56 protein-coding genes, 11 tRNA genes, 2 pseudogenes and 1 riboswitch are annotated in these 57,671 nt (G+C 40.4%); of the genes and pseudogenes, 59 read left to right on the top strand and 10 right to left on the bottom strand.

What is annotated here, in order from left to right:
• Nucleotides 1–479 precede the first annotated feature (479 nt).
• The 14 genes from AR328_RS21505 to AR328_RS21440 all read left to right on the top strand — a co-directional run bounded on the left by AR328_RS21505 (nt 480) and on the right by AR328_RS21440 (nt 14,512).
• Nucleotides 480–1,832 carry a D-serine ammonia-lyase gene (locus tag AR328_RS21505; RefSeq protein WP_066301842.1) on the top strand — a complete coding sequence of 451 codons (1,353 nt, stop codon included), beginning with the start codon at nt 480–482 and terminating at the stop codon, nt 1,830–1,832.
• A gap of 149 nt (nt 1,833–1,981) precedes the next feature.
• Nucleotides 1,982–3,193 carry an alanyl-tRNA editing protein gene (locus AR328_RS21500; protein WP_066301836.1) on the top strand — a complete coding sequence of 404 codons (1,212 nt, stop codon included), beginning with the start codon at nt 1,982–1,984 and terminating at the stop codon, nt 3,191–3,193.
• Between the two features lie 171 nt (nt 3,194–3,364).
• Nucleotides 3,365–3,682 carry a DUF3870 domain-containing protein gene (locus AR328_RS21495; protein WP_066301834.1) on the top strand — a complete coding sequence of 106 codons (318 nt, stop codon included), beginning with the start codon at nt 3,365–3,367 and terminating at the stop codon, nt 3,680–3,682.
• 153 nt (nt 3,683–3,835) lie between these two features.
• Nucleotides 3,836–4,660: a M55 family metallopeptidase gene (locus AR328_RS21490; RefSeq protein WP_066301832.1), complete on the top strand. Its 825-nt coding sequence runs from the start codon at nt 3,836–3,838 to the stop codon at nt 4,658–4,660.
• Nucleotides 4,661–4,673: 13 nt separating this feature from the next.
• Entirely contained in the window at nt 4,674–5,606 is a 933-nt protein-coding gene (locus AR328_RS21485; RefSeq protein ID WP_066301825.1) for an ABC transporter permease, read from the top strand.
• Complete coding sequence (locus AR328_RS21480; RefSeq protein ID WP_066301823.1) at nt 5,606–6,559, top strand: ABC transporter permease; 954 nt, start codon at nt 5,606–5,608, stop codon at nt 6,557–6,559. Before AR328_RS21485 ends, AR328_RS21480 begins: the two co-directional genes overlap by 1 nt.
• 5 nt (nt 6,560–6,564) lie before the next feature.
• Nucleotides 6,565–7,563 carry an ABC transporter ATP-binding protein gene (locus AR328_RS21475; protein WP_066301821.1) on the top strand — a complete coding sequence of 333 codons (999 nt, stop codon included), beginning with the start codon at nt 6,565–6,567 and terminating at the stop codon, nt 7,561–7,563.
• 164 nt (nt 7,564–7,727) lie between these two features.
• Nucleotides 7,728–9,371, top strand: coding sequence for a peptide ABC transporter substrate-binding protein (locus tag AR328_RS21470; protein ID WP_066301815.1), 1,644 nt, complete (start codon nt 7,728–7,730; stop codon nt 9,369–9,371).
• Nucleotides 9,372–9,492: 121 nt separating this feature from the next.
• Entirely contained in the window at nt 9,493–10,413 is a 921-nt protein-coding gene (locus AR328_RS21465) for a S66 peptidase family protein (protein WP_066301812.1), read from the top strand.
• A gap of 66 nt (nt 10,414–10,479) precedes the next feature.
• Nucleotides 10,480–11,589 (top strand): dipeptide epimerase, encoded by a 1,110-nt coding sequence (locus AR328_RS21460; protein WP_066301809.1) that lies wholly within the window; start codon nt 10,480–10,482, stop codon nt 11,587–11,589.
• Nucleotides 11,573–12,502, top strand: coding sequence for a C40 family peptidase (locus AR328_RS21455; RefSeq protein ID WP_066301804.1), 930 nt, complete (start codon nt 11,573–11,575; stop codon nt 12,500–12,502). Before AR328_RS21460 ends, AR328_RS21455 begins: the two co-directional genes overlap by 17 nt.
• Nucleotides 12,503–12,504: 2 nt before the next feature.
• Entirely contained in the window at nt 12,505–13,527 is a 1,023-nt protein-coding gene (locus AR328_RS21450) for an ABC transporter ATP-binding protein (RefSeq protein WP_066301798.1), read from the top strand.
• Nucleotides 13,528–13,529: 2 nt separating this feature from the next.
• Nucleotides 13,530–14,306 (top strand): serine hydrolase, encoded by a 777-nt coding sequence (locus AR328_RS21445; protein ID WP_231735075.1) that lies wholly within the window; start codon nt 13,530–13,532, stop codon nt 14,304–14,306.
• 50 nt (nt 14,307–14,356) lie between these two features.
• Entirely contained in the window at nt 14,357–14,512 is a 156-nt protein-coding gene (locus tag AR328_RS21440; RefSeq protein WP_156422769.1) for a hypothetical protein, read from the top strand.
• Nucleotides 14,513–14,567: 55 nt separating this feature from the next.
• On the opposite strand, the gene AR328_RS21435 is transcribed toward AR328_RS21440, so the two are convergent.
• The 5 genes from AR328_RS21435 to AR328_RS21415 form a co-directional block, all read right to left on the bottom strand.
• On the bottom strand, nt 14,568–15,890 hold the full coding sequence (locus AR328_RS21435; RefSeq protein ID WP_066301787.1) for a TrkH family potassium uptake protein: 1,323 nt from the start codon (nt 15,888–15,890) through the stop codon (nt 14,568–14,570).
• 411 nt (nt 15,891–16,301) lie between these two features.
• On the bottom strand, nt 16,302–16,928 hold the full coding sequence (locus AR328_RS21430; RefSeq protein ID WP_066301786.1) for a pyridoxamine 5'-phosphate oxidase family protein: 627 nt from the start codon (nt 16,926–16,928) through the stop codon (nt 16,302–16,304).
• A 25-nt stretch (nt 16,929–16,953) separates the two neighbouring features.
• The gene (locus tag AR328_RS21425; protein ID WP_066301785.1) at nt 16,954–17,847 is read right to left on the bottom strand and encodes an EamA family transporter; all 894 of its coding nucleotides are present in this window, start codon (nt 17,845–17,847) and stop codon (nt 16,954–16,956) included.
• A 64-nt stretch (nt 17,848–17,911) separates the two neighbouring features.
• Nucleotides 17,912–18,568: a VC0807 family protein gene (locus AR328_RS21420; protein WP_066301778.1), complete on the bottom strand. Its 657-nt coding sequence runs from the start codon at nt 18,566–18,568 to the stop codon at nt 17,912–17,914.
• A gap of 114 nt (nt 18,569–18,682) precedes the next feature.
• Nucleotides 18,683–19,120, bottom strand: a complete 438-nt coding sequence (locus AR328_RS21415; RefSeq protein ID WP_066301776.1) for a Dps family protein — start codon at nt 19,118–19,120, stop codon at nt 18,683–18,685.
• A gap of 291 nt (nt 19,121–19,411) precedes the next feature.
• Here AR328_RS21415 and AR328_RS21410 point away from each other — a divergent pair, with 291 nt between their 5' ends.
• On the top strand, nt 19,412–20,284 hold the full coding sequence (locus AR328_RS21410; RefSeq protein WP_066301774.1) for a sulfite exporter TauE/SafE family protein: 873 nt from the start codon (nt 19,412–19,414) through the stop codon (nt 20,282–20,284).
• Nucleotides 20,285–20,314: 30 nt separating this feature from the next.
• Here the strand turns inward: AR328_RS21410 and AR328_RS21405 are convergent, their stop codons facing one another.
• Nucleotides 20,315–21,508 (bottom strand): FtsW/RodA/SpoVE family cell cycle protein, encoded by a 1,194-nt coding sequence (locus AR328_RS21405; protein WP_066301771.1) that lies wholly within the window; start codon nt 21,506–21,508, stop codon nt 20,315–20,317.
• Between the two features lie 151 nt (nt 21,509–21,659).
• Nucleotides 21,660–23,018: a magnesium transporter gene (gene mgtE / locus AR328_RS21400; RefSeq protein ID WP_066301768.1), complete on the bottom strand. Its 1,359-nt coding sequence runs from the start codon at nt 23,016–23,018 to the stop codon at nt 21,660–21,662.
• A 274-nt stretch (nt 23,019–23,292) separates the two neighbouring features.
• On the opposite strand from mgtE, the gene AR328_RS21395 reads away from it, so the two are divergent.
• The 20 genes and pseudogenes from AR328_RS21395 (at nt 23,293) to AR328_RS21300 (ending at nt 42,456) form a co-directional block, all read left to right on the top strand.
• Nucleotides 23,293–24,069 carry a hypothetical protein gene (locus AR328_RS21395; RefSeq protein WP_066301766.1) on the top strand — a complete coding sequence of 259 codons (777 nt, stop codon included), beginning with the start codon at nt 23,293–23,295 and terminating at the stop codon, nt 24,067–24,069.
• A 69-nt stretch (nt 24,070–24,138) separates the two neighbouring features.
• Nucleotides 24,139–24,326: riboswitch (cobalamin riboswitch) on the top strand.
• Nucleotides 24,327–24,494: 168 nt separating this feature from the next.
• Nucleotides 24,495–25,469, top strand: coding sequence for an ABC transporter substrate-binding protein (locus AR328_RS21390; protein ID WP_066301763.1), 975 nt, complete (start codon nt 24,495–24,497; stop codon nt 25,467–25,469).
• On the top strand, nt 25,435–26,493 hold the full coding sequence (locus tag AR328_RS21385) for a FecCD family ABC transporter permease (RefSeq protein WP_066301760.1): 1,059 nt from the start codon (nt 25,435–25,437) through the stop codon (nt 26,491–26,493). Before AR328_RS21390 ends, AR328_RS21385 begins: the two co-directional genes overlap by 35 nt.
• Nucleotides 26,494–26,496: 3 nt before the next feature.
• Nucleotides 26,497–27,966: a heme ABC transporter ATP-binding protein gene (locus tag AR328_RS21380; protein ID WP_066301757.1), complete on the top strand. Its 1,470-nt coding sequence runs from the start codon at nt 26,497–26,499 to the stop codon at nt 27,964–27,966.
• Nucleotides 27,963–28,928 carry an adenosylcobinamide-phosphate synthase CbiB gene (gene cbiB / locus AR328_RS21375; RefSeq protein WP_066301754.1) on the top strand — a complete coding sequence of 322 codons (966 nt, stop codon included), beginning with the start codon at nt 27,963–27,965 and terminating at the stop codon, nt 28,926–28,928. Before AR328_RS21380 ends, cbiB begins: the two co-directional genes overlap by 4 nt.
• Nucleotides 28,903–29,979 carry a threonine-phosphate decarboxylase CobD gene (gene cobD / locus AR328_RS21370; RefSeq protein ID WP_066301751.1) on the top strand — a complete coding sequence of 359 codons (1,077 nt, stop codon included), beginning with the start codon at nt 28,903–28,905 and terminating at the stop codon, nt 29,977–29,979. Before cbiB ends, cobD begins: the two co-directional genes overlap by 26 nt.
• Entirely contained in the window at nt 29,961–30,533 is a 573-nt protein-coding gene (locus tag AR328_RS21365; protein WP_066301746.1) for a bifunctional adenosylcobinamide kinase/adenosylcobinamide-phosphate guanylyltransferase, read from the top strand. The genes cobD and AR328_RS21365 overlap by 19 nt, the downstream gene beginning before the upstream one ends.
• A gap of 2 nt (nt 30,534–30,535) precedes the next feature.
• A pseudogene (locus AR328_RS21360) lies at nt 30,536–31,255 on the top strand (cobyric acid synthase); the annotation flags it as partial.
• Between the two features lie 142 nt (nt 31,256–31,397).
• Nucleotides 31,398–32,189, top strand: coding sequence for an adenosylcobinamide-GDP ribazoletransferase (gene cobS / locus AR328_RS21355; RefSeq protein WP_066301745.1), 792 nt, complete (start codon nt 31,398–31,400; stop codon nt 32,187–32,189).
• The gene (locus tag AR328_RS21350; RefSeq protein ID WP_066301742.1) at nt 32,147–32,752 is read left to right on the top strand and encodes a histidine phosphatase family protein; all 606 of its coding nucleotides are present in this window, start codon (nt 32,147–32,149) and stop codon (nt 32,750–32,752) included. Before cobS ends, AR328_RS21350 begins: the two co-directional genes overlap by 43 nt.
• Entirely contained in the window at nt 32,704–33,135 is a 432-nt protein-coding gene (locus AR328_RS21345; RefSeq protein WP_066301740.1) for a bifunctional adenosylcobinamide kinase/adenosylcobinamide-phosphate guanylyltransferase, read from the top strand. Before AR328_RS21350 ends, AR328_RS21345 begins: the two co-directional genes overlap by 49 nt.
• A 68-nt stretch (nt 33,136–33,203) precedes the next feature.
• Nucleotides 33,204–33,788 (top strand): cob(I)yrinic acid a,c-diamide adenosyltransferase, encoded by a 585-nt coding sequence (locus AR328_RS21340; RefSeq protein ID WP_066301737.1) that lies wholly within the window; start codon nt 33,204–33,206, stop codon nt 33,786–33,788.
• Nucleotides 33,789–34,283 carry an ECF transporter S component gene (locus AR328_RS21335; RefSeq protein WP_066301735.1) on the top strand — a complete coding sequence of 165 codons (495 nt, stop codon included), beginning with the start codon at nt 33,789–33,791 and terminating at the stop codon, nt 34,281–34,283.
• Nucleotides 34,280–35,002: an ATP-binding protein gene (locus AR328_RS21330; protein WP_066301733.1), complete on the top strand. Its 723-nt coding sequence runs from the start codon at nt 34,280–34,282 to the stop codon at nt 35,000–35,002. Before AR328_RS21335 ends, AR328_RS21330 begins: the two co-directional genes overlap by 4 nt.
• Entirely contained in the window at nt 34,996–35,604 is a 609-nt protein-coding gene (locus tag AR328_RS21325) for a histidine phosphatase family protein (RefSeq protein WP_066301731.1), read from the top strand. The genes AR328_RS21330 and AR328_RS21325 overlap by 7 nt, the downstream gene beginning before the upstream one ends.
• Nucleotides 35,605–36,249: 645 nt before the next feature.
• A complete protein-coding gene (locus tag AR328_RS21320; protein WP_066301729.1) occupies nt 36,250–36,633 on the top strand; it encodes a VOC family protein in 384 nt (127 codons plus the stop codon).
• Nucleotides 36,634–37,353: 720 nt separating this feature from the next.
• On the top strand, nt 37,354–38,436 hold the full coding sequence (locus tag AR328_RS21315; RefSeq protein WP_066301722.1) for a D-alanine--D-alanine ligase: 1,083 nt from the start codon (nt 37,354–37,356) through the stop codon (nt 38,434–38,436).
• Nucleotides 38,437–38,522: 86 nt separating this feature from the next.
• On the top strand, nt 38,523–39,896 hold the full coding sequence (locus AR328_RS21310; RefSeq protein ID WP_066301719.1) for a UDP-N-acetylmuramoyl-tripeptide--D-alanyl-D-alanine ligase: 1,374 nt from the start codon (nt 38,523–38,525) through the stop codon (nt 39,894–39,896).
• Between the two features lie 191 nt (nt 39,897–40,087).
• Nucleotides 40,088–40,786: an alpha/beta hydrolase gene (locus tag AR328_RS21305; protein ID WP_066301716.1), complete on the top strand. Its 699-nt coding sequence runs from the start codon at nt 40,088–40,090 to the stop codon at nt 40,784–40,786.
• Nucleotides 40,787–40,983: 197 nt separating this feature from the next.
• A complete protein-coding gene (locus AR328_RS21300; RefSeq protein ID WP_066301713.1) occupies nt 40,984–42,456 on the top strand; it encodes a DEAD/DEAH box helicase in 1,473 nt (490 codons plus the stop codon).
• A gap of 49 nt (nt 42,457–42,505) precedes the next feature.
• Here the strand turns inward: AR328_RS21300 and AR328_RS21295 are convergent, their stop codons facing one another.
• Nucleotides 42,506–42,916 (bottom strand): VOC family protein, encoded by a 411-nt coding sequence (locus AR328_RS21295; RefSeq protein ID WP_066301710.1) that lies wholly within the window; start codon nt 42,914–42,916, stop codon nt 42,506–42,508.
• 186 nt (nt 42,917–43,102) lie between these two features.
• Between AR328_RS21295 and AR328_RS21290 the strand changes: the two genes are divergently transcribed.
• From AR328_RS21290 to AR328_RS23625, 3 genes and pseudogenes are all read left to right on the top strand, one after another.
• Nucleotides 43,103–43,582, top strand: coding sequence for a PH domain-containing protein (locus AR328_RS21290; protein WP_066301709.1), 480 nt, complete (start codon nt 43,103–43,105; stop codon nt 43,580–43,582).
• Nucleotides 43,575–44,996: a PH domain-containing protein gene (locus AR328_RS21285; protein WP_066301704.1), complete on the top strand. Its 1,422-nt coding sequence runs from the start codon at nt 43,575–43,577 to the stop codon at nt 44,994–44,996. The genes AR328_RS21290 and AR328_RS21285 overlap by 8 nt, the downstream gene beginning before the upstream one ends.
• A gap of 612 nt (nt 44,997–45,608) precedes the next feature.
• Nucleotides 45,609–46,178 (top strand): annotated as a pseudogene (locus AR328_RS23625) (methyl-accepting chemotaxis protein); the annotation flags it as partial.
• A gap of 197 nt (nt 46,179–46,375) precedes the next feature.
• Here the strand turns inward: AR328_RS23625 and AR328_RS21275 are convergent.
• A complete protein-coding gene (locus AR328_RS21275; protein ID WP_066301698.1) occupies nt 46,376–47,095 on the bottom strand; it encodes a rhomboid family intramembrane serine protease in 720 nt (239 codons plus the stop codon).
• A 134-nt stretch (nt 47,096–47,229) separates the two neighbouring features.
• On the opposite strand from AR328_RS21275, the gene acpS reads away from it, so the two are divergent.
• The 9 genes from acpS to AR328_RS21230 all read left to right on the top strand — a co-directional run bounded on the left by acpS (nt 47,230) and on the right by AR328_RS21230 (nt 55,180).
• The gene (gene acpS, locus AR328_RS21270; RefSeq protein ID WP_066301693.1) at nt 47,230–47,583 is read left to right on the top strand and encodes a holo-ACP synthase; all 354 of its coding nucleotides are present in this window, start codon (nt 47,230–47,232) and stop codon (nt 47,581–47,583) included.
• Between the two features lie 285 nt (nt 47,584–47,868).
• Nucleotides 47,869–48,876, top strand: coding sequence for a LolA family protein (locus AR328_RS21265; protein ID WP_066301690.1), 1,008 nt, complete (start codon nt 47,869–47,871; stop codon nt 48,874–48,876).
• Between the two features lie 132 nt (nt 48,877–49,008).
• A complete protein-coding gene (gene alr / locus AR328_RS21260) occupies nt 49,009–50,178 on the top strand; it encodes an alanine racemase (RefSeq protein ID WP_066301687.1) in 1,170 nt (389 codons plus the stop codon).
• A 213-nt stretch (nt 50,179–50,391) separates the two neighbouring features.
• On the top strand, nt 50,392–50,673 hold the full coding sequence (locus AR328_RS21255) for a CopG family ribbon-helix-helix protein (RefSeq protein WP_066301683.1): 282 nt from the start codon (nt 50,392–50,394) through the stop codon (nt 50,671–50,673).
• A 4-nt stretch (nt 50,674–50,677) separates the two neighbouring features.
• Nucleotides 50,678–51,028 (top strand): type II toxin-antitoxin system endoribonuclease NdoA, encoded by a 351-nt coding sequence (ndoA, locus tag AR328_RS21250; protein ID WP_066301680.1) that lies wholly within the window; start codon nt 50,678–50,680, stop codon nt 51,026–51,028.
• A 267-nt stretch (nt 51,029–51,295) separates the two neighbouring features.
• Nucleotides 51,296–51,640, top strand: coding sequence for an anti-sigma factor antagonist (locus AR328_RS21245; protein ID WP_066301677.1), 345 nt, complete (start codon nt 51,296–51,298; stop codon nt 51,638–51,640).
• Nucleotides 51,624–52,097 carry an anti-sigma B factor RsbW gene (gene rsbW, locus AR328_RS21240; protein WP_066301672.1) on the top strand — a complete coding sequence of 158 codons (474 nt, stop codon included), beginning with the start codon at nt 51,624–51,626 and terminating at the stop codon, nt 52,095–52,097. The genes AR328_RS21245 and rsbW overlap by 17 nt, the downstream gene beginning before the upstream one ends.
• On the top strand, nt 52,075–52,872 hold the full coding sequence (sigB, locus tag AR328_RS21235; RefSeq protein ID WP_066301669.1) for an RNA polymerase sigma factor SigB: 798 nt from the start codon (nt 52,075–52,077) through the stop codon (nt 52,870–52,872). The genes rsbW and sigB overlap by 23 nt, the downstream gene beginning before the upstream one ends.
• 112 nt (nt 52,873–52,984) lie before the next feature.
• Nucleotides 52,985–55,180: a Tex family protein gene (locus AR328_RS21230; RefSeq protein ID WP_156422768.1), complete on the top strand. Its 2,196-nt coding sequence runs from the start codon at nt 52,985–52,987 to the stop codon at nt 55,178–55,180.
• A gap of 70 nt (nt 55,181–55,250) precedes the next feature.
• Here the strand turns inward: AR328_RS21230 and cmpA are convergent, their stop codons facing one another.
• On the bottom strand, nt 55,251–55,364 hold the full coding sequence (cmpA, locus tag AR328_RS22730; RefSeq protein WP_150932668.1) for a cortex morphogenetic protein CmpA: 114 nt from the start codon (nt 55,362–55,364) through the stop codon (nt 55,251–55,253).
• Between the two features lie 177 nt (nt 55,365–55,541).
• Here cmpA and AR328_RS21225 point away from each other — a divergent pair, with 177 nt between their 5' ends.
• The 12 genes from AR328_RS21225 (at nt 55,542) to AR328_RS21170 (ending at nt 57,574) form a co-directional block, all read left to right on the top strand.
• Nucleotides 55,542–56,015 (top strand): SprT family protein, encoded by a 474-nt coding sequence (locus AR328_RS21225; protein ID WP_066301663.1) that lies wholly within the window; start codon nt 55,542–55,544, stop codon nt 56,013–56,015.
• A gap of 310 nt (nt 56,016–56,325) precedes the next feature.
• Nucleotides 56,326–56,400: transfer RNA gene (locus tag AR328_RS21220), tRNA-Asn, on the top strand.
• Between the two features lie 5 nt (nt 56,401–56,405).
• A tRNA-Ser gene (locus AR328_RS21215) sits at nt 56,406–56,496 on the top strand.
• 15 nt (nt 56,497–56,511) lie between these two features.
• Nucleotides 56,512–56,583: transfer RNA gene (locus AR328_RS21210), tRNA-Glu, on the top strand.
• Nucleotides 56,584–56,600: 17 nt separating this feature from the next.
• Nucleotides 56,601–56,677, top strand: a tRNA-Asp gene (locus AR328_RS21205).
• Between the two features lie 11 nt (nt 56,678–56,688).
• Nucleotides 56,689–56,763, top strand: a tRNA-Gln gene (locus AR328_RS21200).
• Nucleotides 56,764–56,898: 135 nt separating this feature from the next.
• Nucleotides 56,899–56,974: transfer RNA gene (locus AR328_RS21195), tRNA-Lys, on the top strand.
• Nucleotides 56,975–57,027: 53 nt separating this feature from the next.
• Nucleotides 57,028–57,112 (top strand) — tRNA-Leu (locus tag AR328_RS21190).
• A gap of 63 nt (nt 57,113–57,175) precedes the next feature.
• Nucleotides 57,176–57,261 (top strand) — tRNA-Leu (locus AR328_RS21185).
• A 59-nt stretch (nt 57,262–57,320) separates the two neighbouring features.
• Nucleotides 57,321–57,397: transfer RNA gene (locus AR328_RS21180), tRNA-Arg, on the top strand.
• Between the two features lie 4 nt (nt 57,398–57,401).
• Nucleotides 57,402–57,478 (top strand) — tRNA-Pro (locus tag AR328_RS21175).
• Between the two features lie 22 nt (nt 57,479–57,500).
• A tRNA-Gly gene (locus tag AR328_RS21170) sits at nt 57,501–57,574 on the top strand.
• The last annotated feature ends 97 nt before the right edge of the window (nt 57,575–57,671 follow it).

Below are 57,671 nucleotides of genomic sequence, written 5' to 3'. Positions count from 1 at the left end.
GTCTTAATTCAAGATACTAACTAATATTATCGTTACGCCAATTGCGTGTTTAATACTATAACTAAACATTTGTAAGTAATACAGAGGAAGTGACTTTGAATGTCTGCTTCCTTTTTTCATTTAAAGTAGCCCGTTTAGATCCCCGTTCCCGTCAAAAAAAGCCACACACGGTCACCAAACAAAGGCTATGATGCCCGCTCCCAGGGTTTTACGCCGCGAGCGGGCATCAAAAGCCAATTTAGGTGACCGCTCCTACCAAAAATAATCAACTACGGTCTTCAAACCCAGCCAAATATTTAGCATATCGAAAAGGTGAAGTTCAACAAACCCATCCTTTTCTGCTCCTATTATTTTCATATTAAATTGTCAAATTTGTTTCTTAAATAATAAATTTTTCGATTATTTCGCGTATTACCTTGTAAAAGTGCTTCTTTTCAGTCAAAATAACAAGATAAAAATGTAGAAAAGAGATGATTTTGATGCAGGCTGAAGTTATTCAGGGGAAGTCGATAGAAGAATGGAAAAAGGAATACCCGGTCCTTTCAGAAATGACTAAGTTAAAGGAAGTTTTTTGGACGAATCCGAAGTACAAGTCAATTGCGGAGGCTTCTTCATTGTCGATGGAAGATGTCATTGATGCGGAGGAAAGATTGGCGCGCTTTGCCCCGTACATAGCAAAGGTATTTCCGGAAACGGCGAAGGAAAAGGGATTTATTGAATCACCGCTCTTTCCGATTCCGAAAATGAGAACTAAGTTGGAAGAGTTTTATCAGCATGCTTTACCTGGAAGCTTGTTTTTGAAGGGGGATAGCCACCTTCCGATTTCAGGCTCTATTAAGGCGAGAGGCGGAATTTATGAAATATTGAAATATGCCGAGGAATTAGCCTTAACAAATGGGCTGCTTTCACTCGAGGATGATTATTCCATATTGGCTGAGCAAAAATATAAAGATTTTTTTTCAGGCTACTCTATTGCTGTCGGGTCCACAGGAAATCTAGGGCTTAGCATCGGAATTATGAGCGCGAAGCTCGGCTTCAAAGTGTTCGTTCATATGTCTGCTGACGCCAAACAGTGGAAAAAGAATTTGCTGCGCGAAAAAGGCGTAGATGTCGTTGAACATGCATCTGATTTTAGTGAAGCGGTTGCCCAAGGGAGAAAGCAAGCAAGTGAAGATCCCGATATGTATTTTGTCGATGATGAAAGCTCCAAGCATCTTTTCCTAGGCTATTCAGTAGCGGCCCTTCGTTTGAAGAAGCAGCTGGAGGATAAGAATATTAAGGTGGACGCAGAGCATCCATTATTTGTTTATCTGCCATGTGGTGTAGGTGGAGGGCCAGGAGGAGTCACATTCGGCCTTAAGCTTGTATTCGGCGATCACGTCCATTGTTTCTTCGTAGAGCCGACTCATTCCCCATGCATGCTCCTTGGTTTAATGACGGGACTTCATGATGGAGTAGCTGTTCAGGATTTTGGCATTGATAACAAAACGGAAGCTGACGGACTTGCTGTCGGACGCCCATCTGAATTCATTGGCAAAGTAATTGAAAATAAACTTAGTGGAATTTCAACCGTGGAGGATGAAAAGTTATTTTCCTATCTGGCATTGCTTGCTGATACAGAAGGGATTTTCTTAGAACCATCAGCTCTTGCAGGTTTTTCTACTTATATCGAATTATTAAAATCAGAAGCTGGAAAAACATATATGGAAAAGGAATATCTTCAATCAAAATTAAACAATGCAGCACACATCGTCTGGGGAACAGGCGGAAGCATGGTGCCAGAGAAAGAAATGAAACAATACTACGAAAGAGGAAAGCGCATAATAGAATAGTTGTATAGTGCCTGCTCGCAACCTAGAATGTAAATGTCGTTGGCTTCATTTCTCTGCGCTGGTGATTACTTCGTACATCAAGGACAAGTTCTGCTGAATCCAACGACAATTAAATTTAATTACACATAAAAGCAAAGGAGATTAAAACATTGGACAGGAAGTTATATTACAAGGATCCATATATAAAATCCTTCCGTGCCCATTTGCTTAAACAAGAGAAGGATGAGCAGGGCAGATGGTTTGCTGTTTTAGATGAAACAGCTTTTTATCCAACGGGCGGGGGACAGCCTTTTGACACTGGCACCATGAATGGTGTGCCTATTTTGGATGTGGAAGAAGTTAACGGAGAAATCCGCCATTATTTAGAGGCCGAGCTGGAAGAAACCGCTGACTTGGTTGCATGTGAAGTAGATTGGGACAGGCGTTTTGACCATATGCAGCAACATGCGGGCCAGCATATTTTAACGGCGGCTTTTGTAGAGCTTTTCAATTTTGCAACGATTAGTTTTCATTTAGGAAGAGAAATAAATTCGATTGATTTAGATATAAGTGAGCTTACCGAAGAGCAGGCAATGGAGGCGGAGCGGCTAGCGAATCGAATCGTTCTAGAGGGACGGCCAATCGAAACGAAATGGGTTTCGGAGGATGAACTTTCCAATTACCAATTGCGGAAGGAGCTGGCTGTTTCCGAAAATATTCGCCTAGTGATTATTCCTGATTTTGATTATAACGGCTGCGGCGGGACTCATCCTAAATCCACGGCAGAAGTGGGACAAATCAAAATATTGGATTGGGAACGGCAAAAGAATAAAATCCGGGTTCACTTTGTTTGCGGAGGACGGATTTTAACCCAGCTCCATCAAAAGCATAAAGTACTAAAGAGTTTAACAGATCTATTAAATTCGCCGGAACAAGATCTAGCGGCAGCTGCTAAAAAGCTAATAGAGAATGGAAAAGATTGCGAAAAGTCAATAGAAGCAATGCAGGAATTGCTTTTGAACTATGAAGCAAAGGATCTTCTTAATGCTATCGATCATACAAAAAATAGTAAAATCGTCCATGCGGTTTTTCAGAATCGCTCCATTCAGGACCTTCAGAAGTTAGCCCGATTGATTGCTGCGCTTGCTGATGATGTAATTGTACTTTTAGTAAATGAAACGGATAATAAGCTCCAATTTGTATGTGCAAGAGGAGTCCAGCAGACTGTTAGCATGAAGAGTATTTCTAGTGAGCTGCTCTCATTAGTAAATGGAAAGGGTGGAGGAAACGATCAGTTTGCTCAAGGCGGAGGAGAGAAGCTTATAACAGGAGAGCAGCTTCTTCAGCATGCTAGGGAAAAGGTATTATTGAACGTAAAATAAGCAATAAAATAAAGCGGTAGTTAATAAAATATTTAGAAAAATCTTATTAAGTGGTTGTCAGTCAGTCTCTGTTGTATTACAATCCTATTAAGGGCTATGCATTACATTGAATGTTTATGTTACCCACATAAACACCCCATGTAATATCCTTGCTCTGCAGGAGGCATGTTCATGTTTCAGCAAAATACGGTTTATATTTTGGGTGAAAGCAAGACTTCTTCGAACAATCCGATTATGCAAAAGTATAATGGTTTCTTCATTGGTCTTGTCATCAACCGCGAAACCGACCAAATAGTTGATGCGGAGTGTTCATCCACGATTGCATTGACTTCATCTTTTATTCAATCACTGTTTGTAGGAAAGTCTATTCTAGAAGTGGATCATGTGCTGGAAGAAATTGAACAGCGTTATTTTGGATCATCTCAAAAGGCTTTAATGGTGGCTTTTAAGAATGCCAATATTAAATATACACAAATAATGAATAAATAAGCTGCTTTTTCTGTTAAACGCAGATGAAATCCAGCTGTTGGAGATGATTATTTTCTCTGGCAGCTGGTTTTTTATTTCACATACTGTATATTTTTTCAAAGGAAGTTATTTTTTGATACATTCTATTAAACTATAAAGAGGGGGAATTATATAATGAAGCTATACATATCCGTTGATATGGAAGGGATCACAGGCCTAGCTGACTATACACATGTAGATTCTTCTAAGCATAATTACGAACGAAGCAGAAAGATAATGACCGAGGAAGCTAACCATGTGATTACAGCAGCTTTTGACCAAGGGTGCCAAGAGGTTTTAGTGAATGATAGCCATTCAAAAATGAATAATCTCCTCATAGAAAACCTCCATCCAGAGGCTCAAGTAGTAGTAGGAGATGTTAAGCCATATTCAATGGTCCAAGGGTTAGATTCCACTTTCGCTGGGGCTGTTTTCGTTGGTTATCATGCAAGGGCTTCCATGAAGGGCGCAATGTCCCATTCAATGATTTTTGGTGTACGCAATATGTATATCAATGATGTGGCAGTTGGAGAGATGGGCCTTAATGCATATGTTGCAGGCTACCATGGAGTTCCGGTCATAATGGTGGCAGGAGATGACCGTGCTGCATTAGAGGCGGAGCAGCTCATTCCAAATGTAACCACTGCCATTGTAAAGGAAACGATTACCCGTTCAGCCGTTAAATCATTGACACCTGCAAAAGCAGGCGAGCTTCTAAGAGAAAAAGTGGCCGAGGCATTAAAAAATCGCGATTTAGTGAAACCGCTTGCACCGCCGGATAACCCAGTTCTCAGAATCGAATTTGCCAACTATGGGCAAGCAGAATGGGCTGCTTTAATGCCGGGAGTTGAGATTGAAGAAAACTCGACCATTGTCCGTTACCAGGCAAAGGATATTCTTGAAGCGTATAGAGCGATGCTGGTTATGGTTGAATTAGCAATGAGAACATCATTCTGTTAGGAAGTGTTATTAAATGACATCATACATTGTAAAACGCCTCATTGCCATGCTTGTAACACTTTGGCTAATCGTTACACTTACCTTTTTTCTCATGCATTCGATACCAGGCTCTCCTTTTAATGAAGAAAGGGCTACGAATGAGACGGTTCAAAGGAACCTGGAAAAGTTCTATCACTTAGATAAACCACTTTATGTTCAATATGGAATGTATTTGAAATCAGTTGCTACATTAGACTTTGGACCTTCTATTAAAAAATCATCCCAAACCGTCAACGAAATGCTTGGAAGGGGATTCCCGGTTTCGTTTGAGTTGGGGATTGTGACATTAATTGTAGCGGTACTATCCGGCATCACACTTGGAGTGATTTCTGCCCTTCGTCACAATGGCTTTATTGATTATTTGGCGATGACGATAGCTGTTCTCGGGATCTCGATTCCAAACTTCGTAATGGCCACCCTTCTTATTCAACAAGTGGCTGTTAACTGGGGCATCCTCCCAGTCGCTACATGGGTGAGCCCGAAGCATATGATCCTGCCAACGTTAGCGCTTGCAACAGGGCCCATGGCCATCATCGCCAGGTTAACAAGGGCCAGTATGCTTGAAGTGCTGACACAGGATTATATTAGAACAGCAAAAGCAAAGGGATTGTCACCAGTGAAGATAGTCTTTAAACATGCATTAAGAAATGCACTATTGCCGGTCGTTACCGTATTAGGCTCACTTGCAGCCAGTATTCTGACAGGGACATTTGTTATCGAAAAGATTTTTGCCATCCCGGGCATGGGAAAATATTTTGTGGAGAGTATTAATCAACGCGACTACCCTGTCATCATGGGGACAACAGTTTTTTACAGCTCAATTCTAATTATGATGCTATTTTTAGTGGACATTGCTTATGGCATCCTCGACCCTCGAATCAAGCTGCATAAAAAGGAGGCGGCCTAATGGAACTGAAAAAACAGCATGAACGTCATATTGCAGCAGACATTCCAGATGAATGGTTTGTTCCGAAAAAAAGTAATGAAGGTGAGGCTGAGGCCGTTGTTCGTCCAAGTCTTAGCTACTGGAAGGACGCATGGAGGCGCTTATTAAAGAATAAATTAGCCATGGCGGGACTTACCTTTCTTGTTTTACTTGCCTTTATGGCGATATTTGGGCCAATCATTTCTCCTCATGATGTCACAGAACAGAAGCTCATGAATCAAAATTTGCCCCCTTCAAGCAAACACTGGTTTGGCACAGATGAACTGGGCAGGGATGTGTTTTCCCGAACGTGGTATGGAGCTAGAATATCCTTATTTGTTGGGATTGTAGCTGCCTTAATTGACTTTATCATTGGGGTTGTCTATGGAGGAGTCGCCGGCTATAAAGGCGGAAAAACGGATAATGTCATGATGAGGATCGTTGAAGTTTTATACGGATTGCCATATTTATTAATTGTTATTTTAATAAGTGTTGTCATGGGGCCAGGTTTATTTACGATTATCTTCGCCCTTACTGTAACAGGATGGATTGGAATGGCCCGGATTGTAAGAGGGCAGGTCCTGCAAATAAAAAACTATGAATTTGTTCTCGCATCTAAAACATTCGGAACGAAAACATCAAGGATTATTAAGAAAAACCTGCTTCCAAACACAATGGGGCCGATTATTGTACAAATGACGTTAACCGTCCCATCTGCTATTTTCGCGGAAGCATTTCTAAGCTTTCTCGGGCTAGGCATTCAGCCGCCTTTTGCCAGCTGGGGTTCAATGGCAAGCGATGGTTTGTCTACTATTCTATCAGGTCATTGGTGGAGATTATTTTTCCCGGCATTCTTTATTTCACTGACCATGTTTTCATTTAATGTGCTCGGGGACGGACTCCAGGATGCACTTGATCCGAAGTTAAGGAGGTAATCATCATGGAAAAAGTTCTCGAAGTCAATAATCTCCATGTTTCGTTTAAAACATATGGTGGAGAAGTGAAAGCTGTCCGAGGGGTTACCTTTGACTTATACAAAGGAGAAACTCTAGCGATCGTGGGAGAATCGGGATGCGGCAAAAGTGTAACATCGCAAAGTATTATGCGCCTGATCCCCAACCCGCCAGGTAAAATTGTGGATGGCTCGGTTCTATTTAAAGGAAAAGATTTAACTAAATTGAAAGAGCCGGAAATGAGAAATATTCGCGGGGCTGATATATCGATGATTTTTCAGGATCCGATGACAGCTCTTAACCCTACTTTAAAGATTGGCGAACAGATTATTGAAGGGATTTTGCAGCATAAATCCATTTCCAGACAAGAGGCCAAAAAGACAGCATTAGAAATACTGAATTTAGTAGGCATCCCTGACCCAGAGGAGAGGCTAAAGCATTATCCTCACCAATTTAGCGGGGGGATGAGGCAGCGTATTGTCATAGCAATGGCTCTCGTTTGCCAGCCGGAAGTATTGATTGCGGATGAGCCTACGACAGCACTGGATGTAACGATACAGGCACAAATACTAGATTTATTTAAAGATATTCAGAAGAAAACAGGTGTATCTATTATACTCATTACTCATGATCTTGGTGTAGTTGCGCAAGTGGCTGACCGGATTGCGGTCATGTATGCCGGAAAAATCGTAGAGGCCGGTTCGAGAAGAGAAATATTCTATCAACCGCAGCATCCGTATACGAAGGGTTTATTAAACTCTGTTCCTCGTCTTGACTTAGAAGGTGCTGATCTCATCCCGATAGGCGGCTCCCCTCCGGATCTATTTTCGCCTCCGAAAGGCTGCCCTTTTACAGCGAGATGCAGCTATGCGATGGAGGTCTGTGAGCGGGCTTATCCATTTAAAACCCACCTAAGTAATGAACATCAAGTTGATTGCTGGCTGCAGGACGAACGTGCTGTGAAAATGCTGGCAAGTATGAAGTAGGTTAGATCTTTCAGAGGGTTTCTAGTTTTTTAAATAGCCTTATTTGCCTATAGCAAGAAGGGTGTGATGACATGAGACCTTTGAAAGTTCTTTTCTATCAGCGATTATCATATAGCTGAGAATAGTAAAAAAATGATCATTCATATTAAAAAGGGGGAAATGGCATGAAAAAGTTTTTATCGCTTTTGCTGACAGGTCTATTGATTTTGGTACTTGCGGCCTGTACAGCAAAGCAGGAGGCAGGAAAAGAGCCTGCAGAAAAAGAGAAGGATGACGGCAAAAAGGAAGAAGAGGTAGTAACTGAAAAGGTTCTTTATTTAAACAATGGCATGGAGCCAACTTCGTTTGATCCTCCAATCGGTTTTGATAATGTTTCTTGGAGTGCATTAAATAACTTAATGGAAGGTTTAACACGTTTAGGCACTAACCATGATCCAGAGGCAGCAACGGCGGAAAAATGGGATGTATCAGAGGATGGGAAAACATATACTTTCCACATTCGTGATAATGCAAAATGGTCAAATGGCGACCCTGTAACAGCGGGCGATTTTGTATTTGCATGGAAACGCCTTTTAGACCCTGAAACCGGATCTCCAGCTTCATTCCTTGGCTATTTCATCGAGGGAGCAGAAGCGTATAACAATGGCGAAGGTTCAGCTGATGATGTAAAGGTTAAAGCAGTTGATGATAAAACATTCGAAGTAACTTTAATTAGTCCACAAGCTTATTTCTTAAGTGTTATTACAAATCCAGCTTTCTTCCCTATTAATGAGAAGGTAGCAACTGAAAATCCAAAATGGTTTGCTGAAGCGGAATCATTTGTTGGAAATGGACCTTTTAACTTAACAGAATGGCAGCATGACAGCCATTTCGTAATGGAAAAGAATGACCAATACTGGGATGCAGGAACTGTGAAATTAGATAAAGTTCATTGGGCAATCATTGATGATACAAACACGGAATACCAAATGTTCCAAACGGGTGAACTTGACGCATCAGCTGTTCCAGCAGATCTTGCTGAGCAAATTCTTGCTGAAGGGAAAGCAAAAGTTGAGGATCAGGCAGGGGATTACTTCTACCGTTTTAACGTAACAATGGAGCCGTTCCAAAACGTAAATATTCGTAAAGCTTTTGCTATGGCTATCGACCAGCAGCAAATTGTTGATTTTGTAACGAAAAACAAACAAAAGCCAGCTTATGGATTCGTTGCCTATGGGTTTAATGATGCGAACGGCAAGGATTTCCGTGAAACAGCAGGCGATCTTGTAAAAACAGATGTTGAAGAAGCAAAAGCTCTTTTAGCTAAAGGGATGGAAGAGGAAGGCTATCAGACACTTCCTGAAGTAACAATTACTTATAGCACAAGTGATTCTCATAAGAAAATTGCTGAAGCTCTTCAGCAAATGTTTAAGGATAATCTGGGTGTAGAAGTGAAGCTTGCTAATATGGAGTGGAACGTATTTGCGGAAGATCAGAAAGCATTGAAATTCCAGTTCTCACGCAGTTCCTTCCTTGCTGACTATGCGGATCCAATTAACTTCCTAGAAAACTTCCAGACTGGCCTATCCATGAACCGTACGGGCTGGAGCAATGCAAAATATGATCAATTAATTAAAGATGCAAAAAATGAAGCAGATGAAGCAAAGCGCTACGAAATGATGTACGAGGCTGAGAAAATCCTATTTGAAGAAATGCCAATCGTCCCACTTTATTTCTATAACCAAGTGAATTTAGAGAATGAAGCTGTTTCAGGCATCGTTCGCCACCCTGTTGGATATATGGAACTGAAATGGGCGGATAAAAACTAAAAGCGGAAGCGCCTGAACTAAAGTTAATTTTAAATTTGAAAAGGGATGTTCGGCTGAACATCCCTTTTTTTAAAAGAATATGATTAAGGAAAGATCGAATTTTCAGGAAGGATGTGCCAGCATGTTAATTAAACCTCGTGCGCTAAAGGCTGGGGACACCATCGGGATTATTGCGCCAGCCAGTCCGCCAAATCAAGAGAATTTGCATCGTTCTTTCGCTTTCATGGAAGATTTGGGGTTAAAGATAAAGCTTGGAAAACATGTGTATGATCAATATGGATATTTAGCTGGAAAAGATGAAGATCGGTTAGAAGATTTACATATGATGTTTGCAGATAGTGAAGTAAAGGCGATTATCTGTGCAGGCGGAGGATATGGAACAGGGAGAATTGCTTCCCATATTGACTACGAGTTGATAAAAAGTAACCCGAAAATTTTCTGGGGCTACAGCGATATTACCTTTTTGCATACGGCTATCCGAAAGCTTGCTGGCCTGATTACTTTTCATGGTCCAATGCTTGCATCTGATATCGGAAAAGTGGATGCAGATCCCCTTTCGAAGGAATACTTTAAGCAATTATTCGCGCCGACTGAGATTCAATATAACGAAGAAATTTCTCCATTAGAAACATTAATTGAAGGCAAGGTAAGCGGGGAAATAACTGGGGGAAATCTGTCCCTTATTGCAAGCACAATTGGCACCCCATTTGAGATTGATACAAAGGGCAAACTTTTATTAATTGAAGATATTAATGAAGAGCCTCGTTCTATAGATAGAATGCTAAATCAATTGCATATGGCAGGGAAGCTATACGATGCTGCAGGACTCATTATTGGTGATTTTAATAACTGTGTTCCGGAAAGGGAGCTTTCTTTATCTCTTGATGAGGTAGTTCATCATTATGCGCTTTTAGCTAATAAACCTGCTATTAAGGGATTTAGATTCGGTCATTGCTCACCGCATATTTCCATTCCGCTCGGTGTAAATGCGGAATTGGATACTGCAAATAAACAATTAAAGGTCGAAAGCGGCATACAGTAAAAAAAGATTTCGTTCAAAGGGTTCTATGATTCAGTTCCTTTTGAACTACCTTAAAGGGTGGTATAGATGAAAATAGACAAAATTGAGACATACAGGGTAGCGATACCACTTATAAAACCATTCAAAACGGCACTTCGCACTGTGACTACAGCTGAGTCCATCTTAGTAAAGGTCACATGCGACAACGGAATAACCGGATGGGGGGAAGCTCCGCCAACGGTCGTCATTACTGGAGAAACTCTTTCAAGCATTGAATCAGCCATTCACCATGTATTAAAGCCATATTTAGAGCAGCAAAGTCTATTAAACTATGAAGCGCTTTTTCAAGGAATTCAATCGATTTTAATCGGAAATTCGAGTGCAAAAGCGGCGATTGATATGGCCTTATATGATTGCCTGTCACAGCAATGCAAGCTCCCGCTTTATCAGTTTTTAGGGGGGCATAAACAGGAAATTGAAACCGACTTTACCGTCAGTGTGAACGGACCCGAAGAAATGGGAGAAGATGCTGTTGCTTACGTGCAGCAGGGCTTTGATGTATTGAAGGTGAAGGTTGGAAAGGATAATATTCTAACCGATATCGAGCGGATTCGTGAAATCAGGGGACGTGTCGGCAAGGCAATAAAAATTCGACTGGATGCTAATCAGGGCTGGTCACCGAAGGAAGCCATTCAAGCCATTCGCAAAATGGAGGAAATGGATTTAAATATTGAGCTTGTTGAACAGCCAGTTAAAGCTTGGGATATAGCTGGTCTAAAACAGGTGACTGATCATGTGGATACTTTGATCATGGCGGATGAAAGTGTCTTCTCACCGCGGCAGGCCTTTGAGGTGATTAAAACTAGAAGTGCAGATTTAATAAATATTAAACTAATGAAATCTGGCGGAATCTATCAGGCTCAAATCATCAATCAGCTTGCAGAGGTAAGCGGAATGGAATGTATGGTTGGAAGCATGATTGAAACACGGATCGGCATTACAGCTGCAGCACACTTTGCGGCCAGTAAGAAAAATATAACCCGCTTTGACTTTGACGCTCCGTTAATGCTGGCGAAGGAGCTAGTAGAAGGCGGCGTTAAATATAAAGGCAGGAAGGTTACACTGCCATCAGAGCCAGGATTAGGCATACGCCATGTTCATGTTGGGGAGGGAGCTTCAATTGGCAATACAATATAAATGGCTAGTAAATGTTCCAGTTGCTACGGTTTGGACATCTTACGACTCTGCGAGGGATATCGATAAAGAAGCAGTGGAGAACCCTGCAGATGTGGAAGTGTGGCTAAATGGCCTGACTTATGAAACGAGCTTAGGGCTATGTAATCAAAACCTCGTCCAAACGCAAGCGTTATTTGGTCAAGAGGTTCTTATTACAGAAGAGAAGGAAGATTGGGCGCAAATCATTGTGCTCGACCAAGCTTCTTCCAAAAATCCGAAAGGCTATCCAGGATGGGTTCCGAAGGCTCAGCTCATTCAGACTCAAGACTGGAAGCTTGATGAGGAAACAATTGCAGTCGTAGACGAGAAAAAGAGTATTCTATATGGAAGCGATTATGAGCCTATTATGATATTAAGCTATCAAACCGTATTGCCAGTAATAGAGGCAGAAGGTGAGTGGGTACGGGTTCAAACGCCATCAGGAGAGGGTCTGTTAAAGGCTGGAGAAATCAGTCAGTATGATACCTGGCAAGCCCGTCCTAAAGGAAATGGACAAAGTATTGTTGCAGCAGGTGAGCAATACCTAGGGCTGCCTTATTTATGGGGAGGAATGAGCAGCTACGGCTATGATTGCTCAGGGTTTAGCTACTCCATGTGTAAGGCAAACGGGTACACGATTCCGCGTGATGCACATGACCAGGCCGCTTCAGGGGAAAAGGTTGAATTGAACGAAATAAAGCCAGGCGACCTTCTATTCTTTGCCTATGAGGAAGGGAAGGGCAAAATTCACCACGTCGGCATTTATTACGGGGAAGGAAAGCTTCTGCATTCCCCTAATACAGGAAAAACGATTGAAATTATTGATTTAAAAGACACGATCTATGAAAAGGAATTATGTGCAGCTAGACGCTATTGGCAAGAGACGGGGGAATAGTTATGACAAATGAAGCATTGTTAGAAGTGAAGCATCTTAAGAAACATTTTTCTTTAGGAAAAGGACAAATTTTAAAGGCGGTTGACGATGTTTCATTCTATATCAAAAAGGGAGAAACGTTCGGAATTGTTGGGGAGTCTGGCTGTGGAAAATCGACGGCCGGACGTACCATTATCGGACTGTATGATCGGACAGAGGGCGAAGTTATTTTTGACGGAAAAAATGTCCATGAAATGAATGAAAAAGAAAAGTTTGCTTTCCATAGAAAAATGCAAATGATTTTCCAAGATCCATATGCTTCGTTAAATCCGCGTTCAACCGTAAAGGAAATCATCTCTGAGCCCATGGAGGTTCATGGGGTATATCCGAATAAGCAGGAACGACTTGAAAGAGTATATCAATTATTAGAGGACGTTGGTCTTAATAGGGATCACGCGAATCGCTATCCACATGAATTTAGCGGCGGACAAAGACAGAGAATTGGGATTGCCCGCGCCCTGTCACTAGACCCGGATTTCATTATTGCAGATGAACCGATTTCCGCGCTGGATGTATCTGTTCAGGCACAGGTTGTTAACCTTTTGAAGAACTTACAAAACAAAAAGGGGTTAACGTATTTATTTATCGCCCATGATTTATCCATGGTCAAACATATTAGCGACAGGATAGGCGTTATGTATTTAGGGAACCTTGTGGAATTAACGGAAAGTGCTAATCTTTATAAAAATCCACTTCACCCATATACACAGGCTCTTTTATCAGCTATCCCGATTCCAGACCCGGATGTAGAAGACAGGCGTGAACGAATTATTTTACAGGGAGAGCTTCCGAGTCCAATTAATCCGCCAAGTGGATGTGTATTTAGAACTCGCTGTCCATATGCGATGGAAGCTTGCGCAACGATGAAGCCTGAGTGGCAGGAAGTGGAGGAAAGCCATTTCGTTGCTTGCCATTTATATAATAAAAACGTGACAGGTGACTCTAACAACTCGCAAGTAGCTGTTACGTTGCGTGCGAAAGAGTAATGATGGACAATTTAAAAAGACAGGTTTCTGAACTTGTTGCTCATTGTGAAGGAAGAGTCGGATTAGTTATTGAAACTTGTGAAGGCCGGATTGAAATCAATCATAACGATAAATTTTCTGCAGCGAGCCTGATTAAAATTCCTATTTTAATAGAGGGATTTCGGCAGTGTGAAAAGGGGCTTCTTGATCTTCACGAATATTTACTAGCTTTGCCTTCTAATCGAGTAGGAGGCGCCGGGGTCATACAAGCTTTGTCGGCTGATTTGACATTAAAGATAATCGATTTAATGGCATTAATGATCATTGTTTCTGATAATAGTGCGACAAATCTAGTGATTGATCGGGTAGGAATGACTGAAATCAATGAGTGTATAAAAGCGCTAAACCTGCAAAACACTGAACTTAACCGAAAGATGATGGATTTTGAAGCGAAGAAAAATGGGCTAGACAATTTTACGACTGCGAATGATATGTTAACTTGCTTAAAGGTCATTGACCAACATCGCTTTTTATCAAAGGAGAGCTCGGATAAGGCCTTTAGTATACTGGAAAAGCAACAGTTTAAGAATAAGCTTGCTGAGACGATCGATTCAGAGGCTGTGCAAGTTGCTAATAAAACGGGAGAATTACCTGGTGTGGAACACGATTGTGCAATTTTTAAGTACGGCGGAAAAACAATTTATGCCGCTGTTTTGATTGATCAGCTTTCTAGCCAGGAGGAAGGCAAGCAGACACTAGTACAAATCGGTAAGGTGCTTTCTAATTTTATGAAGAGTTGAAGGACGTTCTATCTTTGAGGATAGGGCGTTTTTTTCTTCGGGGCTGGCAATTGGCTGACAAACCACCAGAATTGGCTGATAAACGGACTGATTTGGCTGACAAATCCCCAGAATTGGCTGACAAACAGGTCGATTTGGCTGATAAATTCCAAAATGGCTGGCAAATGGCAGGGAAAATTGCAAAAAGGCGAAGTTATTTCGGCTAAAAGCGTCAAAAAAGGCTTGTAGATCAATCCTCTCTACAAGCCAACCAGTATATTTTCATCCTGTTAATATATCTTCCTTAGGATAACGCACTTTTTGTTCCTTTTGATGGCGGGCAAATGAAAATACTAATGTTAAAGGGCCTAATTTGCCAAGGAACATAATAAAGATAATGATCAGTTTCCCAATTTCAGATAAGTCTCCCGTTAGTCCCATTGTGAGTCCAACGGTACCGAAAGCAGACAGGACTTCAAAAACAAGTTTTATAAAAGGCTGATTTTCTGTAATGGTAAGGAAGAATATCGCGATAAAGATAAACAGGATGCTAATCATTGTAATGGCTAAAGCTTTAATAACGAATGTATCAGCAATGGTTTTTCGAAAAACTACAATAGCGCTCTTCCCTCGTATAAAGGCTGTTACAGCTAGAATAAAAATAATAAAGGTTGTCAGCTTAATCCCGCCGCCTGTAGAAGCACTGCCAGCACCAACAAACATGAGTAAAGTCATGAAAAACGCAGTGGGATCCTCAAGGCCGCTAAGATCAATCGTATTAAATCCGGCAGTTCTAGGGGAAACGGCTTGAAAATAAGTGGCCCAGAATTTCTCCCAGCCGGTTAAAGGCCCTAATGTGTTTGGATTATTGTATTCTAAAAGAAAAATAATAATCATTGATGCTATGTTGACAGCAATTGTGCTTGTAATCATAAGCTTGGAATGTAAAGATAACTCTTGAAATCTTTTGGCTCTTCTCAAATCAATTAAAACCGTAAAGCCAATCCCGCCAATAATAAATAAAAGCGAAATCACGAGATTAATGACAGGATCTCCTACAAAGCCCATAAGATTATCCTCCCAAAGAGCAAAACCTGCATTATTGAAGGCTGAAACAGAATGAAACAAACTGTAGTAAAGACCTTTTGCTAAACCGTATTCAGGGATAAAACGGATCGAAAGCAAAATAACGGCGCAGCCTTCAATGGCAAAAGAAAAGATAAATAAATTCCGAACAAGACGAATAATTCCCCCAAGTGAAGTCTGATTCAAAGCATGCTGCATAATGAGCCGCTCTTTAAAGCCAATTTTCCTTCCAAGCATGAAATAAATCAAAACAGCAAATGACATAATTCCTAAGCCGCCTAATTGGATGAGACACATAATAACAATCTCTCCAAATAGAGTGTAGGTCGAACCTGGATCAACAACATTGAGACCCGTTACTGTCATAGCAGATGTAGTCGTGAACAGTGCATCAACCCACGAAATAGAGTGCTCTGTAGATATGGGAAGTTTTAAAAGGATTGTCCCGACACCAATAAAGAATGCAAATACAAGTACGAGAAGCTGAGGTGGACTGATTTTTAATGTTTTATTCATCATGGCTCATCTGCCCCCTTTTTCCCAAAAAGGAAAAATGCCCTTTCATGAAAATTCCTCCAATAATTAAGCTCTATTAAAGAGTTCCCCAAAATAATGTGTTTAATAAAATACTCCTGAAAAGAGGGAATGTCAATAAAAAATTTTCGAGGACACAGAGTGCGTTATTTCAATTAAATGCGCCCAATTCAGGGGCTAAGAGGACACAAAAGCCGCTATTGACGAAAAAACACAATGAAATCCATGCTTTTTGGCAAAATAAAGGAACCCCTGTCCACAAACATTAGGAATTGCCCAATTTGGCTGGGATAACGGAAAGAGTGTCCGCAGGGAGTATCATAGGCTTGCAGTTTTACAGAAAAAAAGACCAAATCAATACGCGATTTGGTCTGCCAATGCTTTTACCTCTCTTTTTCAATACAGTCTTTTCGAATAACTTTCCTCAAGAGATGTATGAATGGTTTCGCTATTTACATCTGGTAAATTAATATGATCTGCTAATATTTGCGGTGGATATGGCAATTGATCTTTTGAGGCCCAAGTTTCTGGGTACCAAAGCTTTGACCGCTTAAAGGCCTTTGCACAATGGATAAAGCACTCTTCTACCTGTACCCCGATGCCAAGTGAAGGGACCTTGCCGTGAACCGCCATTTTTTCGAGAATATCCGAATCTTTAATGATGCATGCTTTTCCATTTATTCTTAAAGTTTCTTCGAGGCCTGGAATGACAAAGATTAGACCGACATGGGGATTAGCAATGATATTCCTCAGCGAATCTATCCGTTTGTTTCCGGGTCTTTCAGGAATAACGATATGCTGCTGATCTATGATATGTACAAAACCAGGCGCATCCCCGCGGGGAGAAGTATCACAGTTTCCATTTGCATCCGAAGTTGAAATAAATAGAATGGGAGATTTTGCGATAAAATCCTTGCAGTGATGATCTACATGATGGATTACCTTATTTGCCACATTCTTGCTAGGTGTTCCTAATAATGTGCGAAGTTCTTCCTCAGAAGAAACGGTTTCCTTAAAAATCATTATTTAATTCCCTCCTAAAAAACTTTCAAGCTCCTAATCGGTTCCTGGACATTCTAATAAACCGAAGCTGGGGTATGGAAATGCCAATTAAAATAAGAGCAATCCCAATCGTTTGCGCACTTGATATTTCCTCTCCCAATATAAGCATGGCAGCGACAATCGCAGCAGGCAGTTCAGCAGACCCAACAATGGTAGCTAACCCAGCGTCAATTTTCGGTGTTCCAATCGCAAAAAGGACGATTGGGAAAATCGCTCCGAAAAACGCCATGGCTAAACTATATTTCCACAGGCCATCAAGGTGAACCCCATTTGTAAGAAGCATAGGACCTGCAATGAATAAGAGAATGATAAGTCCTCCAAGTGTAATAAAAATACTTCTTTGAATAGTTGGCACAGCTGTTGCCACTTTTCCGCTTGCAAAAATAAATGATGCATACGTAACAGCAGATAATAATCCATAAACCAAACCATCTATTTGAAGAGGTTGGGCGCTGCTGCTCAAAAGATTACTAGCAAAAACCGTACCAATAATTAGAAAGATGACAGAAAGAATTTTATTTTTGCTTGGCATCTTCTTTTCATAAAGGGCTTCTAGTAATATACCAATCCATGTGAATTGAAATAAGAGAACAATGGCCAGGGAAGCGGAGGCACGTTCAAGGCTTAGCCCATAAAAAATTCCTGTCAGGCTTAAGGCAGTCCCAGTTAACATCAGTGACCCAGCTTGTTTAAAGCTAATTTTTACCCGTTTAATAAAGGGAGAGGTTATTAAAAGCAACAAAAAACCAAATAAGTACTGGCTGCCAGTTAATTCATATACTGTATGGCCGGCAATTAAACCTGTTTTGACGATAGATGCTAAAACCCCATAACTGCACGCACCGATGAGAATAAAGAGTGAGTACTTGAAGTTATTCATATGCTGTTGCTCCTTAAAACGTATTCATAAGATAATCTTACCATTTTCTTGCAAACTTTAGTTATTATTTTAGGATTGGGCTTTCTTCATGAGAAGGATCCTTGTCATCATCTTGAGATGCTTTTCCTAACTCCTTGTTTATAAAATAAAAACCGCTCAATGACACAATCGTAAAGCCCCAGTTTAGTATTTGTCTTAAGATGATTCCTTTATCAAATGCTTCTACACCATATTGTTGAATAAGCCACGTTTTAATCGTTGCCAAAATGATGAACTTAAGGGCAAAGCCAGCGGTAATCCAGCTGAAGATCGTTATTATTTTCTTCTCAAAGAAGAGGGACTTCATCTTTGAACGATCCTGCCCTTGCATTTCCGTTAAATCAAGCGCCATATATAAAAAAATAGGCTTTTTGAAGATAATGGTTCCAAAGTAAACAGCGCCTAATATATAAGAATAAATGACGTTATTCCACAGTAGCTGGAGAGCTGAACCTGCTAGTACATCGATGAGGAAGCCAATGATTAGATTGGTTAGTAAATAAATACCGAAGAAGTTAATTTTCTTAAGCTCATAAAAGCGGTATAGACTGTATAGAATACCTGGTACTGAAGATAGAATCATGGCCATGTAGTCCCCGAGCCACTCACGTCCTAAGTTCCATACTGCCAAGGGAAACACAACATAAAAAATAATATCAAGCAGAACAATATATTTCTTCAATTGACCACATCCTACAAAATAGTTATTGATATAGTTCACTATTTAGAAGCCAATTCCTCTTTTTAACGAAAAAAAGCCAGTGAGGAATCTCACTGACTTTTCATCTATCTTATATTATTCTCCTAAGTAAGCGCTAAGCATCCAAATATGTGTATCAATTTTTGCTATGAGTCCGACTGCTAGATCATTAGTTGCGTCTTCATTTTGTTCGTCAGCTAAATCGGCTAGCTCTTTTAGCTCGGATTTTAATTGCTTGTAATCGGCAATTAAACTTGAAACCATTTCATTTGAAGTTGTTTCGCCTTTTGTTTCTTCTAGTGTTGCCAAGTTTAGGTATTCCTTCATTGTTGCGACAGGTGTTCCGCCAATTGTTAGCAGGCGTTCTGCAACCTCATCTACAACACTTGCAGCCTCATCGTAGAACTCCTCGAATTTCTCATGAAGCGTGAAGAATAATGGTCCTTTTACTAACCAATGATAGCGGTGAAGTTTTGTGTAAAGGACACTCCAATTTGAAATTTGAACATTTAATGCTGAATATAAGTTATCCATTATTACATCCTCCTCTGTTATATCTAACCTTATTATAACATATACAATATTAAAATCAATACTTAATTATAATAACTATAAATAAGTATTGATTATTAAAAGCTTAGCCATAAAAGGAACCATTTTGTTATTAGCTTTTCTTCTTTTTTCGAATAAATACATAAATAATATAGCCTATGCTGTTAATGGAACATTCCCCTCAATTTGGTGATTTAAACGTAAAACATTTAGTATTTAGCGGGTAAATCATCTACAATATAGGAAAGGTCGCATTCAGTAAGGGGTTTTATGATGCTCATTAGTTTGTTTTTTCTATTAGGTGCCTGTATTAGTGTATTGTCTGGATTTTTCGGGGTTGGCGGAGGGTTTATCTTAACCCCACTGCTCATGCTTTTTGGCTATTCTCCTATAGAAGCGGTGACGACAAGTTTATTATTTACACTTGGAACTTCATTTTCAGGAATCACCACACATATCCGCTTAAAAAACATCCTTTGGAAAAATGGAATCATTCTCGGCATAAGCGGAATTGCCGCCACTCAGCTGGCAAAGCCATTTGTGCTATTCTTGGAAAACAGAGGCTTGGATGAATGGGTAATCCCGATCTTCTATATTATTTTACTCTCTTATTTTGCCATGAAAATGTTTAAACAAGGGCGTAAGAAAGAGGGGGCTGAAAAAAGCAATCCTGTTGGGCCATCCATAATAAAAATGATTCTGATCGGGGCATTCGCCGGATTTGTTTCTGCAACATTAGGTGTGGGCGGAGGCTTTATTATTGTGCCGCTTTCAGTTGCCTTTTTGGGCTTGGAACCGAAGAAAGCAATCGGAACAAGTCTTTTTACCATTTTTCTAATCGTTCCAGTCGCTTTTTTATCGTACGCATTCACGGTTCCGATTAATTATAAGGTAAGTCTGCTTCTTGTTGCGGGCGGTCTCATCGGCTCATCTTTTGGCGCGAAGCTGACGAGATATTACGAAAATAAAGAAATAACTCTGCTGCTTAGCAGCATCTATATTGCAACCTTAATTAGTGTCATCTTTAAACTTATCGGTTTAAGTATCGTCGGACTAATTTTACTAGGCTGCTTTATTCTGTATTTCTTTATTAAATCCATTATGAAGGTTCAAAACTATAAGGCAAAAACCAAAGGATCAGTATGAAAAAATCGGGCAGAAAATATGCCCGATTTCTTAATTTGCTCTTTTCGCCACGTATTTGGCATCAGATGCAAACATATAAGCTTTATGGTGGTACCTAATACTGAAAATAAGACCCATTGCCATCATATTGCCCATTAAGGAGCTTCCCCCATAGCTAATAAAAGGAAGAGGGATCCCTGTAATCGGCAGAACTTGAATGGTCATCCCGATATTTTGAAAAACGTGGAACGTAATCATACTGATTACACCCACACAAATATAAGTATTAAATGGATCCTTCGTTTCAAGAGCCGTTTTCGTCAAATGGTAAATGAGAAGGAAAAATAAACTTATAACCAAACTGCCGCCAATAAATCCATATTCTTCGCCTATTACGCTAAAAATGAAATCTGTATGACTATCAGGAATATAAACCTGTCTTTCGCTAAAGCCTTTTCCTGTTAAAAGGCCGGAACCGATGGCCTGCAATGATTTATAAAGCTGCAATCCTGCGCCCTGTTTATGGCCGGCTGGATCGATCCAGGAGTATATTCGAAATAATTGATACGTTTGAATACTAAAGTGTTTTTCCAAAAACTCAGGCGCCCAAATGACGAGGTATAGAATGGTTCCACCAAAAGCGCCACCTAATCCATAAATAGGGACGATGATCTTCCATGAGATCCCTGATACTAAAATAATCCCTGTTGCAATAGCGATGACTACTAGGGCAGTACCTAAATCCTCAATAAGAATCAGACCTAATGGAACAGCTGTTACAATTCCAATTTTAAATAAAAGATATAAATCCGTTTTGATCGTTTTGACGATAAACTTTTCGTAATGGTTGGCAATGACTCTGCTTAACGTAATGATAAGAAAAATCTTCACGAATTCAGATGGCTGAAAGGAACCAAGTGCAGGAACTTTATACCAGAGCCTTGCTCCCTTTATTTCGGGTACTAAACTTAAGGGTGCGATAAACAACCCAATGAGAAGCAAGATCCCCAGTCCGTAAAGAATCCAAGATAGTCTTTTGATTTGTTCGCTGTCAAAATACATGACAACTCCAATAATCACAATCCCTACTACATAGTTCTTAACCTGGCTTAACACAAAATTGCCTTCATATTGCCCGGATGCTTGCCCGCTATAGATAGAGATACAGCTGATTAGAAAAAATATAAATAAAAGAAGACATAAAGTCCAATCGAATCGTTCGGCTACTTTAATTGGCTTATTCATTAAGCATACACCTATTCCTATTCATTCTTACTATTTCATCGTAACAAAGAAAAAATACCCTTTCAATGCATTTCCACTGAATACCTTATATGACGAAAAAAGAAGCCAAGAAGTTTCCAAAAAATAAAAGCACGGAAGAAGATCCATGCTTTTACATTAGATGATTAATAAACATTGTTGCAATCCCAAAGTATGTCACTAGTGAGAAAATATCATTTAGTGTTGTAATTAACGGCCCTGAGGCAACAGCAGGGTCAACTTTAAAACGGTACAAAATTAATGGAATGATCGTTCCTGCAAGTGTCCCAATAATTAACGTAAGGAATAATGATACGCCGACGACGATTCCCAAAATGGCATTATCTTGCCAGAAAAAAGCAATAAGAAATATTAGAATTCCACAAATCAAACCGATAATCAAGCTTACCCCAAATTCCCTCATAATGAGATTAAATACCGCTTTCTTGTCGATATCATTCGAAACAAGCCCTCTGACAACGACAGCAAGAGATTGAGTTCCGGTATTTCCAGTCATCCCCGCTATCATTGGCATGAAAAAGGCAAGAGCGACAACCTTTTGCAGAGTTTCTTCAAACCCGCTAATAATGCTGCCTGATAAAATTCCAATAAATAAGAGCAAAATCAGCCACGGCAGTCTTCGGTATGCTGCAACGAAGGCCTTTGTTTCAAAATCAATGGATTTTCCGGTTGCAGATATTTTTTCAAAATCTTCGTTTGCTTCTTGGATTACAACGTCGATAATATCATCGACTGTAGCAATTCCCATCAACACATTTTCTTCATTGACGACAGGAATCGCGAGAAAGTCATATCTTTCAACGAGTCTTGCTACTTCCTCCTGATCCGTTGTCACGGAAACCGAAATCACTCGTTCGTACATAATATTTTTAATAATCTCGGAAGGCTCGGCAATAAGGAGGTCACGGTAAGATACAACACCGACCAATTTCCGATCTTGATCAATGACGTACAAATAATTAATGGTCTCGGCAAGTTCAGCAAACGATTTAAGCTTTCCAACCGCATCCATAATGGTATAGTAATCACGAATCCAAACGAAGCGGTTTGTCATTAATCGCCCAGCTGTTTCAGGCGGATAATTCATAATGTCCTGAACAATTTCGGATTCGCTTTTCTTCATTCCGGAAAGAAGAGAAGCGATTTTTTCAGGAGATAAATCATCCAAGAGAAGGGCTAAGTCATCGTTGTCCATTAAATCGAGAACTTCTCCTGTTTTCTCGATGCCTAATTTATTTAAAACCTCAAGCTGATCTTCTTTGCTTAGCTCCTGAATTAAGTCCGCAAGCCGGTCAACATTCATGAAAAGCAAAAAACGTGTTTTATGCTTTTCTGGAAGGTCTTCGTAAATTTGGGCAATATCATAAGGCTGCAATTCATCGAGAATGGTTTCAAACTCTTTTTTCTTGTTTTCTTTTAATGTTTTAATAATGTGAAGAGTGATTTGATTTTCTGTCATATTCTGAATCATTCGACTCACACTCCTTTCGCGGGAATGAGGTTTTATCTTTAAGGCACATGCGCCATAATGAATAACATACCATTATTATTATAAAAAAAGTTGCTATTGAAAGAAATGCAGTTATGATAAATATAATTAAAACTTTTTTAAGGAAAATAATATTAAATGATACATTACCTGATTTTAATTGGTAAGATGATTCTGTTATTAAATATCTTATTAAATGGACTCTTTTATTCTGAAGCTGTAAACAATTTTGATCATTCGTACGGAGGTTTCACCATTGAAAAAGAGGAATTATAATATTCGGGATATCATCTATATTCATTTGAATGAACGTGAGCAATATGTGATGACGTTCGGAATTGAATTTGCTGAGTTCACACAAGCTTTGTTCGATACGATAAACAATCTGCTATTGTTAAAGCATCGCTATGATGATGCTGACTTTAATATGCACACCTTACATGAATATGTATCAAAAGACAAGCTGAGAAAGCTAATGGATAAAGATGTATATGGGTATGGTGATTTCTGCTGGATTGATTTCGAAGAGGAAGAGGATTTAAATGAGCTTTCGGGCCAAGCCATCGCAGAGCTTTTATACATTGGGCATTTGAAGGAGCATCTGAAACCGCCTTTTTATAATAATTTAAGCAATCGGTATGTTTATTTAGCACATGATGACGGCTGGTTTAATAAAACGTATTATCGGGATTTTAATGATTTTTTCCGAATGCTTGGGGAAGTCATCCCAGAAAAGATGGGCCATACAAAGGTAGAGAAATCATTGCTTGGCTTAAAGAAAAAGAAAACCTATCCGCCGATCCCAAATGATATTCTGCGTACATTGAAGCCGCTTATGAGAGACGGGGTTATTCTGTCTATTAAAGATATTGAACAAAATCGGACAAAAATTGAAATACCAGTTTGGCCGATAGGCGATTTTGCCGATATGGATGAAATGTATGAGGAATACAAATATATTGTGAAAACCCCATGTGCGGCAAAGCTTGTCTTTGATAAAAAGCTGAGGGAATGGAAAATGTACGGCCAATAATAGAATGAAAAAATATCTTTGCCCCATTTTCTAAAAAGATAGTGTATAATCGGAAGTGCGGAAAATTTCATACATATTTAAAGAATGGGTGTCTTCTTAAAAGGAAGACTTAAAAGGGAAGTTGGTGTTATTCCAACGCGGTCCCGCCACTGTAAATGGGAGCTTACTGCATTTAGCCACTGTACAAGCCATGTATGGGAAGGCGCAGATTTGCTACGACCATGAGCCAGGAGACCTGCCTAATTCTTATGCACCACAAGCCTACGAGGATAGGAGGTGTTTGACAGGTACAAGCCTTTATTTTCACGTATGCCTATGCAAACATCTCCATATTACAAGTGGGGATGTTTTTTTAATTTCAAAAGATTGGGGATCTGGGATTTTAGGTTAGGTGCATCCCTATTTCAAAATTGGAGGAATTTAGAATGAAAAAGCTTTATTCATTATTATTCGCATTGCTGTTGGCTGTTGGCATTTTGGCAGGATGCGGGGGAAGTGCAGAAGAACCAAAGGAAAATGCGGCTGAGAAAGAAACGCAGCCAGCACAAGAAGAGAAGGCTGAATTTCCAGTCACTATTAAGGATGCCCTCGATAATGAGGTTGTCATAGAATCGAAGCCAGAGAAAATCGTTTCACTGCTTCCAAGTAATACGGAAATTGCATTTGGATTAGGTCTTGATAAGGAAGTTGTAGGCGTGTCTGATTTTGATAATTATCCGGCTGAAGCTGCCGAAAAAGAAAAAATTGGCGGGATGGAATTTAATATCGAGAAAGTTATTTCTCTAAGCCCGAACCTCGTATTGGCCCATGAATCTAGCGCACATAATGTAGAAGCAGGTCTACAGCAGCTAAGAGATGCAGGGATTACTGTTCTAATTGTTAATAATGCAGCGAATTTCGATGATGTCTTTAAGTCTATTAACATGATTGGGACTGCTGCTGGGAAGAAGGAAGAAGCAGAGACTCTTGTTGAAAGCATGAAGGCAAAGCTAGAAGAAATTAAAGAAAAAGCTGAAGCCATTAAGGACGAAGACCGCAAAAAAGTGTTTGTTGAAGTTTCTCCAGCTCCGGAAATTTATGCTGTTGGAGCGAACACGTTTATGGATGAAATGCTAAAAATGATTCATGCAGATAATGTTGTAACCGAAGAAGGCTGGCCAAAAATGGATCCAGAGGCGGTCATTGAAAGAAATCCGGATGTAATCATTACAACTCACGGATATTATACAGAGGACCCTGTTGGAAATGTGCTGGGCCGTGATGGCTGGCAGGAAATTAATGCCGTTAAAAACAATCAGGTGGTAGACGTAGATTCCGATACCGTTACGCGTTCAGGCCCAAGGCTTGTTGAAGGAGTAGAGCTACTTGCAAAAGCTATTTACCCGGAAACATTTAAATAATAAAATCTTTGCCTATATCATAGCAGCCGGATTTCTAGTTATCGCTATGCTGCTGGGCATTTCCATTGGGACAGTTTCTGTTCCTGTGATGGATATTATTAAGATTATTGGTGCAGAAATTTTCCGCTTCACACCAAATGAACAAGTTGATTCTATGTTTTCAAATATCGTCATGAATATCCGTCTTCCTAGGGTTATTCTGGCTGGCTTGGTAGGCGCATCTCTCGCAATTGCGGGAGCCGCCTTCCAAGGTTTATTGAGAAATCCCCTCGCAGACCCGTATACGCTTGGCGTTTCTTCAGGTGCCTCAGTGGGAGCTGTTATTACACTATTCTTCGGACTTTCCATTCCGTTTGTAGGCTTATTTACGCTTCCATTGTTAAGCATCCTTTTTTCTTTTGCTACCATTTTTCTCGTTCTGCTATTTGCCCGCCAAGTGGAACGATCGATGAAGGTAGAGACGATTATTTTAACAGGTATTATTTTCAGTTCCTTTTTGGGAGCCTTTATCTCACTGATGATTGCTTTAACAGGCGAGGAATTAAGGCAAATTATTGGCTGGCTGCTTGGAAGTGTATCCATGCGAGGCTGGGCATATATCAATATTATCATTCCATTTTTTATTATTGGGTCAGTTATACTGATCATAAATAGCAATGAACTGAATGCCATGTCCTTTGGGGAGGAAAGAGCCCAGCATATCGGCGTGAATGTGCAGAGAAGAAAGCTGATGATTCTTATTGCAGGCTCGATGCTAACAGGAGCGGCTGTGGCGGTTTCAGGTACAATCGGTTTTGTAGGGCTCGTTATTCCACATTTGACTAGGCTGCTGTGGGGCCCGGATCATAAGCATTTATTGCCTTTATCCATTTTAACAGGCGGCGGCTTCCTTATTCTTGCCGATCTTGTAGCAAGAACGATTATCTCTCCAACTGAACTTCCCATTGGCGTCATTACAGCGCTTATAGGAGCACCTGTATTTGCAATTATTTTGATGAAACGAAGAACGGAAAGAAGAGGATAAACCATGCTTAGCGTCCAACAAATAACGGGAGGATATACAGGAGAGTCTGTCATCAAGAATGTATCCTTTGAACTGGAAAAGGGAGAGCTATTCGGGATATTAGGTCCGAATGGAAGCGGAAAAACGACTTTGCTCAAAATGCTGAGCGGCATTTTGCCTTTTAGCAGCGGGGAGGTCTTATTAAAAGGAAAATCGATAAGTGATTACTCCACTAAAGAATTGGCGAAAATCATAGCCGTTCTTTCGCAGCATTCCAATCAAAGCTTTTCTTATACCGTAAAGGAAACGGTTGCATTAGGCAGGTATGCCCATCAAAAGGGCTGGTTTCACTCATGGTCACAAGAGGACGAACAGATGGTTAGGCAGGCGATGGAGCAGACAGGCGTAGAGCATTTCGAAAGCCATTATATTCATGAGCTATCAGGCGGAGAGAGACAGAGGGTTTTCTTGGCGCAGGCACTGGCACAGGAGCCTGAAATTTTGCTGCTGGATGAACCAACGAATCATCTTGATCTTTCCTTTCAAAAGGACTTGCTTGATTTGTTAAAAAGCTGGACAAAAAATCGGGGTCTAACCGTTGTTTCTATTTTTCATGATTTGAATCTTGCGGGGTTATATTGTGACCGGCTTTTGCTACTGGAGAAGGGTGAAATTAATATAAACGACACACCAAACGAAGTGTTACGGGAAGACCGGATCCGAGGGGTCTACAAGACGAAAATTGAAAAGCAGCCACATCCAAAGGTTCCAGCACCTCAAATGGTGCTACTTCCTGAAGACTTAGCAATGGATCAAGAATGGGTTTGCCTGGATGAAAGTTTTCTAGAGCTTTCTGATCAGCATGTTGTTTTCCGGTCGCCGATCCCCCTTCGAACGATGTCATCCGGAGTTGTTGGCTCCGGAACAGGCTGGCATCAACTATTTGTGAATCGCCATGTCGATAAAAATTATAACTGCAGTGATCATCGGAAAGAGATGGTTGATTATCTAAAGGCTCATGGGTTCGAGCCAGGGGAAACTGTGGGCATGATGACAGCCGTCATGCTGCAGGATGTGAGCTATCAGCTTTATCAAGACGAAAGTTTTTCAGCGTTTATTATTGTAACAGCTGGTGTAGGAAATGCCGTAGATGCCGCCAAAGCCGATGAACATGTTTTTCAATTACAGCCTGGTACGATTAATACATGGGTTTTTGTAAGCGGAGACATGACCGAGGAGGCCATTATCCAGAGCATCATGACTGCAACGGAAGCAAAGGTAAAAGCGCTGCATGACCTGGAGGTAAAGGACCCCATTACAGGCACAATCGCCACAGGGACATCAACAGACAGTATATTAATAGCATCTACGCAAAGAGGGCAACAGCTAGAATATGCCGGTACGATCACGCCACTTGGTAAAATGATCGGTAAAGGCGTCTACGAATGTACTAGAGAAGCGATTCATAAGAGCAGAAAAAGGGTGAAGAAATGATTTTGCATCACCTAATTGCCCTAACGATTGCCGTACTAATCGATCTAGTAGTAGGTGACCCGCCAAATTGGCCGCATCCTGTTAAATGGATGGGTTCATTTATTTATAAATTAGACAAAAGCTGGAATAAAGGAAGCTTGAGAAGATTAAAAGGGACGGCGATGTTGTTTACAGTTTTACTGACAGTTGGGGTCATTTCTCTTCTGCTTGTCTCTTTCTTTTATAGGATCCATCCGATTGCCGGTATTTTTGTAGAAGCGATTTTGATTTCAACGGCCATTGCCCAAAAAAGTCTAAAAGAGGCTGCTCTGACTGTTTACGATCCTTTGAAAAGGGGTGATCTCGCTGAGGCTAGACATAAGCTTTCTTATATTGTCGGCCGGGATACTGATAGGCTGGACGAGCCCGAAATTGTAAGAGGAACAGTAGAAACCGTTGCTGAAAATACGAGTGACGGAATTACGGCTCCGCTTTTCTGGGCGTTAATTGGAGGAGCGCCTCTTGCACTTATGTATCGGGCGATTAATACGTGTGATTCGATGGTTGGCTACCGCAACGAGAAGTATGAAGACTTTGGCTGGGCTTCTGCCCGTATAGATGATGTCGTTAACTGGATTCCGAGCAGGCTGACCTCTGTCTGTATGCTATTTGGAAACCGTTCTGTGCACACTAGTAAGAAAAAGGTGCGGGAAATGATTTTACGTGATGCAAAAAAGCACCCAAGCCCAAATTCTGGCTGGGGAGAGGCGTCTGTTGCAGGGCTACTGGGCATTCAGCTCGGCGGCATCAATTATTACAAAGGAATTGTTTCGAATCGGGCAACAATGGGGGACCCCCTTTATCGTTTGGAAAAAAAGCATATCCTTCAGACGAACCACATTGTTTCACGAACGATTCCAATATTTTTAATCATGTTATGGATAGGAGGAATCATCATTGAATTGGCCCGCACATGGTTCTAATCCTCAGTATTTATTCGCTGCATTAAATATGCCGCTGCCTGACCAGATGGTTGACTTTAGCGCTAATATAAATCCGATGGGCCCGCCTCTGATTTTGAAAAAAAGGTGGGGAGAGCTTTATTCTTTGATAGCTGATTATCCTGATCCAAAAGGATATAGGTTTAAAATGAAGATTGCCGAAAAAGAAAAACTGTCTGAGGGTCAACTATTAATTGGCAACGGGGGAGCGGAGCTGATTTCACTTATCGGCAGAATGCTCGCCGGAAAAAGGATTCTGATCATTCAGCCAGCTTTTTCAGAATATGAAGAAGCGTGCCGGATTAATGACTGTACGATCGATTACCATCAGTTGAGCCCTGACAAATGGGAATTGAATGTAGAAGCTTTAGCAGAAAAACTGCCCCATATAGACGCATTATTTCTGTGTAATCCATGCAATCCAACAGGTGTTTATTATTCTAAATCTAAATTGATTGAACTAATGAACGAATGTCAAAAACATAATTGCCTTTTCATTTTGGATGAAGCATTCTATGATTTCCTATCCGAATATGAGTCAATCGTTCCTTACATAAATGCATTTTCGAACTTGCTTATTATTCGGTCGATGACGAAAATGTTTGCGATCCCAGGTTTGCGATTAGGATATGTGATGGCAAATCAAGCAATTATTGATCATTTGGCAAGCTTTCAGCCGCATTGGAGCATGAATGCACTTGCCTTACAGGCAGGGGAATGGTGCCTTGAAAGTGAATCTTATGTAAGGGAAACTAGGGAGTTAATTGATAGGGAAAGAGAAAGACTATTTAATTTTTATAGTCAGAAAGAGTTAATGGTATCCCCATCACAAGTTAACTTTTATTTATTAAAGGATCCATTCGTTGATGATCAGCTTCCACTTTTTCAATTTTTACTCTCGATAGGAATCATTCCAAGGCACACGATGAATTTTCCAGGACTAGAAGGTGCCTGGCTGCGTTTTGCCATAAAGGGCCCAAAGGAGAATGACAAACTGATGGGGGCGATAGAGGAATGGCGGAATCGACCATAATCTTTATTAGCGGCGGCGTTCGGAGCGGTAAAAGCAGCTTCGCTGAACAGCTTGCAGCAGGTGAAGCGGAAAAAACGGGCGGACAGCTTCATTACATCGCTGCAGGACAGGCGAGTGATTCAGAGATGAAGGAGAGAATCCGGCGGCATCAAAAGGACCGTCTAAATAGCGGCTTAAGCTGGCAGACGTGGGAAAAGTCCACTAAGCTGCAAGAGCTCTCGGGTGTCTTTACCAATACAGATATTATATTGCTAGACTGTTTAACGACTCTATTAAATAATGAGCTCTTTAGTGTGGATGAGCAATGGGTGAAACGTGAATACCAACAAAAGGTCATGCAAGGGATTCTAGAGGGAATTGAACAGATTTCGCGAGGTTGCCATCGGCTCATTGTTGTAAGTAATGAAGTGTTAAATGAACCGCTGGAAAGCAATGAATTAGTCTTCATTTATGGGAGAATGCTTGGTCAGCTCCATCAGCAAATCGTTGCCAATGCTAGACAAGCTTTTCTCGTGGAATCAGGCATTCCCATCCTGATGAAAGGAAAAGAATGAGCATGCAAGGGATTATGATACAAGGGACAGCTTCAGACGTGGGGAAAAGCTTAATTGTTACTGCCCTTTGCCGGGCGTTTGTCAATAAAGGCTATAATGTAGCACCATTTAAATCACAGAACATGTGCAATTTTTCTTATATTACTAAGGATGGCAAAGAAATAGGCCGATCTCAGGGACTGCAGGCTGAAGCCGCCAAAACGGACGCTACTGAATGGATGAATCCGATATTATTGAAGCCAAGGCCTAATCAAATTTCGGAAATTGTTTTACTAGGGAAGACTTTGGAGACTGTCTCGGGAAAAAGCTATCGGGATTTGTTTTACGAAAAGGGACTGCAAACGATTGAAACAGCGCTTGAGGAATTATCGAAAGATTTTGACCTCCTTGTGATGGAAGGGGCAGGCAGTCCGGTTGAAATCAATTTAAAGGATAAAGAGCTCGTCAATATGAAGGTTGCAGAAATAGCTGATGTTCCGGTTGTGTTAGTAGCAGATATTGAAAGAGGCGGTGTCTTTGCCAGCCTTGTCGGCACATTAGAGCTGCTTACTGGTGCGGAAAGAGCCAGGGTGAAGGGGCTTATTATCAATAAGTTTCGCGGTGACCCTACGTTATTCGAAGATGGAGTGAAATGGCTGGAGGAAAGGACGGGCGTTCCTGTTATAGGCGTTCTTCCTTATGTAGAGAATCATATGATTGCCGAGGAGGATTCTCTATCGATGCCTTCCGCGAAACCGTTTGTTATCGAAGCATCCCGTCCCAATGAATTAGATGATGAAAAATATGATGAACTAGCTTCCCGATTATTGAAGCATCTAGATTGGGAGAGGCTAGAGGAGATTATTTTTAGCTGGGGTATGGCTGATGAAGTGGATTAAAGGATTACTTATCAACCTGCAGTTTTTTACTTCGATTCCGATCCCTTTCGAACTGCCAATGGATAAAGCTCATCTTGAAAAATCGATTAAGACTTTTCCGCTGCTTGGCCTTTTACAAGGGGTTATATATGCATTGATTCTTTATGGCTTTCTCCACTGGACCCCATTTTCTATATTAACTGCTGCATTTGCTGTGTGGCTTGCTGGGATTATGCTGACTGGCGGAATTCATCTTGATGGGTGGATGGATGCAAGTGATGCGTTCTTTTCTTATCAGGACCGAGTGAAAAGGCTTGAAATTATGAGTGACCCGCGGACAGGTGCCTTTGGTGTGTTATCTGTCATCGTATTATTAAGCGCCCGTTTTCTTTTTATCTATGAGGTTATCCAAATGATCCATCCGGTTTCATATGTGCTGATCGCATTGATGCCGTTTTTCAGCAAAATGGTGATGGGCGTGCTGCTATTAAAAGTGAATGCGGCTAAAAAAGAAGGCTTGGGGCCCCTCTTTAAAAATGCGGCTAATGAAAAGACGTTGTTCATCTATCCGATTTATATCGTCATTTTGCTTATCATTACAGTATTTTTTCTTAATGAAGCCATTTGGGGGATGCTCTTCTTTATTTTAGTCTCAGGATTTATCTTTCTTTTATTACGCAAAAAAATTGTCACTTGGTTTGGCGGGATGACAGGGGATGTTCTCGGAGCAAGTGTAGAGGGGACGGAGGTGCTGCTATGGATGACACTGTGGTTATTGCATTATTTCGCCATGGGTTGACAGAGGCAAATAAGCGGCAAGCTTATCTTGGCTGGACGGATTCCCCTCTTTGTCAAAAAGTAGAAAGAGCTTCGGAAGAATATGATTATCACTTTTCTAGTGATTTAGGAAGATGCTTAGAGACGGCAAATAGGATGTTTCCAAATGACAAAGCTCATACAATGGAAGAACTTCGGGAGATGAACTTTGGTGGGTGGGAAGGCAAAACATATGAAGAACTTGAGGATGATTCGGAATATCAGCTTTGGCTGTCTGATTCCTTTTCCAAAAAGCCGCCAGAAGGTGAATCGTTTGATGAGTTTTCCGAACGTGTGGATTTTGGCTGGAATAAGGTGATCGATATCATGATAAACCTTTCTTTGAACAAAACAGCGATTGTTACACATGGAGGGGTCATCAGGGCAATATTATCGAAATGGGCACCGATGGAAAAGGGCTTTTGGGAATGGGAAGTCCCACATGGCAAAGGCTATGAGCTTATCTGGAATCGGGAAGATCTGAGGAGGGGTGAACGATGCACTTTGTTACGGGAGGCGCCTCTAATGGCAAATCTAAGTGGGTAACAGAATATTATCAATTAGAGGATGCTCCTCATTTATGGCTTTCCTGTAATAAACATGAACTCGCTCCATTGAGATTTGATGATCATCAAATTGTCATTCTTGAAGGAATTGAACTTTTGCTAAAGGATTTATCAGCTCAAAATGAAATCAGTCAGGCTAGGGAGCAATGGCAGCTTCAGCTTTCTGAGTGGATGAATTGGGAGAATGAAGATCCGCAAAGAAAAATAATATTAATAGGAACAGATATGAATAAAGGAATTGTTCCGATGCTTGCAGAAGAACGTAAGTGGCGTGATTTGACCGGATGGGCTTATCAGGATGCCGTTCGGGCGGCAGATCGTGTTGATTTAATCTGGTATGGTATTTGCCAACGGTTAAAGTAAGAAAATCGCTATGAATGCTAGATGTAAATTAAGAAGATTACAATATCATTAATAAAGGGGCAGTGAAAATGAGAATTTATACGCGTACAGGTGATAAAGGGAAAACAAGCATTATCGGCGGAAGAGTGGATAAAGATGATATTCGGGTTGAAGCATATGGAACGGTTGATGAAGTGAACTGTTTTGTTGGTCAGGCAATGGCACAGCTTGACCAAGTCAAATTTAAAGATATTTTAGATGACTTGGAAAAAATCCAGCATGAATTATTTGACTGTGGCGGCGATTTAGCAAATGTGATGAAAAATCGTGAACTGAAGCTGCAAAAGGAATCGGTTGATTACTTGGAGAAAAAAATAGACGAATTAACTGAAGAGGCACCTAAGTTAGAGAGATTTATTTTACCAGGGGGAACACCTGCCGCAGCATCGATCCATATTGCCCGGACGGTAACGAGGAGAGCGGAGAGATTAGTCGTTTCTTTAAAAAAGGCAGACCCTGAAATTCCAGAGGCAGCCCAGCAGTATTTGAATAGATTATCAGATTATTTCTTTGCGCTGGCGAGGGTCATCAACTTCCGCTTGAATGAAAAGGATGTTGAATATATCCGCAGTGCGAAGGTTTTTCGTGAAGGGAAACGCAAGGAGGATAAGTAAATGAAAAGCATGAAAATGGCTTTAATTGCATTATTAGTGGCCTTGACGGCCATTGGTGCTGCCATTAAAGTTCCTGCGATTATCGGCAGTGTGGGATTAGATGCTTTTCCTGCGCTGCTTGCCGCGGCCATATTAGGCGGTCCTTCGGGTGCTGTCGTTGGGGCTATGGGCCATCTGCTGTCTGCTTTACTAGGCGGGATGCCGATGGGACCGCTTCATGGGATTGTCGCCGTTGAGATGGCTATCTTAGCCTATGTTTTCGCCGTTCTGTACCGTAAAGGGATGAAGTGGCAAGCCGGTGTATTCTTTATTCTTGGAAATTCATTTGCTGCACCGCTTCCGTTTACGTTTTTGATTAGTGAAGCATTTTATTTGACTATTGTGCCGTCTCTTTTAATTGGCTCCGCCTTAAATACTATCCTTGCCTTCATTCTCATTCCGAGACTAGCCCGATTGGTTGAGCCTATCCTTTCTAGAGTGAGAACAAATCAATGAGGGATGTGCTGATCATCCCTTTTAATGGGGTAGAATCCCTTGTTATTGCTAGTGATAATAGCGGAGGAATTGGATTAAAGGAGATGGATGAAGTCCAAGTTCCTTATGAAACGGTTGCTTATTATAGCTTCCGAGTAGCGGTTATGGAGTGTATGGCAGCAAGGGGTAAGCCCTTTGCTGTTACGGTGCAGAATTTTTCTGGCGAACATGCTTGGAACGCATTAATGGACGGAATTAATCGAGGGATTGAAGAACTCGGTTTAGAGGGGTTTCAGATTAATGGGAGTACGGAAAGTAATTTTTCGCTCGTACAGTCGGCGACGGGGTTAACTGTTCTTGGAAAGGTGAAAACCGATGCTGTTGGTCATAGTTTGAAGTTTTCAGATGAGACGGTGGTTGCGGTCATTGGGAAGCCATTGGTTGGAAATGAGGTTGTCGAGTCAGAAGCGGAAGTCGCTCCTATATCTTTATTTAAGCAATTTTGTTTATTAGAGGACGTTTTTCTTTTACCCGTTGGCTCGAAGGGAGTTCTCTATGAGATGAACCAATTGTTTGTGAATCGTACATTCGGGGAGACTGAGATAGTTGCCGATGTAGATGTGAAAAAGTCTTCGGGACCATCTACGTGCTTCCTGGCTGTTTTTGGCCGAGAGAAAAAGGAAGAAGTCATGGCGGCGGCTGGTCCATATTTTCATAAAGTAGAAGTGATCAAATGTTAAATTTATTTGTGATTAGACACGGGGAAACGGAATGGAATACGCAAAAAAGAATGCAGGGTCGGCTAGATTCTGATTTGACAGAAAAGGGCAAGAAAGACGCGCGATCATTGGGAGAAAGACTAAAGGATACAAAATTCGTGCGGATTATTTCTTCTCCAAGCAATCGGACATTAGAAACGGCTAAGCAAGTTGTTGTGGAAAGAGCAGCAGCTGTGGAAACCGATGAAAGATTGATGGAGATCCATTTAGGAGATTGGCAGGGGAAAGTGGAAGCGGATATTGAGAAGGAGTATCCAGATTTGTTTCATGCCTATTGGAATTTGCCGGCTTTGTATGAAAGTGTCGGTGGAGAGAGCTTTTCTGATGTGAAAGAGCGGCTACTTGAGTTTTTATTAGAACTAGAGAAAGCCACTCCCTCTGGAAATGTCCTCATTGTTACACATGGAGTCGTGATCAAAGCACTTTATCTTTTATGCAGAAATGCACCAATTGAAGAAATCTGGAACCCCCCTTTCATCCATGGAACGAGTCTTACTAAGATTAAAATGCGGGATGGAAAAATGGAATTAATCTTGGAAGGCTGTATAGCGCATTGTGGCTAGACTTGCTTTTTTAGCGGGTCTGGTTTTTTATTAGCAAAAAAAGGGCGAATTATTTCATCATTCTAGGTTCATGAAACTCGTTTTGAATGTTTCTAGGAGAAACCCTTACTATGTAGGGTTCATGACGTTCGTTATGTATGCCTCCAGAAGAAAACACTCACTATGAAGTGTTCATGAAGCATGTTTAGAATGTTCCTAGGAGAAAACACTCACTATGAAGTGTTCATGAAGCATGTTTAGAATGTTCCTAGGAGAAAACACTTACTATTAAGCGTTCATGAAGCTCGTTTTGTATGTTACCAGAAGAAAACGCTCACTATGAAGTGTTCATGAAGCATGTTTAGAATGTTCCTAGGAGAAAACACTTACTATGAAGGGTTCATGAAGCTCGTTTTGTATGTCACCAGAAGAAAACGCTCACTATGAAGTGTTCATGAAGCTCGTTTTGTATGTCTCCAGAAGAAAACACTCACTATGAAATGTTCATGACGTTCGTTTTGTATGTTACCAGAAGAAATCGCTCACTATGGAGTGTTCATGAAGCTTGTTTTGAATAACAGCATGAGAAAACGCTCACCATGAAGTGTTCATAGGCTCGATCCGAAAAGAAAAGTTAATAAAGAAAATAAAATTAGAGGTGAATTCATGAATCTAAAGTTAGGGTATGTCATTTTATATGTTGAAAACCTTGAGAAGACAAGACATTTTTATGAAAACCTTTTAGGTTTAGAGCTAAGGAATGAATTTGGAACCTACATCGAATTTAATACAGGATCAACGGTTCTTTCTTTTAACACAAGAGAAGGAGGACGTGAAGTTACAAGTCTTCCAATCCCAAACGGCATTAGACAGGAACAAACCTTTGAACTTGGCTTTGTAACGGAGGATGTAGAGGAGGTTATTGAAAATCTTCGAGAGGAAGGGGTTCCAATTTTAATGGAACTGGTCGAGAAGCCTTGGGGGCAGAAGGTTGCATATGTGGCGGATCCTGATGGGCACTATATTGAGATTTGTTCGCCGATGGAGTAAAAAAGGCTTGAGAATTGGTAATGTTTAATTGATATGTACCCTTAAAACGCTTGGCATACCTGATGCGGAGGCCATTTAATTAAACGTTTGATTAAAACTAAACAAACGTTTAATTAAAACTAAACAAACGTTTAATTAAAACTAATCAAACGTTTAATTAGATCGAGAAAAGCCTTGCTGGACAACGAGTTTAGACGGTTAATGAAGTGCCGGCACTTTTCCCGTTTTATGGTATTGCACATTATTTGCCAATGTTCAATTATTCTAAAGAAAATACAAAATTATCAGCCAAATTTGATTGTTTGTCAGCCAATTGCACTGGTTTGTCAGCCAATTCCACAGGTGGCGCCCAAAATGTAGCAACCTTTAAGCAAAGAGAAAGAATCATGGTACAGATCCAGTAAAAGGGGTCTGTTTTTTTGATAAGAAGGAATTACTATCTTATAAAAAATACAGAAATTCCATTATTAAATAAACTATTTTTAATTAAATTGAAATAATAAAATAGTTTTTTGTCATTCTTTTTTAAGATAAAATTAACTGTGTTAAGCTTGTAAAAACAAAATTTAGTTTCCACACATGATGTTTTTACATACATATAAAGTAATGGGCGAATGTTTGGAAAATATTCCTCAATAAATCACAACTTAATCACTCCCTTTCTTAATTCACTAAGTGGTAAAATAGGAAAGTGATTGAGAATGGAGGTTCACATTATTTATGAAAACGAAAGTTGGACTATTATACGGCGGAAAATCTGCTGAACATGAAGTTTCTATGCAAACAGCTATGGCTGTCTTAAAGGCTTTGGATCAAGAGAAGTTTGAAGTTTATCCTATATATATATCAAAAGATGGCGGGTGGAATAAAGGACCACAGTTAACAGGACCTGTTACAAATGTGAAGGAGCTGGCGTTTTCCAACTTGGATGCACTGCCTCCAACTGCTCTAGCTCCTGCATTGTTTAAGGCTGCAGAAGATGAAAAGAGTTCATTGGATGTTATATTCCCTCTATTGCATGGACCAAATGGAGAGGATGGGACAGTTCAAGGGCTGCTTGAGCTTCTCAATCTTCCTTATGTAGGAAATGGTGTCCTCTCCTCTTCGGCAGGAATGGATAAGGTAATCATGAAAAATATTTTTGCCCAAGCGGGGCTTCCTCAAGTTAAATATGTCTGGTTTATTCGAAGAGAATGGGAAAAATCACATGAGGATGCTTATCAAAAGGTTGAACAGAAAATAGGCTATCCATGCTTTGTTAAGCCGGCCAACCTAGGCTCAAGTGTCGGTATCAGTAAGTGTACGAACAGGTCGGAACTTGAAAAAGCATTTGCTGAAGCTTTCCAGTTTGACCGTAAGATCATTATCGAAGAGGGCGTGACAGCAAGAGAAATTGAAGCAGGCATCCTTGGAAATGATGATCCTGAATGCTCGGTTGCTGGTGAAATTGTGCCGAAGAAAGAATTCTATGATTATAAGGCTAAATACGAAGATGGAAATACAGCTCTTATTATTCCTGCAGAAATTACAGATGCTGAGTACAACGCGCTAAAGGAAATGGCAATCAGGGCATTTAAAGCATTAGATTGCTCCGGGCTTGTAAGGGCGGACTTCTTTTTGACAAGGGAAGGGAAATGGTATATTAACGAGGTCAATACAATGCCTGGATTTACACCATTTAGCATGTTCCCGCTTCTTTGGAAACATACAGGCGTTGCCTATCCTCAGCTTATCGAGCGTCTTGTAAATTTGGCTATTGAAAGACATGAGGAAAAACAGCATATTAAATATACGATGGAATAAATAGGCGAGAGCGTATAGGGGCACGGCGATTTGCCGTGTTTCTTATGTGTTTGAATGGATTTTCGCAGTCTATTTGGAGGTAACCGATGATAACAAAAACTGTTAAAGAAATTTCCGAGATGATCAAGTTAGAAAATGAAATCTCTAGTTTTCAGAATACCATCATTAGCGGTGTAAGTATTGATACGAGGAAAATACAGCCTGGCAATTTATTTGTCCCTTTTAAAGGTGAGAATCAAGATGGTCATCGATTTGTCGAGGATGCTATTAAAAAGGGTGCAGCCGCAGCCTTGTGGCAAAAGGATGTACCGAATCCGCCATTACATTTGCCGGTTTTACTAGTAGAAAATACACTATTGGCTTTACAAGAGCTTGCAAGAAATTACCGGCATATGCTCGGCGTCCGCATTGTTGGGGTAACGGGCAGCAATGGGAAAACAACAACAAAAGACATGACGGCTAATCTGCTGTCAATCCAATATAAAGTCCAAAAAACAGAAGGCAATTTTAATAATGAAATTGGTCTGCCATTAACGATCCTTGCTTTAGATCATGATACAGAGATTGCCGTTCTTGAGATGGGGATGAGCAGCAGAGGGGAAATCGATTTTCTAACTCGTTTAGCTGAGCCTGAGGCTGCGATTATTACGAATATTGGTGAGTCTCACTTACTCGATCTTGGATCAAGAGAGGGAATAGCAGAAGCGAAGCTGGAAATTATTAATGGACTGCTGGAAAATGGAATCATTACTTATTATGGGGATGAACCTTTGTTAGATGAAAAGCTATCTGACAATAAGGGTAATTATACAATTAGCACTTTTGGAAGAAGCGGCAGGAATGATATATATCCAGTAAATATAGAACAAAATGATACTGGAAGCACTTTTAAAACAAATGTTTCGGATATAGACTTTAAGCTCCCAGTCCTTGGATCACATAATGTCCTAAATGCTCTAGCGGCGATGACAGTTGCCAGTCACTTCGGTATTCCTTTTGAAAAAATGAATGAAGGATTTGCGGGCCTCAAGCTAACAAATATGAGAACCGAGCTTCTACAAGGCAAAAAAGGCGAAAAAATAATCAATGATGCATATAATGCGAGCCCAACCTCCATGCATGCAGCGATCGAACTCCTTACCCATCTGCCAGGGTACAAAAATAAAATTCTTGTTCTTGGCGATATGCTCGAATTAGGGCCACAAGAAAAGGAGTTTCATTTAAAAATGGGTGAATCCATTGACCCTGAAAAAATCGGCTATGTCTTTACGTATGGGAAGCTAGCAGAATGGATAGCAGAAGGTGCCAAAACGCAATTGCCTGCTGAACGGATTTTCGCATTTGCTGAAAAACAGCCTCTCATTGAAAAACTTGAACAGCTCGTTGATAAGGAAACGATTGTATTAGTAAAGGCGTCAAGAGGCATGCAGCTTGAAGATATTGTTGCGGCACTTCAATAGTGGGAGAAAACTTTAATTCCTGACCGATGTGCAGCATTACTATAAAAGGGAAATTCCGTTTCAGTTGAAATGGGATTTTCCTTTTTTATTTGTTGTTTTTACATTAATATTTGCCAAAGCAAAAATCAGCATGGCTCCGAGAAAAAGGTGTAAAATATGATTAATCTACATTTAGGCTGGTGGTGATTTTTGTGATTGGATGTTTATGTATTCATGGCTTTACGGGAGCACCTTTTGAAGTAGAGCCGCTTGTATCCTACTTAAAGAAACGGACGAATTGGGAAATTGCAGTTCCGACACTTCCAGGTCATGGAGATACGTTAAGCTTAAAAGGGATTGAATATAAAAATTGGATCGAACATGCTGAACAGGAATTGCGGCAGCTTATTGAAAAGTGTGAAACTGTGTATGTTATTGGATTTTCAATGGGCGGTCTGATTGCGAGTTACTTAGCTGTTCACTATCCGGTGACAAAGCTCGTGTTACTTAGTGCAGCGGCCTATTATGTAAATCCTAAGCAGCTGCTCTTAGATATTGGTGAAATGGCAAAAGACGCTTTTCGGGGCAGATTAACAGAAAATGAAATGTTTATGAGATATAAAAGAAAAATATTAGCTACACCTATTACGGCTACACTCCAATTTCGAAGACTTGTGGCAGCAATCAGACCGATTTTAGGAAAAATTGAAATTCCAACCCTTATCGCCCAAGGAGAATGTGATGGGGTTGTTCCGCCAAAGAGTGCACAATATTTATACCACAGGATTGGGACTTCGGTGAAAAAGCTTATCTATCTTAAAGAGTCAAAACATCTCATTTGCCATTGTGACGAAAGAGAGAATCTTTTTTCCGAAATTTATCAGTTTCTATTGAAGAGGGAACCTGCTTAATAAGGGTTCTCTTTTTTGCATTCATTGCAAACACCTTTATAAAATGATAAAATTATTTACAAAGTGCCAAAAGGAACTTCTGATGAAACCTGGACATACTCCTATTGGGGAATGTCTTTTTTCACTTTCAAGTAGGATTAATTGGATGTGAATATATACAGAACTTAGATTAGTTTTTTTTAGAAGGAGAGAAAACAGTGACAAAGTTTCAAGATCTGGGAATTAGCCCTGCAACGATGAAATCCCTGAAGCGAATGGGATTTGAAGAAGCCACACCCATTCAAGCGCAAACGATCCCTTTAAGCTTAGAAAATAAAGATTTAATCGGACAAGCACAAACGGGTACTGGAAAAACAGCTGCGTTTGGAATACCAATGATTGATAAAATAGATTATGAAAAAGATGTTATCCAAGGAATCATTATTGCCCCTACTCGTGAGCTAGCGATTCAGGTATCTGAAGAATTATACAAAATCGGCTATGGAAAAAGAACGAGGGTACTAGCCATTTATGGCGGTCAGGATATTAATCGTCAAATCCGCGCTTTAAAAAACCGCCCTCATATCATTGTAGGAACGCCTGGACGAATATTGGATCATATTAACCGTAAAACATTGCGTCTTGAAAATGTTCAAACAGCTATTCTAGATGAAGCAGATGAAATGCTAAATATGGGCTTTATTGAGGACATTGAAGCGATTCTTGCTCAAATTCCTGTGGAGCGCCAAACGTTGTTGTTCTCAGCTACGATGCCGCCTCCAATTCAAAGAATGGCTGAACGGTTTATGAAGGATCCGCAGATCGTTCGCGTGAAAACAAAAGAGGTAACCGTTCCTTTAATTGAACAATATTATCTGGAAGTACAAGAAAGAAGCAAATTTGATATTTTGACAAGACTGCTTGATATTCAATCTCCTGAGCTTGCGATCGTGTTCGGACGTACAAAACGCCGTGTCGATGAGCTTGCCGAAGCTTTAAACCTAAGAGGCTATAACGCTGAAGGTATTCACGGGGACTTAAGCCAGGCGAAACGCATCTCTGTTCTAAGGAAATTTAAAGAGGGCTCAATTGATGTTCTTGTTGCGACTGATGTGGCAGCCCGCGGATTAGATATCTCCGGTGTCACGCATGTTTATAACTTTGATATTCCGCAGGACCCTGAAAGCTATGTACACCGAATTGGACGTACAGGACGTGCTGGGAAGTCAGGAGTGGCAATGACCTTTATTACGCCAAGAGAAAAGTCTTACTTACAGGTCGTTGAAAGAACAACAAAAAGAAAAATGGAAAAAATGAAGCCGCCAACATTAGATGAGGCTCTTGAAGGACAGCAAAAAGCAGTTGTAGAGCGTATTCTGCAATCAGTGGATTCGAATAACCTTCAATACTATAAGCAGGCAGCGGAAGAATTACTAGAGCAGCAGGATGCAACGATTATTGTACAGGCCGTACTCAAAATGTTGACGAAGGAACCTGACACAACTCCTGTTAAGTTAACGGAAGAAAAGCCAATGCCTGCAAAAAGGGACCGCAGACAAGACGACCGCAGTAAATCTTACGGAGGCCAAAGAGGAAGACAGAGCGCACCAGTAAGATCTCGCCAAGGATCATCAGGAAAACGCTACAGCAATAATGGCAGCAATCGAGGCAATTCTAATAATTCCCGTTAAGTTAGAAGAGAGCAATGCTCTCTTCTTTTTTCTATTCATTCATTAAGGATTAAGCTTTTGTCATGTTTAAATCCCACACGATTCCATAAGGATCCTTCACTTTTGCATATTTCGCTCCCCAAAATGTATCTTGAAGCTCCATTAAAACCGTACCTTTATTACTTAAGTGGTCATAAACCCTCTGGATTTCATCTTCTGATTCGAACTCAAGAACTAACGAAATATGATTGCCAGTTTGAATATCGCCATCTGAAAAGGAATCAGATGCCATAAAGAATAAATCATCTCTTTTAAATTGTGCGTGCATGATTCGGTTGTCAGCTTTTGGTGGAGTTGGGTAATCCGCATCGCCAAACGTTTGTAAATTTAAAATTTCACCTTCGAATACCTCTTTATAATATTCCAGTGCTTCCCGTGCATTTCCGTTGAATGATAAATAAGGTGTAGCTTGACCTTTCATAAATGTCACTCCCTAAATATTGTCCAATACCATAGTTCCCATTATAAAGAGTGTTTAATCAAAGGTAAAGAACAAATGTTCGGCAAAATAGAAAATTATTAATTTCAAGCAAGATCAGTTTAGATTTTGAATCCTATTTAGTACTATGAACTTAATGATACTTAGCTCAAGTTTAGGAGGTACCATATGGTTTTAGAACCGCAAAGAATGATATCTGAAAGAGGGTTAACAGTCTGGAGGATTTCAGGTGCAATTCATTCATTTTTTTCATTATTGCTAGCGGGAGGAGTAATCGCTCTTACCATCATATTTAATTGGCCAATGTGGATTATTGCCATTGCCCTTATCTTATTTGCAATCGATATGTATTTAGTGATTATGCTCATCCCTACTTTGAGATGGAAGCGTTGGCGGTATGAGGTAAGGGAAAATGAAATCGAGCTTCAGCATGGAGTATTCATCATAAAAAGGACTCTCGTACCGATGATTAGAGTTCAGCATGTTGATACCCGGCAAGGACCGATTTTGCGAAAATACCGTTTAGCCACTGTGGCCATTTCCACCGCTGCGACTGTACATGAAATTCCGGCTTTGGATATGGATGAGGCGGAGGAGCTGAGATTTTTTATTTCTAAGCTGGCAAGGGTGGCTGATGAAGATGTCTGAGCCTAAAAGACTTCATCCTATTTCGGCCATTGTTAATTTTTTAAAGCAATTGAAAGATTTAATTATTCCATTTCTTGTTTTTGTTGTATTTGGAAGCAGGGATGGGAGTATTCAACTTATTATTTCAGTTGTTATTATCGCTTTCATCCTAATCTCTGGAATCATATCCTGGCTGAGATTCACGTACCGGCTAGAAGAGGGAGAGCTCAGGATCGAGTACGGTGTATTTGTTCGAAAGAAAAGGTATATCCCATTTGATCGCATTCAGAGTCTTGATTTATCGGAAGGGATCTTGCATCGCCCATTTGGACTTGTAAGAGTGAAGGTGGAAACGGCCGGCTCGGGAAGCAAAGGAGAAGCCGAAGCAGTGTTAACCGCCATTTCAAAAGATGAGGCAAATCAAATTCAGCACATTCTTTTTTCCGCAAAAAACGAAATGGATGATGAGGTGTCTGTTGAAGACAATCAAGAGAAGATACTTTATAAAATTACCCCGGGCGAACTCCTGCTTATGGCGTCTACCTCTGGAGGAGTCGGTGTTGTTTTTTCAGCGTGTTTTGCTTTCGTTTTCCAATTTGAAGAAATGATCCCTTATGAAAGATTGTTTAAAGGGTTGGCGGATGTGATTTCAAACGGGATACTTTTTATAAGCATTCTAGTGTTTATTGGGTTTTTGATTGCATGGGTGGCTGCGTTAGTAGGGACTATGGTCAAGTATGCTGGTTTTTCCGTTAAGAACGTTGGGGAGGATCTTATCATAACGAGAGGCCTTTTAGAGAAGCGTCAGATTACGATTCCTTTGCACCGAATTCAAGCCATTCGGATATCCGAGAATTTAATTAGACAGCCTCTCGGATTTGGCACCGTATTTTTAGAAAGCGCGGGCGGGTCTGCAATTGATCAGGAAAGTGCGCGAGTCATGATACTTCCAATTATCAAAAAAGAACGCATTGCCAACATTTTAACTCCATATTTAAATGATTATTCATTTGAGTCTGTTATCGAATCTGCACCGAGCCGGGCATTAAAACGGTATTTGTTTAGAGGGCTTCTGTATAGCTTACCGGTCGCAGCAGTACCGGTTATCTTTTTCAGACCTTGGGGGTATTTGGCTCTGTTGTTCGTTCTCCTATCCATTGCTTGGGCATTTGTTAAGTATAAAGATGCTGGCTGGGGAATGGATGAATCACAGTTAATATTAAGATATCGTGCAGTAAATAAAACAACCGTTTTTATGAAAAGAAATCGAATTCAGTCCTTAAATATAAAAGAAAGCTATTTTCAGAGGGGGAAAGAGCTTGGGACGGTTACTGCAGTAGTTATGTCTGGTTCAGGCGGCACAGGCGGTACGGTTGTCGATTTAGAGAAACAGGATATAAACGATATTTATAAGTGGTATTCGTATTCGAAATAAAGCGCCTGTTCGGCGCTTTTCGTATTTAAAAATTTAGAATTTAAACCGATAGTAATAATGGACTAGTTTTCTTTATGGTACTTAACCCTCTATCGAGTGAGCCTTACCCAATTCGGGTTTATTGAGGGGAAGGTTGAAAGGCGTTCTATTGAAGGTGGTCGAATTGGATAATGTGACTCAGGGAGGGGAATTTATTTGTTTACGACTAAGAAAAGAAATATTCAATTGACAGAAGAAAATATAGAATTAAAAAATCGCTTGAAGGTTATTTTTGAAAAGGCACAGCAAAATGAGGATTATCTTAATGATTTTATTGAGGGATTTAATAGTGAATTAACCATTGCCATCGAACAGCACGAGAAGGTTAATGGGCAGCACGATGTCTTGGGCGAATTAGTCGGAAAAATAAATGAACGGTTTGATAAAGTAAACGTTATTAGTGAGATGTCCTATGATAAATCCCTTGGCCTTCACGAAAAAGGCCAGAATTTATTTGAATCCACTGTAGATATGGTGAAAATCTCAGAAGAGGGAAGGGATTCTGTTAGTAAAGTAGAGGGCCTCATTGCCAAACTCGGCGACCAGCTGCATGAAACATCAGTTAAAATGAATCAGTTAAATGAAAGATCGAAAGAAATTGAGATGATCGTCAAAGTGATAAAGGAAATTGCTGATCAAACGAATTTATTGGCGCTTAACGCTTCCATTGAAGCTGCAAGAGCGGGGGAACATGGCAAGGGGTTTGCTGTTGTCGCTGAAGAGGTAAGAAAGCTTGCTGAAAATACAGCGGAAAGCACTCATAATATAAGCGTCCTGACACAGAATATCCAAAAGGATATTGAGGACTCTCTGCAATCGACAAAGATGAGCACAGGGCTTATCGAAAATGGGATTCAGCTAAGTACCGACACGACGAGTAAAATCAATTATATTTTAACAGTATTTAATAATGTCCAATCTGAGGTGAAAGATGTTATTGGCACAATCGAAGAGCAAAGAGAATATTCAAATGATGTGATGAGTGAATTAGCAGAAACAAAGGATCTTATTGAACAAGCGAACGAAATGATTATTAATCATATTAATGACGCAAGTATAGTTGATGAGAAATTAGAAGGCGGCATTAGACAGGTTGCAGAATTAAGCAATTGGGGCAAGGTGCTTAACGAAGATAATGAATAGATACATTCGAATACCCCATTTACAAACAAGAACGCTCAGTTCAGTCTGAGCGTTCATTTACTTCACTACTTTAAAAAGAGAAGAGTGCCAATAACGGAACCACAGTCCACAAATTTCCTCAACCTGAAGAATTCGATTACCTTTTTACTTCAACTTCGTCAGGACATCCCTTTTTTTTTCAGCCAGCAATCCCACATTCACCTAAACAATAACCCTAATATCGCCAAAATGATAATTCCGCACCATATGATTAATTTTGGAGCCGATACCTCTTTGAAGGATGCTGCATGTTTTTTTCCCGAGTTAAAGTTGAATCTTATGTTTGGTCTTTGCTTATGCGGCAGCAAGGCTAAACCCAGCAGAAAGCCAGCTAGCAGCCCGAATAAATGGGCCGTTACATTGATATTTGGCTGCAAAAACGTCATAATCAAGGCGATGATGGTGATCGTCAATATGAGTTGAGAATTTGCCTTTGACATTAAATCTTTTCTGTACATAATGACGGACGCATAAAATCCGAATAATCCAAAGATGGCTCCGCTTGAACCAACATGTATATAAGTTAACGGTTCCAAAACGAGTGTCGCAACATTCGCGGCCACCCCAGCTATAAAATACACGAAGATGAACTTTCCCTTTCCTAGCATACGCTCTAAAGCAGGACCAAAAAGGACAAGGGAAAAGCTATTAAAAAGCATGTGCGGCAAATCGCCGTGCATAAGAATTGGTGTGACTAAACGCCAATATTCCCCTTCTGAAATATAAAGGTTTACCCCGGCGAAATGTTCATAAAGCCAAAAATTGGGGAGCATTGGGAAAACGGATATGAAGTAAAGTACAATATGAATGGCGATAATGATTGAAACTACTGGATAGTATCGCAGAAACTCTTTAAAGCTTTCCGTCCGTATAAACATAAGGCCCCTCTTTTCTCTACTTTCTCTCCATCATAGCCTAAAATGGAAATGAACATGATATAAAAACACGCAGACTTACTATTCTTATATTATTGTCTATGCAAATATTAAATGAAATAGAAGGATGATCAAAGATGATTACTGGAATTGGAATAGATATTGTAGAGCTTAATCGAATAAAAAAAATATTTGAAAGGCAAGTGAAATTTGCGGAAAGGATTTTAACACCGAAAGAAACCGCTGAATTTCAGACATTACCTATAGAAAGAAAGACAGAGTTTTTGGCGGGAAGATTCGCAGCAAAAGAAGCCTTCTCTAAGGCGATGGGGACAGGTATTGGAGGAAGCCTTTCCTTTTTAGATATTGAAATTGAAAAGGATGAAAAGGGCAAGCCATATGTGTCCAAGCCGATTCATAAGGGTGTACATCTATCCATTTCACATAGTAAAGAGTATGCCGTGGCTCAGGTCATCATTGAAAAGGTGTAAGCAAAAAAGCAAAAAGCTTGTCATTCAACCTAGCATATTCCAGAAGGTTGTCTCATATATTCATAGTGCAATAGGAGAGACAAGGCTAGACAAGGGGATTCATTTTTTCGTCTATCCTTTACCTCCTCCACGATTAGCGCAAAACTAAGTCAGATCATTAACGAGGAAATTTGTTCCAGTTGCAAAAGAATTGTTAAGCAACTGGATAGATGGATATTGTTGAGAAAATGACTTAGGTGCTGTGGCTGGACAATACACTGAATAGAGGCAAAAGGGGTTGAAGGAATGAGGAGAAAGTGGTTAATGCTGCTAATCGGGATATTGGCAGTGCTAGCGTTGTCTGCTTGCGGAACGAAATCCAAGGAAGATGTTGTGAAGGACCTGAATGGGAAAGTCGGGGAAATAAAGGGTTACAAGGCAAACGCGAAAATGACATTAGAAATGGGAACTGAACCACAGGTGTATGAGATTGAGGTTTGGCATAAAGATCCATCCTACTACCGTGTCAATTTGAAAAATGCCCAAAAAGATCAGAGCCAAATGATTTTGCGCAATGATGAAGGAGTCTTTGTTCTAACACCAGCACTGAATAAGAGCTTCCGTTTTCAAAGCGATTGGCCACAAAACAGCAGTCAAGCTTACCTTTATGAGTCTTTAGTGAAGGATATTGTCGAGGATAAAGAGGCTAAATTCACTGCAACGAAGGATCATTACGTTTTTGAAACGAAAACAAGATATCAAAATAATCAAATGCTTCCTACCCAAGAAATCACATTAAAGAAATCTGATTTAGCTCCAGTGAGTGTTAAGGTTATGGACACGGATAAAAACACACTTGTAAAAGTTGAATTCACTGACGTTAAATTTAATGCCGCCTTTGATAAAAAAGATTTTGATATGCAGAAGAACATGACTAGTGCCCAACTATCAGTTCCTGTATTAGCGGAAGTCGGCAGCGAAGAGTTCTCGGTCAAATATCCTTCTGAATTCCCGGGTGCTGATTTAGTTGATGAGAAGGCCATTACAACGGATAACGGCAAACGAGTTGTCCTAACATATGATGGAGAAAAGTCTTTCACAATCGTACAGGAAAAAGCCAATGTTATGCCAGCCTCCTCTTCCACAACGGTTAGCGGTGAGCCGGTAGATTTAGGCTTTACGATAGGTGCTCTATCAAATAATACAATTAAATGGACGTACCAAGGAGTCGACTATGTGATTGCCTCAAATGATCTGACAGAAAAAGAACTAGTCGAAGTTGCAAGGTCTGTTCAAGAAAGTACAGTGAAATAATTTCTTTATGGGCTCTGAATAAGGGCCTTTTTTTATATGGAAATATTCAGGAAACTTCGGGAAATGAATTGACAAAGGTGTCGAAGGGAGTCGATAATCGACATATAAAAAAGAAAAAAGGGTGTTCAAAAGATGGCCAAAGTTGCAGATTGCCAAACAGCTTTTTATAGAGATACTTGGGCGGAAATTAATTTAGATCATATTGCATATAATGTTGAGGAATTGAGAAAGCATGTACAGGATGATGTTAAGATCTTTGCTGTTGTCAAGGCTAATGGGTATGGACATGGGGATGCGGAGGTTGCCAAGGCAGCGTTAGAGGCAGGTGCTGACTATATTGCCGTGGCCATTCTGGATGAAGCGCTTTCCTTAAGGAAAAAGGGAATTAAAGCACCGATTCTTGTTCTCGGTGCAAGCCGTCCAGAGGATGCGGAGATTGCCATTGAACAAAATATCACATTAACTGTTTTCCAGCTGGAATGGCTTGAAAGAGCAAAGCATTACGTAGGATCCAATCAAAAGTTAACGATCCATTTAAAGCTTGATACCGGAATGGGGAGAATAGGAATTCGAAGCGGGCAGGAGCTTCAGGAGATTGAGACTGTTGTTGCCAAAAGTCATGCTTTCCATATAGAAGGGGTTTTTACCCATTTTGCAACAGCTGATGAAATGGATCCCGCTTATTACAATATGCAATTGGAACGCTTTAATGAAATGATTTCATGGCTGAAGAAAAAACCTGAATTGATTCATACAAGTAATAGTGCAGCATCTTTAAAATTTCCGGAAGCGCATTTAAATGCTGTCAGAATGGGGATTGCCATGTATGGATTAATGCCGTCAGTTGAAATGGAGCCGATCCTTCCGTTTCCTTTAAAACCTGCCTTTACTCTTCATTCAAAGGTTGTGAATGTAAAAAAGGTGAAAAAAGGGGAGAAGATTAGCTACGGTGCTACGTATGAAGCACAGGAAGATGAATGGATTGGTACGCTGCCAATTGGGTATGCTGATGGATGGACACGAAGGCTTCAGGGGCAGGATGTACTTGTAGATGGACAAAGAGCTCCGATTGTCGGCAGAATATGCATGGATCAATGTATGATTAAGCTGCCATCTGATTTACCTGTTGGTACTGAAGTAACCCTTATTGGACATCAAGGAAAAGAGAAAATTACCGCCGATAACATTGCAAAGAAACTTGGAACGATTAATTATGAAATCACTTGTATGATCGGTGCAAGAATTCCGAGGGTATACAAGAAAAATGGGCAAGTTTCAAAAATAATTAACAGCCTGCTCTAGAACGTGATGACATTGAACTGACCTCGGTTGAAAAGGGATCAGGAATAAATTAATTTCTTCAATATGAAAGCAAAGCTTTATGCATAAAAGAATAATTTTTTGGCGGATAATAGAGAAGAATTGATAAACCCCCTTTGCATGAGGTCGGATTGATGTTAATATTAAAAATGGTAGATATAAAATGGTGTGTAGTGATGGTGGAGGTGTTTGTTTGTGTCTGAGTCCAGCGCAACAACAGAGATTATGGTGAAATTACCGCAACATCTTGTAACCGAGTTAGATGGCTTTGTAAAGCAGGAAAACGTAAATCGGAGTGAATTCATTTATCAAGCAACCAAAATGTATTTGCGCGAGCGAAAAAAGAGACAAATTCGTGAGGCCATGAGACGTGGTTATATGGAGATGGCGAAAATAAACTTGACGATTGCATCTGAAGCATTTCTTGCAGAATTCGAGGCAGAAAACACAGTTGAACGTCTAGTAAGCGGAGGGTAATCCCTTGATTGTCAAACGTGGTGACGTATATTTTGCAGACCTATCCCCAGTTGTTGGTTCAGAACAAGGTGGCGTCCGTCCAGTGCTGATCATCCAAAACGACATCGGGAATCGGTTTAGTCCCACAGTAATTGTTGCTGCAATCACTGCTCAAATTCAGAAGGCTAAGCTGCCTACTCATGTTGAAATTGATGCGAAGCGCTATGGTTTTGAACGAGATTCGGTAATTCTTTTAGAGCAAATTAGAACAATCGATAAACAGCGCTTAACCGATAAAATTACCCATCTCGATGACGAAATGATGGAAAAAGTGGATGAAGCCGTTCAGATTAGCTTAGGGCTCATCGAATTTTAATACAAAATACGCTCTTTCCATAAGGGCGTTTTTATTTGTGTGTATGACAATTGGTCTTTTAATTATTTTTATCATTATTAACATCTACCCGCGGCAAGCATTCAAAATGCTTGCCATTTTTAATTTTACAGGCTTTCCAACCTTTACCCATCCGCTATTTCTGCTAAACTGTAACTAATCATTTTGAAAAATATAAATAAATAGGTTTATTCATTCGGCAAACAGGGAAGTAAATATCCAATTGATATGCAAAAAGGTGGGTCAGTTATGAATATGTCAGTTCAAATTCACGAGCAGGGAAATCAAATGAATGTGATTGTTCAAGGTGAGATTGATGCGTTTACTGCACCAAAGCTAAGAGAGAGAATCTTTCCTCTTTCAGAAAAAGAAGGAATAGAAATGATCATTAACCTATCTAATGTATCCTACTTAGATAGCACAGGGTTAGGCGTATTTGTTGGTGTGTTTAAAAATATAAGCTCCAATCATGGCAAGCTTCGGATCGTTGGATTATCTGAGCGCTTATTGAGGCTTTTCAAAATGACTGGTCTCGCTAATATTATTGATATTTCCAGCCAGAATGAAGGTGAAGAGAATGAATCAATCGTTTGATTATATTGAAATTAAAGTCCCTGCCAAAGCAGAATTCGTGAATGTAGTTCGGCTTACCCTATCGGGAATTGCGAGCCGGATGGGGTTTGTGTATGACGATATTGAAGATTTAAAAATTGCAGTAAGTGAGGCTTGTACAAATGCTGTACATCACGCCTATAAAGAGGAAGAACAAGGGGAAGTGGTCGTCGGTTTCGGGTTATACGAAAACCGGCTGGAAGTAATGGTTGCCGATAATGGCAAAAGCTTTGACTTTTTATCCGCCAAGCAAGGGATTGGACGGTATCAACAGACAGAATCCATTGAATATTTGCGTGAAGGAGGTTTAGGGCTATACTTAATTGAGTCTTTAATGGATGAAGTTAGAATCCATGATAAAGAGGGTGTGACGGTATTCATGATCAAATACCTAGAAGGAGAGCAGGTGGAGATGGATGCTAAAGCACTCTCGACCTAATCAAAAATCAAAGGATGAGATCAACCAGCTCATCAAAGCTTATCAGCAGCACCAAGATGAAGAAGCTCTAAATTCGCTTGTGTTATACTATCAGAATTTGGTCGAATCGATTGCACGAAAATACTCAAGGGGAAAAGCCTTTCATGAAGATATCACTCAGGTAGGGCTAATTGGATTACTTGGGGCTATACGCCGATATGACGAAACCTTTGGGAAGAATTTTGAGGCATTTGCAGTCCCGACTATTATCGGTGAAATCAAGAGATTCTTACGTGACAAGACATGGAGTGTTCATGTGCCCCGCCGAATTAAGGAGCTAGGGCCGAAAATCAAAACAACGATTGAGGAGTTAACAGTTAAACTCCAAAGGTCTCCGAAAATGAACGAAATTGCGGAAGTTTTAGACATTGAGGAGGAAGAAGTTCTAGAAGCCCTTGAAATGGGAAAAAGCTATCATGCGCTTTCCGTTGATCATTCGATTGATGCTGATTCAGAAGGCGGAACTGTGACCTTACATGATATAGTGGGTCAGGTCGATAAGGGCTATGAAAAGATCAATCAGATGCTTGTATTAGAAAAAGCATTGCATGTGCTAACGGAGAGAGAGAAACAAATCATCCAATACACATATTTAGAAAACTTGAGTCAAAAGGAAACGGGTGAAAAATTACAAATTTCACAGATGCACGTTTCAAGACTCCAAAGACGAGCTATTAAAAAATTGCAGGAAGCAATACATGCAGAATCAGCCAACCAAGAATCAACAAATACTTAATGTTTATGATATGAGGCTGCCTAATTGTCTAGGCAGCTTCTTTTTTTGAAGATAACGCGGGGTCCCATATGAAACTTAATCAAGAGTTTGGTAAAATGAAAAACAAGACTTAATGGCTGGGGGTAAAATATTGGAAACAACTATCGCAAATAATAATCAAGTTTTTGAAAAAATAGCTTCAGAACAATCGTTATCAGTTAAACAAGTTAGACACACAATCGGCCTTCTGGAAGAGGGAAACACGGTCCCCTTTATTGCTCGTTATCGTAAAGAACAAACTGGCGCTTTAGACGAGGTTCAAATTCGTGACATTATGGAGCGCTGGCATTACATACAAAATCTTGAACAGCGAAAAGAGGAAGTTATTCGATTAATTGATGAGCAAGGAAAGCTTACAGATGAATTAAGAAACAACATTCAAATTTCAGAGAAACTGCAGGAAATAGAGGATTTGTATCGCCCCTACAAGCAGAAGCGCCGGACGAAGGCAACCGTTGCGAAGGAGAAAGGCTTGGAGCCATTTGCAGAATGGATGTTAACCTTTCCGTTAACAGAATCTCCAGAGAACAAGGCAAACGAATTCCTCTCAGAAGATAAAGAAGTGAATTCCGTTGAGGAAGCCATCTCGGGCGCGAAGGATATTATAGCTGAATGGGTATCCGATGATGCGGACAGCAGAAAATGGATTCGCGAGCAAACGGCAAAAACCGGAACGATTGAATCAACAGTGAAGGATGAAGCAAAGGACGAGAAAAAGGTTTTTGAAATGTATTATGAGTACGAAGAGCCCATTTCAAAAATCGTCCCGCATCGTACATTGGCATTAAACCGCGGTGAGAAGGAAGAAATTTTACGCATCAGCCTTAAACCGAATACTGATTTTATTTTGAAATACTTACATAAAAAGTGGATCAAAAATGAAAAATCGAAAGTTTCGACCATTGTCCAAGAGGCCTATGAGGATGGGTACAAACGTTTAATTCAGCCATCCATTGAAAGAGAAATAAGAAATGAATTAACGGAAAAAGCGGAAGAACAGGCCATCATGATTTTTTCAGAGAATTTACGAAAACTCCTCCTGCAGCCGCCGTTAAAAGGAAAAGTTGTGCTAGCGGTGGACCCGGCCTATCGGACCGGCTGTAAGCTTGCTGTCGTAGATGAGACAGGAAAAGTTCTGAAGATCGCAGTCATTTATCCGCATCCGCCAGTTTCAAAGGCGAGAGAAGCAAAAGCACAAATTATTGATATCATTCAAACGTTTCAAGTGGAAATGATCGCCATTGGAAACGGAACTGCTTCACGAGAGACTGAACAGTTTGTTGCTGATATTTTAAAAGAGCTTAAAGAAGAGGTTTACTATCTTATCGTCAATGAAGCGGGAGCCAGTGTATATTCGGCTTCTGATCTGGCCAGAGAAGAGTTCCCGGATTTACAAGTAGAGGAAAGAAGTGCAGTTTCTATTGCCCGTCGTCTGCAGGACCCATTAGCAGAGCTTGTGAAAATTGACCCGAAGTCTGTTGGAGTCGGGCAATACCAGCATGATGTTTCACAAAAGAGATTATCAGAATCATTAACATTTGTTGTAGAAACGGCTGTGAACCAAGTAGGTGTAAACGTTAATACAGCTTCTTCTTCCTTGCTCCAATATGTTGCAGGGCTTTCAAAGACTGTTGCCAATAATATAGTAAAGATGCGGGAGGAAGAAGGGAAATTTTCAACCCGCAAACAGCTTAAGAAAATTCCGCGCCTAGGAGCGAAAACATATGAGCAGGCTATCGGTTTCTTAAGAATTATAGATGGAAAGGAACCGCTCGATCGTACAGGCATCCATCCGGAAAGCTATTCAGAGGTTATTAAATTGCTTGAGCAACAAGGTTTTAAAACAAGCGACTTAGGTTCAGCAGCATTAAAGGATTCAATTTCAAAATTAAATGTTGCTGAAATAGCTGTTGAATTAGGGATAGGGGAGCTTACGCTAAAGGATATTATCGATGCGCTTGTTAGACCAGAAAGAGACCCGCGTGATGATTTGCCAACACCGCTATTAAAAAAGGATGTTCTACAGCTGGAGGATTTGAATGCAGGTATGGAGCTTCAAGGGACTGTTCGCAATGTCGTGGACTTCGGCGCTTTTGTTGATATCGGAGTAAAGCAGGATGGGCTTGTTCACATATCTAAATTAAGCCGTCAATTTGTTAAACACCCACTAGATGTTGTTTCTGTCGGCGATGTTGTTACTGTTTGGGTCGATTCTGTTGATAAAAATAAAGGAAGAGTTTCTCTTACGATGCTTGCTCCAAATGAATAATTTACGATGTTAGAGCGCTAGGTAATGCCCGGCGCTCTTTTTGATTGCTCAGTCTCAATAAGATAGGCTTCTATGAACAGTGTTTTTTTCTGTAGAAAAACCAGCATTGATTTAATAATTTTATAGTGGAACGATCTTTTTCTAAAAAGGCCCTCTGCATTTGATTTTGAAACCATCCAGGCATCTGAATACCTCCTCGATAGGAATTCGAACTTAAAATTATCTATAAAGAAGTGTGGGTAATAACTTCTTAAATGAAAAAAATAAATGATTATCAAACTTATTACTATATGAAAAGGTATATATAGCCTATGCTATAATAGGTTGTCATGTTCACATTTATTTAGAGGGGAAAAAACGGATGGATGACTTAGAACTGCAAAAGTTAGTTGAGGACATTTCACTTCAAAGCTTTGGGAAGCCATTTCGGCATAAGGCTTTTTTTAATGAAAGGCTTCGTTCGACAGGCGGGCGTTATATGCTTAACACCCATAATATAGAGATAAATAGAAAATACTTAGATCAGCTCGGGTTTGAGGAATTATGCGGAATTATTAAACATGAGCTATGCCATTATCACCTTCATATTGAAGGAAGAGGATACAAACACAGAGATCAGGATTTTAGACATTTAATGAAAGCCGTTAGAGCACCAAGATTTTGCTCGCCTCTGCCAGAACGCACAAAAAAGGCCATGCCTAAAAGAATTATCATATATGCTTGCAAAGATTGCGGGCAATTATATGAACGGAAAAGAAGTATTAATACACAAAAATACGTTTGCGGAAAGTGCAAAGGGAGATTAGAGAAAATTAAAGAAGTAAAACAGGGGTAATATCTATAAGTAAAATAGATAATTATAATGTAAAATAGCAGAAGATTTTTTTTAGAAAACCTTCTTGACTTTTAATAGCTAGGTTTTTATAATAGTAAGAGTCGACAAGATGATGTGAGAAAACACAGTGTTTTGTTAATGACCAAAACAAACTATTCCGCAGTAGCTCAGTGGTAGAGGATTTTAAAAGATTGCAGCAACAGAGCATTACTTCACTGATTGGCAAACTTTTAAAATCTGCGACAAAGACCGAAGGACTTTGGAGCACATTCCCAAAGCTAATCAAACTGTAGGGAACAATACAAACTGATCCGCAGTAGCTCAGTGGTAGAGCATTCGGCTGTTAACCGAACGGTCGTAGGTTCGAATCCTACCTGCGGAGCCATTTATGGGGAAGTACTCAAGAGGCTGAAGAGGCGCCCCTGCTAAGGGTGTAGGTCGCGTAAGCGGCGCGAGGGTTCAAATCCCTCCTTCTCCGCCAGAGATATTTATATATGGCCCATTGGTCAAGCGGTTAAGACACCGCCCTTTCACGGCGGTAACACGGGTTCGAATCCCGTATGGGTCACTTTAAGAAAATATTATGGTCCGGTAGTTCAGTTGGTTAGAATGCCTGCCTGTCACGCAGGAGGTCGCGGGTTCGAGTCCCGTCCGGACCGCCATATACAATTAATGGGCTATAGCCAAGCGGTAAGGCATCGCACTTTGACTGCGACATGCGTTGGTTCGAATCCAGCTAGCCCAGCCAAAATTTTAAAAAACAACTTCGAAGCATTGCTTCTCTGGATGATTTTTTAAAATTTTTGCGACAAAGATCGCAGGACTTTGGAGCAAGTTTATGACTGCAATCAATATATAGAGAACAACAAAACATCTTTATAGCGAGCCATTAGCTCAGTCGGTAGAGCATCTGACTTTTAATCAGAGGGTCGAAGGTTCGAGTCCTTCATGGCTCACCACCTTAAACAAAAAGTCGGATAAGTAATTTATTTTTCTTTTGTTTAGGATATATGCGGGTGTGGCGGAATTGGCAGACGCACCAGACTTAGGATCTGGCGCCGCGAGGCGTGGGGGTTCGACTCCCTTCACCCGCACCATTAAATACCAGTTGAATTTCAACTAGATATTTGCTATGATAGTTTTTGTCACTTCTTTATAAAGCGGTCGTGGCGGAATGGCAGACGCGCTAGGTTGAGGGCCTAGTGGGGGCAACCCCGTGGAGGTTCAAGTCCTCTCGGCCGCACCAAAAAAGTTGTTGACATTCGAAGCGAAACAAGATATACTATAAAAGTTGCTTTAATAAATGCGCCCGTAGCTCAATTGGATAGAGCGTCTGACTACGGATCAGAAGGTTATGGGTTCGACTCCTTTCGGGCGCGCCATTAACGGGAAGTAGCTCAGCTTGGTAGAGCACTTGGTTTGGGACCAAGGGGTCGCAGGTTCGAATCCTGTCTTCCCGACCATTAAGATTAATAAAATAATATTGCGGGTGTAGTTTAGTGGTAAAACCACAGCCTTCCAAGCTGTTGATGAGGGTTCGATTCCCTTCACCCGCTCCAGAAGATAGTTCTTTGAAAACTGAACGAACAAAAACGTCAACGTTTTAGTCTTTTTATCAAAAAGACATTTATGAGCTAATCAACTCAACTTTATTGG

Origin of the sequence: Bacillus sp. FJAT-29937 (assembly GCF_001509555.1) — a bacterium.
GTDB lineage: Bacteria > Bacillota > Bacilli > Bacillales > Cytobacillaceae > Cytobacillus.
This window is presented reverse-complemented; position numbering and strand designations above follow the sequence as displayed.

What these genes read in the sequence shown, in the direction of transcription:
- AR328_RS21285 (WP_066301704.1), top strand. Translation starts at nt 43,575, where the DNA reads ATGTCTGAGCCTAAAAGACTTCATCCTATTTCGGCCATTGTTAATTTT.
- AR328_RS21450 (WP_066301798.1), top strand. Translation starts at nt 12,505, where the DNA reads ATGACAAATGAAGCATTGTTAGAAGTGAAGCATCTTAAGAAACATTTT.
- AR328_RS21230 (WP_156422768.1), top strand. Translation starts at nt 52,985, where the DNA reads ATGGCTGGGGGTAAAATATTGGAAACAACTATCGCAAATAATAATCAA.
- AR328_RS21310 (WP_066301719.1), top strand. Translation starts at nt 38,523, where the DNA reads ATGATAACAAAAACTGTTAAAGAAATTTCCGAGATGATCAAGTTAGAA.
- AR328_RS21465 (WP_066301812.1), top strand. Translation starts at nt 9,493, where the DNA reads ATGTTAATTAAACCTCGTGCGCTAAAGGCTGGGGACACCATCGGGATT.
- AR328_RS21325 (WP_066301731.1), top strand. Translation starts at nt 34,996, where the DNA reads ATGTTAAATTTATTTGTGATTAGACACGGGGAAACGGAATGGAATACG.
- AR328_RS21505 (WP_066301842.1), top strand. Translation starts at nt 480, where the DNA reads ATGCAGGCTGAAGTTATTCAGGGGAAGTCGATAGAAGAATGGAAAAAG.
- AR328_RS21340 (WP_066301737.1), top strand. Translation starts at nt 33,204, where the DNA reads ATGAGAATTTATACGCGTACAGGTGATAAAGGGAAAACAAGCATTATC.
- AR328_RS21435 (WP_066301787.1), bottom strand. Translation starts at nt 15,890, where the DNA reads ATGATGAATAAAACATTAAAAATCAGTCCACCTCAGCTTCTCGTACTT.
- AR328_RS21330 (WP_066301733.1), top strand. Translation starts at nt 34,280, where the DNA reads ATGAGGGATGTGCTGATCATCCCTTTTAATGGGGTAGAATCCCTTGTT.
- AR328_RS21345 (WP_066301740.1), top strand. Translation starts at nt 32,704, where the DNA reads ATGCACTTTGTTACGGGAGGCGCCTCTAATGGCAAATCTAAGTGGGTA.
- cbiB (WP_066301754.1), top strand. Translation starts at nt 27,963, where the DNA reads ATGATTTTGCATCACCTAATTGCCCTAACGATTGCCGTACTAATCGAT.
- AR328_RS21425 (WP_066301785.1), bottom strand. Translation starts at nt 17,847, where the DNA reads ATGAATAACTTCAAGTACTCACTCTTTATTCTCATCGGTGCGTGCAGT.
- AR328_RS21410 (WP_066301774.1), top strand. Translation starts at nt 19,412, where the DNA reads ATGCTCATTAGTTTGTTTTTTCTATTAGGTGCCTGTATTAGTGTATTG.
- AR328_RS21470 (WP_066301815.1), top strand. Translation starts at nt 7,728, where the DNA reads ATGAAAAAGTTTTTATCGCTTTTGCTGACAGGTCTATTGATTTTGGTA.
- AR328_RS21320 (WP_066301729.1), top strand. Translation starts at nt 36,250, where the DNA reads ATGAATCTAAAGTTAGGGTATGTCATTTTATATGTTGAAAACCTTGAG.
- AR328_RS21365 (WP_066301746.1), top strand. Translation starts at nt 29,961, where the DNA reads ATGGCGGAATCGACCATAATCTTTATTAGCGGCGGCGTTCGGAGCGGT.
- AR328_RS21405 (WP_066301771.1), bottom strand. Translation starts at nt 21,508, where the DNA reads ATGAATAAGCCAATTAAAGTAGCCGAACGATTCGATTGGACTTTATGT.
- AR328_RS21495 (WP_066301834.1), top strand. Translation starts at nt 3,365, where the DNA reads ATGTTTCAGCAAAATACGGTTTATATTTTGGGTGAAAGCAAGACTTCT.
- AR328_RS21475 (WP_066301821.1), top strand. Translation starts at nt 6,565, where the DNA reads ATGGAAAAAGTTCTCGAAGTCAATAATCTCCATGTTTCGTTTAAAACA.
- AR328_RS21275 (WP_066301698.1), bottom strand. Translation starts at nt 47,095, where the DNA reads ATGTTTATACGGACGGAAAGCTTTAAAGAGTTTCTGCGATACTATCCA.
- AR328_RS21415 (WP_066301776.1), bottom strand. Translation starts at nt 19,120, where the DNA reads ATGGATAACTTATATTCAGCATTAAATGTTCAAATTTCAAATTGGAGT.
- AR328_RS21290 (WP_066301709.1), top strand. Translation starts at nt 43,103, where the DNA reads ATGGTTTTAGAACCGCAAAGAATGATATCTGAAAGAGGGTTAACAGTC.
- AR328_RS21480 (WP_066301823.1), top strand. Translation starts at nt 5,606, where the DNA reads ATGGAACTGAAAAAACAGCATGAACGTCATATTGCAGCAGACATTCCA.
- sigB (WP_066301669.1), top strand. Translation starts at nt 52,075, where the DNA reads ATGCTAAAGCACTCTCGACCTAATCAAAAATCAAAGGATGAGATCAAC.
- AR328_RS21445 (WP_231735075.1), top strand. Translation starts at nt 13,530, where the DNA reads ATGGACAATTTAAAAAGACAGGTTTCTGAACTTGTTGCTCATTGTGAA.
- AR328_RS21350 (WP_066301742.1), top strand. Translation starts at nt 32,147, where the DNA reads ATGGATGACACTGTGGTTATTGCATTATTTCGCCATGGGTTGACAGAG.
- AR328_RS21460 (WP_066301809.1), top strand. Translation starts at nt 10,480, where the DNA reads ATGAAAATAGACAAAATTGAGACATACAGGGTAGCGATACCACTTATA.
- alr (WP_066301687.1), top strand. Translation starts at nt 49,009, where the DNA reads ATGGCCAAAGTTGCAGATTGCCAAACAGCTTTTTATAGAGATACTTGG.
- rsbW (WP_066301672.1), top strand. Translation starts at nt 51,624, where the DNA reads ATGAATCAATCGTTTGATTATATTGAAATTAAAGTCCCTGCCAAAGCA.
- AR328_RS21430 (WP_066301786.1), bottom strand. Translation starts at nt 16,928, where the DNA reads ATGATTTTTAAGGAAACCGTTTCTTCTGAGGAAGAACTTCGCACATTA.
- cobS (WP_066301745.1), top strand. Translation starts at nt 31,398, where the DNA reads ATGAAGTGGATTAAAGGATTACTTATCAACCTGCAGTTTTTTACTTCG.
- AR328_RS21295 (WP_066301710.1), bottom strand. Translation starts at nt 42,916, where the DNA reads ATGAAAGGTCAAGCTACACCTTATTTATCATTCAACGGAAATGCACGG.
- AR328_RS21265 (WP_066301690.1), top strand. Translation starts at nt 47,869, where the DNA reads ATGAGGAGAAAGTGGTTAATGCTGCTAATCGGGATATTGGCAGTGCTA.
- AR328_RS21335 (WP_066301735.1), top strand. Translation starts at nt 33,789, where the DNA reads ATGAAAAGCATGAAAATGGCTTTAATTGCATTATTAGTGGCCTTGACG.
- cmpA (WP_150932668.1), bottom strand. Translation starts at nt 55,364, where the DNA reads ATGCCTGGATGGTTTCAAAATCAAATGCAGAGGGCCTTTTTAGAAAAA.
- mgtE (WP_066301768.1), bottom strand. Translation starts at nt 23,018, where the DNA reads ATGATTCAGAATATGACAGAAAATCAAATCACTCTTCACATTATTAAA.
- AR328_RS21245 (WP_066301677.1), top strand. Translation starts at nt 51,296, where the DNA reads ATGAATATGTCAGTTCAAATTCACGAGCAGGGAAATCAAATGAATGTG.
- AR328_RS21485 (WP_066301825.1), top strand. Translation starts at nt 4,674, where the DNA reads ATGACATCATACATTGTAAAACGCCTCATTGCCATGCTTGTAACACTT.
- AR328_RS21490 (WP_066301832.1), top strand. Translation starts at nt 3,836, where the DNA reads ATGAAGCTATACATATCCGTTGATATGGAAGGGATCACAGGCCTAGCT.
- AR328_RS21390 (WP_066301763.1), top strand. Translation starts at nt 24,495, where the DNA reads ATGAAAAAGCTTTATTCATTATTATTCGCATTGCTGTTGGCTGTTGGC.
- AR328_RS21315 (WP_066301722.1), top strand. Translation starts at nt 37,354, where the DNA reads ATGAAAACGAAAGTTGGACTATTATACGGCGGAAAATCTGCTGAACAT.
- acpS (WP_066301693.1), top strand. Translation starts at nt 47,230, where the DNA reads ATGATTACTGGAATTGGAATAGATATTGTAGAGCTTAATCGAATAAAA.
- AR328_RS21380 (WP_066301757.1), top strand. Translation starts at nt 26,497, where the DNA reads ATGCTTAGCGTCCAACAAATAACGGGAGGATATACAGGAGAGTCTGTC.
- AR328_RS21225 (WP_066301663.1), top strand. Translation starts at nt 55,542, where the DNA reads ATGGATGACTTAGAACTGCAAAAGTTAGTTGAGGACATTTCACTTCAA.